We start from the raw sequence: 56,667 nt of genomic DNA on the forward strand, positions 1-56,667 counted from the left end.
TAAAAATATTATGTCTAGCGAATTCCGTCAGGAAAATGAATGGTCATAAAGGAGAAAAGATGACAAAAAAAGTTAGAAAAGCCGTGATTCCAGCGGCTGGTTTAGGAACTCGCTTCCTACCAGCCACCAAGGCATTAGCAAAAGAGATGTTGCCCATTGTAGACAAGCCAACCATTCAATTCATCGTAGAAGAAGCACTTGCTTCAGGAATTGAAGATATTTTAGTTGTTACAGGAAAATCAAAACGCTCCATTGAGGACCATTTTGACTCCAATTTTGAATTGGAATACAACCTAAAAGAAAAAGGCAAGGATGATCTCTTAAAATTAGTAGACGAAACAACGGGCATTCGCCTACATTTTATCCGTCAAAGTCACCCTCGTGGTTTGGGAGACGCCGTCTTACAAGCAAAAGCCTTTGTTGGGAACGAACCCTTTATCGTCATGCTTGGAGACGACTTAATGGACATCACTAATAAAAAAACCATTCCCCTCACCAAGCAACTGATGAATGATTATGACAAGACACATGCTTCTACCATTGCCGTTATGCCCGTGCCTCATGAAGAAGTCTCTTCCTACGGGGTCATTGCACCACAAGGGGAGGGAATCAACGGTCTATACAGTGTCGATACCTTTGTGGAAAAACCTGCACCTGAAGAGGCACCGTCTGATCTTGCCATCATCGGTCGCTACCTCCTCACCCCTGAAATCTTTGATATTCTGGAAAATCAAAAACCAGGAGCAGGAAATGAGATTCAACTAACAGATGCCATTGACACTCTCAATAAAACACAGCGTGTCTTTGCCCGTGAGTTTAAAGGGAACCGCTACGATGTGGGAGATAAATTTGGCTTTATGAAAACCTCAATTGACTATGCCTTACAACACCCGCAAGTCAAGGATGATTTAAAACAGTATCTCATCCAGCTTGGAAAAAAATTAGAAGAAAAGAAATAAAAAATACACGAATCTTTCTGTAGCTGTACTGCTGAAAGATTCGTGTGTTTCATTTTCCTAAAGTTTCTATATCCTATACCCAAAGAAAATCAAACACTAATACTCAATAAAAATCAAAAGTAGACTAGCGTTCACCAAGGCAAGTTGACGAAGTATCCTTTTGATTTTTAAAGAGTATAGACTAGGAAACTAGCCAAAGGCTACTGCTATAGACAATATAGATATCAACGAAGGGACCATTGAACTCTGTTAAACTCTTTTTCTATCCCCATAAAACGGTCCTTTAACGATCCATGCTACTCTCAATAGGAACCTATTATTTGGAAATAGGGTTCAAGTCATTCCATTTTACCTTCATGACAACGGTTTGAAGCCTACTATGATATACTAATAGTATAAAAGCAAAACAAGCCCTGCCATAAAATGATGGCAATAGACTATTTATCAGGAGACCATTATATGAAAAAAGTAAGCTTAAGGGAGGCTAAAACAACTGAAAAAACCTCCCTCTACCCTATCTTTGAAGAAGCTAAACCCTATTTTAATAAAATAGAAGGGCGCGATCCTTTACACCCACTCATGCCTATCAATGAGCTAATCCCTGATATTCCTGCTGAACACTGCCATTGTTTCAGCATCTATTATGGAGAAACCATTATTGGGTATTTATGGGTATTGAATGACTCGCCATCTAGCTACTATATTTTGCATTTTTATATTTCTCAAAAATATAGAAATCTTGGTCTAGGAAAGCTCGCTATCAAGGAATTAGAAGGTACATACAATCTCAATCAGCTAGAAAAGGCAGAACTAGTTGTTTCTGCAAACAATTATCTCGGTTTACGTTTTTGGAAGTCAGTAGGATTTACTAATATTTTAAACGTTTACAAGGAAGAGGATATCGGTACAACATCTGTTGAACTTGAACTGCAAAAAATATACAAACCGTAAGATTCATCCTTCCTTACCAAATTGTACAATCCGACCATTTCAAAAAGTGGGATATCCTTAAGTCAATGTCATTACGTTCACTAACCTATCACACATTCTATGGTGGATTCATTTTTCTAGGTTACACTAATACAAAAGTTCCATCACTACTATGACCTCTTATTCACACTAACGCGTTTCACAACTTTCTAATTGTGTTATTGGCTGACTTCTTGTCGTTCGTTGTTACTAGGTTAGTACCTCTACATACCCTCCATACCTAAAAACAACCTCTCAAATTGAGAGGTTGTCTATTTCTATAGCTAATTAAGCTTTGTTTTCAGAACCGAAAACATCGATACGTTCTTCAACAGAGGCTTGAATAGCTTTTACACCATCTGCCAAGAATTTACGCGGATCAAATAGTTTTTTCTTGTCGTATTCTGCTTCGTTTGCTTCGTAGCTACGAGCAAATGCACGAGTTGCATCTGCAAATGCAATTTGGCACTCTGTATTTACATTTACTTTTGCTACACCAAGTTTGATAGCTTCTTGAATTTGCTCATCTGGAATACCAGACCCACCGTGAAGAACGATTGGGAATCCTGGAACAGCCTCTGTCAATTTCTTCAAGTGATCAAGGTCTAGACCTTCCCAATTTGCTGGATATGGACCGTGGATATTACCGATACCTGCTGCCAAGAAGTCAATTCCAGTTTCCACCATTGCTTTTGCATCTTCAATTGGAGCAAGCTCACCAGAACCGATGATTCCATCTTCTTCTCCACCAATTGTTCCTACTTCAGCTTCTACTGAGATACCTTTTGCATGTGCTAATTTTACAACTTCACGTGCTTTCTCAAGATTTTCTTCAACTGGAAGATGTGAACCATCAAACATGATTGAGGTGTAACCAACTTCAATACATTCAAGCGCATCTTCATAATGACCGTGGTCAAGGTGAATTGCAACTGGAACAGTGATGTTCATTGATTCTACAAGGTTTGCAATCAAGTTACGAGCTACTTTATAACCCCCCATGTATTTTGCTGCACCCATTGAAGTTTGGATAAGAACAGGAGCTTTTTTAGCTTCTGCTGCCCGCAAGATTGCTTGCGTCCACTCAAGGTTGTTTGTGTTAAATCCACCAACTGCATACCCATTGTCACGAGCTGCTTGGACAAATTTTTCTGCTGAAACGACTGGCATTTTCTAGCCTCCTATTTGATTTTTTAGGGTTTCCCCATCTACATCGTTTATTTTATCACATTTTCATGAAAAAAGCTAATGTTACTCCATTTTGAAAACGCTTAAGATTTGTAAAAATAGACAAAGATAGCTATCTCAAAAATTCAACCATTTCTTCAGGTCTCTCAACAGAAAAAATCTGTGACTCTAACTTTTCATATTGAGTAGTATCAAAAGCAAGAACTGGTTTTTCAGCATTTCTAACCATATCTAAGAATTCATCTAACTTAGCCTCATGATTGATATCTAAATAGTAGTCACAATTCTCTATCAAGTCCTCTACAAGATAGCCAATAGCCCGAGGATGAAGATGGACATTTTCATAGACCGCAAGCCTCATAAGATTACCAGCCATATTGGTAAAAGCTACAATATGAAATTTACAATCAGGTAAAGCCTGTACAAGATAATCAATTTTCTCAACATTATAAGAATTAGTGATAACTAACAAATTCAAGCGATATTGTTTTACTTCTACAGGCACATATAGATTACGCCATTTACCTATAATGTCAGACCAGTCCATTAGATGGTATTGCCACCATACTTCCCTTAGACGCCCCGAAGAGTTTGTATTCCACGGTTTATCCCCTGACACATAGTGAAGAATTAAAGGGAGAGGAGAGAGACTCTTTTCAAAGATAAACCGATGACCATAGTGATAAGCACCCATATCATAACCAATTTGAAAATTATAGATATCATCTAAGAGATGGTAGCGTCCATCAAAAAGGTTATTTAAGATAGTCTGATCGCCTTCTGGCACTTGAGCATAGGTTTGATTTGTAGTTTCAATCAGACGAGATGTGAGATCTTCCTGACGCCATAGATGATTATTTACAAGCATGACCCCTGCATTAAAGCCTATTCCTAAACCAAAAGTAGCATGTGCTGCAGCAATATAATTTGATTCAAAGCCAAAGTCCTTTTCAAACAGCTCCTGCAAACTTCCTGTCACGACCAAATCACTATCCAAATACAAGACCCTATCTTCCTCCACAAAACGAGGGATAAAGTAGCGGGCAAATGTCATGTAATTGATATGGCATAGATTGTGATCTAAAGTCCAATTTTCGTTTAACCCCACATCTAGTAACTTAATATCTACTAGGTCAGATGAGATTGAACGTAAAAGCTTTCTAGTATGAATAAACCACTCCTGCGGGATATCTTGGTTAAAAACATAAATCTTTAGATGAGAATTATGGTAAACAAGAGATTTAATAGCTGTTTCAATCTGTCGGATATACCCATAATCTCCTGCAAGAACAATTGCTTTTCGATCCATACTACACCTGTACCTCTATAATTTTCTCGCGCTTTTAAAAAGGGCTGGTCAAACCAGCCCTAACGATGCGGAGAGAGGGACTTGAACCCTCACGACCTAAAGCGGTCACAGGATCCTTAGTCCTGCGCGTCTGCCAATTCCGCCATCCCCGCGATTGAGTACCCTACTAGTATATCAGCTCCTCTATTTCTTGTCAATACTTTCTAAAGATTTTTTATAAATCATTTACCATAGCCACTTGTCAAGTCAAGTGCAACAGGTTCGCCAATAGACTAGAAAATAAGTGTTCAGGCTGTTTGGGCTAGCCCAAACAAAAAATGTGCGGTTTTATACTTGTGAATTCGTCTAGGTCTATTCCTGATAGCAGAAACCTAGCGATAGAGTTCTTCTGTCATTAGTAGGTTAAGAGAGACACCCTTTGGGAGAGACAAACCCTTTCAAAAGACCGTTGAAATTCTCGTTGGTCCCTCTCTCATGAGAAGAATAAGGATGGGCAAAATAGACATCAACCCCTTTTAGGTCTGATAAACGACTGAATTCTGAGCCATTGTCCGACGCGATAGAGCAAATAGGATACTGATACAGGACGTTCTTAACAGCCTTATTGACCGTTGTTTCAACCTGTTTATTCGCTAGTTTTACGGCGATAGCAAATCGTGTCTCAACATACCGAATCCTAAGCGTCCCTCTCCCTTTATAAGACTTTTAATCTATATCCAAACCATCACTCACTGACAATAAAACGAAACCAATGGATTCATTTTATCCGAGCTAAGAAGCTAGAAAGCGAGGATCAATCTCAGTGGTTCAAGCCAATCTGCTTTGATTATCTATGTTATCCAGGAGTTGCTTCACCAATCTATTCCAGACGGATGAAGGTTGGGACATGAAGCGTTTGACACAAGCGGTAAACACTCTTGTATCTTGATGTAACTACATCCGAACTAAGATCTGTGTAAAAAAGGAGATTTCCTCGTATTCATCGCGCACGTCACCCATCTCCTATTTTCGTTTAGCTCCTAATCTTCTCACGTCTAAAATGAACACCAGCTAAAGGCTCACTTCGTTCGCTATTTATTTTATACGTAGCAACTGATTCCTACATTCTCTTTTAAAAGGAAAGCACTATATACGAGAGTAAAAAATAAATCTTCTCTAGAAAATCTAAGAGGTACATCTCCTGGCTGATTTCTTCCTAAATAAATAGAGAAACTGCCCTGTGTTTCAAGCACGGTATCAAAACCCTATTTTACCGTAGTCGTTACAAACTTGCACATTTTATAAAAACTTCTATTCGCTCACATTAAAAAACCACCCTGCCTGAGCAGGGGAAGATCCTTTCATACCTACTTCTGATTTTCTACCGCAGCAGATACAAAGGCAGTGTAGAGTTCCTCTGGGCGGTTTGGACGACTGGACAACTCTGGGTGGTATTGGCAGGCAACAAAGAATTTATTTTCCGGAAGTTCCACGATTTCGACTAGACGATTGTCAGGTGACACTCCTGAAAAGACAAACCCCGCTGCTTCAAATTGTTCACGAAATTGATTGTTAAATTCATAGCGATGGCGGTGACGACGTTGCACCACCTCTTGATTATTATAAGCTGCTGCTGCTCGACTTCCCTTTTTGAGTTTCGATGGATAAAGGCCGAGACGAAGAGTACCTCCCACATCTTCCACATCAATCTGGTCACGCATAAGGTCAATGACGGGATAGCTTGTATGAGAGACCAATTCGGAAGAGTTTGCACCTTCTAGCCCTAGGACATGACGAGCAAATTCGATACAGGTCAGCTGCATACCAAGGCAGACCCCCAGCATTGGTACATCTTGCTCACGGGCATACTTAATTGCCTGCATTTTCCCTTCTGTACCCCGCTGTCCAAAGCCACCTGGCACAATAATACCATCTGCATTCCTAAGCATATCCGCTACGTTAGCTGCTGTCACATCATTGGCATTGATCCAGTCAATCTTGACTTCTGCATCATTGGCATAACCAGCATGTTTCAAGGCTTCCACCACAGAAATGTAGGCATCCGGTAATTCTACATACTTTCCAACCAAGGCAATCTTGACCTGCTTTTTCAAATTCATGACCTTATCCACCATAGCAGACCATTGGGTCATATCTGCCACCGGAGCATCAATTTTCAAGTGATCACAGACAATTTGGTCCATCTTTTGCGCTTGTAAATTAAGGGGGATTTGGTACAAATGTTCGACATCAAGTGATTCAATGACTGCTTCTGGTGCCACATCACAAAACTGAGCCAGTTTATTTTTAATACCTTGACCAGCAGGCTCTTCTGTTCGAATGACCAGCATGTTTGGCTGAATCCCAAGACCTCGTAGCTCTTTCACAGAGTGTTGGGTCGGTTTGGTTTTCATCTCACCTGCAGCCTTCAAATAAGGTAGAAGCGTAGTATGGATATACATCACATTGTCTGCCCCAACATCTGATTTCATCTGGCGGAGGGCCTCAAGAAACGGCAAACTTTCAATATCTCCAACTGTTCCTCCAACCTCCGTGATAATCACATCTGCATCCGTTGTCGTCGCTGCCCGCTTAATTTTTTCTTTCAAAGCATCTGTAATGTGCGGGATGACTTGAACTGTCGCTCCAAGGTATTCTCCACGGCGCTCCTTACGAAGCACCTCACTATAAATCTTACCAGTCGTCACATTGGAGTATTTATTCAGATTAATATCAATAAAACGCTCATAGTGCCCGAGATCCAGATCTGTCTCCGCCCCATCTTCTGTCACAAATACTTCTCCGTGCTGATAAGGGCTCATGGTCCCTGGATCGATATTGATATAGGGATCAAATTTCTGAATCGTGACTTTTAATCCACGATTTTTTAGCAAACGTCCCAAACTCGCTGCCACAATTCCCTTTCCAATTGAACTGACTACTCCACCCGTTACAAAAATATACTTTGTCATCATCTTCTCCTTAAAAAATAAAAATAGCTCCCTGAAACAGGGAGCTCCGACCTCAAAAGAGGTGCCCGACTAATAGCATACCGAAAATATGAAAATTTGTCAAATGAGAATTACTCCTCATCAACATGTTCATCTTCTTCCTCTGTGTAGTCATCATCTTCTTCATTTAATTCAACTTCTTCATCTACCAAATCCTCATCCGGGATAATTTCATTGATTTCAGAATCGTAGGATTCTGCCTCATCTTTCTCATCGTCCGGATTGTCATCATCGTATTCCGTCGTTTCTGTCGTATCAAAACCATCTTCATCTTCTGGATCGTCATTCCCATAATCTATCGCATCTTCATCACCATCCATAAAGGCATTCACACGTTTTTTCTTGCGTTTTGGCGCATCTTCATCCTCTTCCTCAAGAGTGATCACTTCTTCATCAATCTCATCAATAGCATACCATGAACGAAGCCCCCATTTATTTTCTCCTAGAGGAATAAAGCTACCATCCACATTCAAGTCAGAATAGAAAGTCGGAAGGGCAGCACGAATATCGCTATTTGATTTCTCAAGGTAGTTTTGAATTTCATTGACCAAATCATTGAAATACATCTCATGATCACGACCACGTTCTTCTAAGATTGCACGCGCCACCTCAATCATCGACAACTCACTTTTTTCTTGTCCTGCAAATACGTTTAATTCCAAGCTTCTTCTCCTTACATAAAATACGAATCCTCAAGCAAATCATGCCTCAGATCCATCCACACTCTTTGAATACCTCCAAACGAGCATCTGTTTTATCTTACTTCATTATTGTACGCTAAAATCAGCAAATAGTCAAAGATAAGTTCACTCTTGTTAGGTTTGGAAAAAATAGAAGCTGAGAACAAACTCAACCCCTATTCTTCTATTCTCTATGCTTTTACAGTTGCAGAGCTAGTGATAACTTCAACCGCTTTTTTCACTGCAATATCATGTTTCAACATATCTTCTGAAAGTAGACGACGTACTTGTTCTACTTCCATGTTGTAAGCAGTAGCCAATTCTGTAATCTCTGCTTCGATTTCTTCTGCTGTTGCTTCAAAACCTTCTGCTTTCGCTACAGCTTCCACTACAAGATTTGTCTTCGTACGTTTTTCTGCATTTGCTTCATGTTGTTTATGAAGATCTTCACGTGTTGTTCCAGTAATTTGGAAGTACATATCCGGTGAGATTCCTTGTTGTTGCATACCACCAAGGAATTCATTGATCGCACGATGTACCTCTTCATGAATCATTTCTTCTGGAAGATCAACAATTTCTGCATTCTCAACCGCTAAATCAAGTGCCGCTGTTTCAACCGCATCATCAAAAGCAATTTCTTTTGCCGCTTCTAATTCTTTGCGGTATTTTGCCTTCAACTCATCAAGTGTTTCTACTTCTTCATCAAGATCTTTTGCCAACTCATCATCAAGGGCTGGTACTTCTTTTGCTTTTACTTCATGAATCTTTGTCACAAAGAGTGCTGGTTTCCCTGCCAATTCTTCTGATTGGTAGTCTTCTGGGAACGTCACTTCTACATTGACTTCTTCACCTGCACTGTGACCTACCAATTGGGCTTCAAAACCAGGAATAAATTGACCACTTCCAAGACCTAATGAGAAGTTTTCACCTTTTCCACCATCAAACTCTACACCGTCAATCGAACCAACAAAGTCGATAACAACCGCATCACCTTCAGCTGCCGGACCCTCTTTGAGTACTAGCTCCGCCAATGTATTGCGCTCACGCTCAATTTTAGCATCTACTTCTTCATCTGTTACTTCCTTCGTTGCTTCAACTGTTACTGCTAAGTTCTTGTAATCGCCCAATTTTACCTCTGGTTTGGTGACAACTTCTGCAGTAATAGTCCAATCTTGACCTTTTTCCATTGATACAACTTCGATTTTTGGTTGTGCAACTACTTCAAGACCCGCTTCTGCTACTGCAGCTTCATAGGCTACTGGCAATAGATTATTAACAGCATCTTGATACAAGGATTCTTCACCAAATTTTTGATTGAAGATAGCACGTGGTAAATGACCTTTGCGGAAGCCAGGGACATTGATATCTTTTCTTAGCTTATTAAACACACGATCCAATTCTGGTTTGATGACATCTTGAGCAATGGTAAAGGTCAAGACACCACGGTTTGTTTCTTTTGATTCAAATGATACAGACATTCTGTCATTTCTCCTTAAAATTTTATTGCATACACGCTATTATATCATATTCAGATAAAATAATAAAGCCAGAGATTATCAAATATGCTCAAACCTTATCAAATTAAGCCCTTACTATTCTTCTTATTTTTCAAACTGTTTATCACTCAAATCCACACTTTATCAAAATATATCTTATTTTTGGTGCTTTTTTGGTATCTCCATACTGTCCAATTTATTGTTCAAATCCTCTCTCATATTCTCTGTCACATGAGTGTAGATTTCCAAAGTAGTTTTTTCATCACCTTCCCCAACACGCTCCATTATCATTTTTATCGGTAAAAACCTCGCACATTCATCAATAGTTTTCCCGCATTTCTAAATTGACGATAATCACGTATGACCCGCAATCTACGATTCTATGTAGCTGAAGACATTGGAAAATCCTCCTTGACCAACGTATCCTTCGTGACGTTAGTATCTGGATAGCTATGATACAAAACTTCTTCCATTTTCTTTCCTCTTTTCTAAAATTCTCTAATAATAAAAAGCAAGCTATTTTGGGCTCACTTGGTTATTTTATATACTTATTTGACATTTTATCCAGTTTTAGGTATACTGATGATGGAAAAGAGCAGTTGCGTAAACCACTACCCTATACAGAACCGTTTAAGACGGTAGCTTTGTAAATAGATTAAAAAATAATCGTCGTTACTCCGCTAAAGTTCAGACGGTTATTTTTTATTGCTCATTTTTACGATAACAGCAACTAAACCAAGTAAGGACAGTAGAAAACTACCAAACCCCAGCATGAGTTGCATTGCCTCGTAAACCGACAATACTCGCTCCTTTCTCTTTGGATTTTAGCACCTACATTCATAAGCACCACCACCTTTCAGAAATTAGAGCCACCGTCTTCACTTTTCTACTCCTCTGGTATAGCATATTTTTTATAACAATACCCTGTTATTCTACGCTTTTCTGTTAAAAATAGGCACTCTACACCATAATAATCTATCATTCATATCTTCCATTATATTTGACTATTTTATCTATTTGAGGTACAATGAAGAAAGAAAAGGGCAGTTGCGCAAACAACTACCCTATGCAGAACCGTTTAAGACGGTGACCTGTTTTTAACTATTTAAAAAATAATCGTCAACCTAGTCAAAGTTAGGACGATTATTTTTTATTGCTCATTTTTACGATAATGGCAACTAAACCAATTAGGGAAAGTAGAAAACTACCAAACCCTAACATGAGTTGTATCGCCTCGTAAACCGACAATACTCGCTCCTTTCTCTTTGTATTTTAGCGCTTACACTCATAAGCACCACCACCTTTCAGAAATGAGAGCCACCGTCTTCACTTTTCTACTCCTCTAGTATAGCATATTTTTTAGATGAATGTCCAACCATTCATCTTTTCCACTTTCATTTCTCAAACATGCTAAAAAGTCCTTAGAATGTATCTCTAAGAACTTTGTCTTCAATCTTTAGCTTCTCTTTCTCTTTCTGTTCTATAAATAGTATATAGACTAGCTCTATCACTGCTTACGAATGACATCTTCTTGATATAAAGCCCTTGAGCCGCCAATCAATTTGGGACGACTGGCAAGAGCTGTCACATGGGCATCACCAATCTGGCGCAAGGTCGGTCGCAAAGGTACTTGGACATGTTTAACATGCATACCGATAGCAGTATCTCCTATATCAAGCCCTGCATATGCTGTAACGAATTCTACTTCGACAGGATCCACCATATATTCAAAGGCAGCCAACTGACCTGCTCCGCCCGCATGTAGGCTCGGAAGCACGTTCACGATTTCCAATCCCTTGGAAAGGGCAAAGTCCCGCTCAACCACTAAGGCGCGATTCAAATGTTCACACCCTTGAACAGCAAGGTAAATCCCACGTTCAGATAATAAATCTAAAATGGTCTTGACAACCACCTGTCCTACCTCAAGACTGGAATGCTTTCCGATCTTGCCACCGATTACTTCACTTGACGAGAGACCCAGGACAAACAATTGCCCTTTTTGAATCTGGCTCCATTCTAGCACCTCTTCCAAAATGGTAGCCGTTTGCTGCTGGATCGTGCCCATTTCAACCATCTAACTCGCCTCCCTTCTGACACTTGTCATCGCTTTTGCCAGTACCGAACCAAGAACCATCCCTACTGCATTTTGAACGAGATTCCCCATCAGACCCTCTAGTGCTCCTGCTAGATTATAGAGCATCATACTAGCGATAAAATAACCTCCTACCATGGCAAAACTCGCAAGAATAAGCCCTATAAAACGTCTCTTTCCAGACCAACCAGCTGCATAGCCTTGTAGACCGTGAAAAACCAAACTAAAGAAAGCCCACTGCGGATAGCCCAGTAGCAAGTCAAGCAAAAGACCCGATAGGCCACCAACAATCGCCCCTTCTTTTGACCCTAGATAAAAGGCAGTAAAAAAGACACCGACATCTAACAGGGTAATGATTCCCGTCATCGTTGACACATGTAGGTAGCCCAAGACAAGGGTCAAGGCTGTCAAAATCGACAGTAGCACAATTTTCTGTGTTTGCTTAATTTTCATATTGCACCACCCCATATTCGTCAGATGCTTGAATAGCACGATGAACAAAATCCTTGGAACGTTTCACTGCTTCAAACACACCTACTCCCAAGGCTAGTTGGCTCGCAATACTTGAGGCAAAGGTACAGCCTGCACCAGTATTGTTTTTCTCCACAACCCGAGACTCTAAAACATGGTATTGTGTACCATCATAATAAACATCAATCGCTCGCTCCTGATCCAATCGATTGCCTCCTTTAATGACGACGTGTTGAGCACCTAGCTCATGTAAGCTCCTCGCCACCTCCTTCATGTCTTCGACATTTTGGATTTTTCTTTGGGTCAGCAACTCCGCCTCCACTAAGTTCGGAGTGATAATGGTCACATAAGGGAAGAAGGCGAGCAATTCACCACGCAGAGTGTTGACCTCCACATCATGCTTTTCTTTACAAACAAGAACCGGATCTAAAACGATCGGAAGATCTGTATATGCACGCACAACATCGAGTGCCTGTCGGGCAATGACTACATTGGGTAATAGTCCCAGTTTGATAGCAGCAAAATCTACCCCTTGCAAACTGGTCACTTGTTTTTTAAAGATGTCTTCCTCTACAGGAAATACTTCAAAGCCCGCTTCCGTCATAGCAGTCAAGCAAGTCACTGCCACAAATCCATGCAAGCCATTAACCGTATAGGTGGTCAAATCTGCATGCAGACCACCTCCACTAAAAATATCATTACCTGAAAGGGCTAATACATACTTACTCTTCATACAAAATCTCCTTTAAATACAAACCATTGGGTGCAGCTGTAGGCCCTGCTAATTGGCGGTCTCTTTCTTGTAAAATCCGCTCCACTTGCTCCACCGGCATCCGATGATTTCCAATTTTAAGCAAGGTTCCCACCATATTGCGCACCTGCTTATAGAGAAAACCATTTCCTGTAAAGGTAAAAATAAGCAGATTTTTTTCACCATTTAATTCTACACATGCCTCTGTAATCGTCCGCACCTTGTCTTCAACCGCTGTCCCTGAGGCTGTAAAACCTGTGAAATCATGCTTGCCTACCAAGGCAGAAATAGCCTCCTTTATTCGTCCAATATCCAAATCATAAGGAAAATGGGTCGCATAGTGACGCAGCATGGGATTCTTCGGTCGACCAATATCCACCAAAAATTCATAGGTTTTTTGGTGTTTGGCATAGCGACAATGAAAGTCTTCTGCTACCTGTTCAACAGCCACCACATCGATATCTTCCGGACTTTGTGTATCAAGGGCAAAGCGCAATTTTTCCACATCCCGCGCACGGGGCAGATCAAAATGGATGACCTGACCATAGGCATGAACACCACTGTCTGTCCGACCTGCTCCATGCACCACAACCTTTTGCCCGCTATTTAAAACTTGCAAGGTCTTTTCCAACTCCTCCTGAACCGTCCGTGCATGTGGTTGTCGCTGAAAACCCGAAAAATCATATCCATCATAGGAAATAATCGCTTTATATCTTGTCATAGCTTGATTGTACCACAGCCTAAAAGCCCCTGACAAGACTTTTTCTTTTCAACTGTCCTAGCACAGAAAACACCTACCAACATTTATTGGCTCTTTTTAGTCAAATGGTGTATAATAAAGGAAAATAGCAGAAAAGAGAGACGTGCCATGTCCCACCACGTACACCATAATCACTCCGATGCCTATGCGCACGTCGTGAGCCATCTAAAAGAAAAAGGTATCCGGATCACAGAAACCCGAAAGGCGGTCATTCGTCACTTGATTGATAGCCCAGACCACCCGAGTGCCGAGATGATTTACAAGGATTTGCGTCCAAACTATCCCAACATGAGCCTGGCTACGGTCTACAACAATCTCAGGGTCTTGGTTGAAGAAGGCTTTGTCACCGAGTTAAAACGCAACAATGATACAACCACCTACTATGACTTCATGGGGCACGACCACTTGAACGTCATCTGTGAACACTGCGGAAAAATTACCGACTTGATTGCCGAAGATATCCCCAGCCTCGAACAACAAGTCCGGTCCCAGACTGGCTATCAGATTACCAAGGAACTCTTGACTATTTATGGGGTCTGCCCAGACTGTCAATAGTAAAAAGAGAAAAATCATTCCAAAAGCAACAACTATTCAATCTCCCTAATGGCTCGATAAAGACAAGCAAGCGATACTCTTTAAAAACCAAAAGGAGCCCCTTACTAATGAAAGCTATTAAAAATGAAGAGAGGTATTCTCTTCATTTTTAATAGCTCAATAAGTTGCTAATCGCTTTTCTAGATGCACTTGACCTAGTGCATAGAGACTACAGATAAGCCAATAAATTAGGGCTACGCAAATATAGACTGTCATGTAATCGGACTTTGCCCCGCCAACAATCTTAGCTTTATTAAATAACTCTGGCACGGTAATCATAGCAGTTAAGGAGGTGCTTTTAACCATGTCCAGCAAGACATTACTTAAGGGTGGCACAGCAATCCGAAAGGCTTGGGGAATGATAATTTTCCGATAGATGACCGACGTTTTCAAACCGAGAGAACGCGCCGCCTCCCACTGCCCATCATCAATCGCAGACAGCGAGGAACGGATAATCTCTGAAATATAAGCACTTGACATGAGAGTAAAAGCAATGATACTTGCGCTAATAGCCTCCAACTCCACCCCCATAAAAGGGAGACCAAAGTAGATAAAAAAGAGCAAGACCATCAGTGGAATCCCTCGCATCAAGGAAATATGGAACATAGCCATATAACGTAAAGGGAAAAATCGTGATGTGCGCAAGAGAACCACAAAAAATCCACAAACTGTCCCCAAGGTAAAACCGATTAGAGACAAGGCTAGTGTATACGGCAAGCCCTCCAAGATTTTTGGAACCGCCTCTTTTGCCAACTCTAGATTAAAAATTGCCTGCCAATTCATTCTCTTCCTCCACTAGACGAGCCACATTCCTTCCATTTTTAAGCACTGAACAACCTTGCACAGATAGCCTGCAACTAGGTAATACTCTTTAAAAATCAAAAGGAGCCTTCGTCAACTTGCCTCGGTGAACGCTCATTCTACCTTCGGCTTCGATTATAAGGAAATGAGCGGTGCTACTCTCATTTCCAACCTTCCACAATTCTTAATTGCGAAAGCTAGTCTACTTTTGATTTTTATTGAGTATAAGATCATCCCTCCTAAATAGAAAGGAAATGACTATAAAAGAGAGGGAGAAAGCCAAGTATCTCTGCCTCGCTCTTCCTCACTCTCATTCTTTCTGTAGCCAAATTCTAGCTATTTCACATTCGCTAGATCAATGACTGGTAGATTTTCTACGCCTTCTTCAGGCTCTGTCAAGTCCTGACCAGCATAATACTTTTCCGAAATCGCTTTTAAGGTGCCATCTTCTTTCATTGATTTGAGCGCCTCATCTAACTTCTCTTTCAAGCTAGTATCTGCCTTACTCATCACAATTCCTTGCTCAGTCGGGTTGTACTTAGGTGTTCCCATTTTCACCTTAATATCCGGAAATTGTTGCAAGATGTATTTGACCGCAATCACTTGGGTGTAGTAATCATTAGGGATAAAATCCGTCCGTCCAGTAGATACATCACGCAGATAGACATCATTCGTCACATTGTCATAGATAACAGGTTCTGCACCCAATTTCTCTGCAAGTTTCATATACTGGGTCCCTGCACCGCCGCCAGCTTTTTTCCCTTTCCAATCGCTCAAATCTGCCGCTTCAATCCCCGATGAGCCGTCTTCACGGACAATCATACCACCGATTGAATACTTGTAAGGAATGGAGAAATTATATTTTTCAAGACGCTCTTTGGTCGTATCAAAATTATTGACCGCAATATCTACTTTTCCACTGTCTACTGCAGTAAAGGCTTCTGCAACACCGATTTCTTGGTATTCCACCTTGATATCCAAGCGTTTACCAATTTCATTGAGCATCTCAATCTCATAGCCGGTCAACTTGTCTGCATCATCGTGATAAGATGTTGGATAAAGGGTACCCGGAGTAGCGACCTTCAAAACGCCTGCTTCCTGAATCTTCTCCCATTGGGTCGCACCAGCTTTCGAAGAGGCAGTTGATGTGCCACTTGAGCAGGCTGCAAGAGCCAATGAGGACACGACCAAAGCAGCAGTAAGAACTTTCTTGAACATGTAAAAATCTCCTTTTCTTTTGGTGTTCAATCACCAATAATCTTAAATTATCACAATGAAAGGGGTTTATCAATTATTTGAACTGATATTTTTTTCACAAAGTTTTGCCCTTATTTCTCACAACCACGCTTTGTAAGGAGAGGAGATTCTTCTTTTCACAAATTATGTAAATACCCATTTTCTTCTAAGTGCTGAGCGACTTGTAAGAGGAGGTCTTCACGGCCTTTAGCAGCTGTCAGCTGAACACCAATCGGTAAGCCTTGGAGTGTTTGATAGGTCGGTAGACTGATGGAGGGCTGCCCCGTGAGGTTGGCTTGAGCAGTAAAAGGAGTCCATGCCAAGGCCTTATCAAACATCTGCCAAATGAGCGCCTGCTGCTCCTCCATACTGTACTGGTCGATGTTTTGTAGTTTTTTAGATAAAGCCTTATCCAAGGCGAATTGACCATGCTTAGGAGCAACATTTGCTACTGTAGGAGTTAGCAAGATGTCATAAGTTTCATGAAAAACTGCCATTTTCGCACTATATTGGTCCCAATCCTGTAAAATCTGACTATAGCGATAGGCAGGAATGGTGTGACCACTTCGGTAAAGAACCCAGGTCATCAACTCCATATCCTCTATGGTCATCTTGCGTCCCAAACCAGCTTCAATTCCCATAAACATCTGCGCTGTCTCCACACTATTCATCATATAGTAAGAAGCGATAAGCTCTTTTCCGTCTAAGGGATACTGACTCAATTCTACCACTTGGTGTCCTAAAGCTTCTAGGACTGGCAAGAGCTCTAGAACAGCAGCTTTTGCATCAGCTGATACCTGTGACCCAATCGGTGATTGGAGGGAAAAAGCAATCCTAAGTGGTCTTTTTTCTTCTTCAAATAAACTAGCCCAAGATAGAGGGACCAAAGGAAAAGGGGCTTCTACCTGGTAGGTCTGCAAATGGTAGAGAAGTCGCTTGGTGTCCCGGACCGACTTAGTCAAGGCAAAATGCACCGAAGCTCCTTGCCATCCCCGATACGAAGACGGTCCAACCGGTATCCGACCGCGACTAGTCTTTAAGCCTATAAGCCCATTAAAACTAGCCGGGATACGAATGGAACCTCCTCCGTCAGAAGCTCCCGCCAAGCTCACCATACCAGACGATACAGCTGCAGCTGAACCACCACTTGACCCGCCTGCATTACGGGTCATATCTATCGGTAGCTTGACAGAACCATGCAAGGCGCTGTCAGAGATATTCTTAAAGCCAAATTCTGGCGTATTGGTTCGCCCCAATACAATAAAACCTAATTCTTCCAGCTTTTGCGTATACCTATCACTCTTTTGGGCCCTGTAATTGGCAAACAGACGAGAACCCGATGTCGACAAGACCCCTTCTTGCTCCTGTCCTAAATCTTTCAACAAAATCGGAACACCTGCAAAGGGTTTAGACCCTATTTCCAAATGCCTCGAACGCTCCAACGCCTCTTCATACTGGGTGCTCACAACTGCATTCAAACTCGGATTCAAAGCCTCAATCTTATCAATACTCGCTTTTACACATTCCTCAGCAGAGACCTCCCCTTCTCTGATAGCCTCTGCTATAGCGGTCGCATCTTGGTACATCACACTCCTCCATTTTCTATGCTTTATACTCTTCAAAGGTCGTCAGCGCCACCTTGCCATACGCTACGATGGTCACGCAAGTTCCTTTGACAACTGACAAAAGGACAACCGTTTTCTGCTGATGTAATGCCTTATCAGGACACAAAAATTCTAGCTTTTACTCGCTACAGCTTGATTTCCTTTCAGTCTCCCTCATCCGGCACTCAGCTTGTGACAGATTTTATCCATCACCAACTTTAGCCTATCATGAAATACAAAAATCAGCAAGCCATCCTGACTAAACTTCAAACACGGCTTAGGGACTGCACCACTATCTAGTTGTTTCGTTTCCTTTTAGTACTAGGCAAGGAGTTGAAGGTTGGAAATCATACTGACGATAGTCAGTAACAATCGTAGAGTACGGCAAAGGGAGTTCCAATTATCTAGAAGATGATTGGAAGTTGGAAGTAAAGAAACGGAGTTTCCGCAATCGTTGAAGTAATAAAAGTTAAACGAAATGAGTATAAAAGGCAAACGAAATGAGTATACCTTCATAAAAGCTCAAACGAATAAGCCCTTCAAGCTCTTTTTTGAAGAAAGCTACTAAAAAATCGCTTAAAATACCAGACTGAATAGTCTTGATTTCAAGCGATATTCTTTCAAGTCTAGGACTTCTTTTCCCAAACGTTTCTCATCTAAAAGCTCTCTTCGTTCACTACTTATTTTGTACGTATTGAGTCATTCGTACATTCTATCGTTAGAACGAAAGGACTATAAATCATCAAAGGCATCTTTAACCTTATCAAAAAATCCCTTTTTCTGTGGATGAACAGCGATATTTCCCGCTGTCGCAAATGCTTTCAATGCCTCTTTTTGTCGATCATTGAGGTTGGTTGGGGTGACAACGTTAATCGTCACGTATTGGTCTCCCACAAGACCACCACGTAGACTTGGTGCCCCCTTACCTTTCAGGCGGAATCTCTTGCCCGTCTGGGTTCCCTCAGGAATCACCAAATCAACATCACCATGGACAGTCGGTACATGCACTGTATCACCTAAGGCAGCCTGAACAAAGTTCAGATTTAATTTGTAATGAATGGTTGTTCCGTCACGTTCAAACTTGTCTGATGCCTGTACCTGAATCACCACAAAAAGATCTCCATAAGGACCACCGTTAAATCCAGCTTCCCCCTGACCTGAAAGACGGATTTTTTGCCCAGTCTCAACACCAGCTGGAACTTTTACCGTTACTGTATGGGCTTGTTTTTCATGACCTGTTCCGTGACAAGTGTTGCATGGCTCCTTAATTTCTTTTCCACGACCATGACAAACATCGCAGGTCACTTGACGGCGCATCATACCGAGCGGTGTTTGGGTATCAACATTGATAACTCCTGCTCCATGACAGCGACCACAGGTCACCGGACTGGTTCCTGGCTTAGCACCTGAACCCGTACAAGTCCGACAAGTTGCTTCACGATTGTAGCTGACTTCTTTTTCCGCCCCAAAGATTGCTTCTTCAAATTTCAAGTTGATACGATATTGAAGGTCATCACCCTGACGAGGTGCATTCGGATTGCGGCTGGCACCGCCTCCCCCAAAGAAGCTAGAAAAAATATCTTCAAAGCCGCCAAAGCCTGCTCCATCAAAGCCACTAAAGCCACCACCACCGAAGCCACCCTGGGCTCCAGCTGCACCAAATTGGTCATAGTTTGCCCGCTTTTGAGCATCACTCAAGGTTTCATAAGCCTCTTGAATATCCTTGTATTTTTGTTCCGCACCAGTCTCTTTATTGATATCTGGGTGGTACTTCTTGGACATTTTTCGATAAGCTTTTTTGATCTCATCTTGGGAAGCATCTTTCGAAACCCCAAGACGATCATAAAATTCTGTATTGTTCATTTAAGATACCAAGCCCGTAAACGGCAACGTCAAAATAGCCAATGTAACGAAGACGCTTGCGTCTAGGAAACGTTTGTCTTTTTGACACAGACGTTAGGGCGGGTTCAATTACTTGAACACTTTTATTCCTTTCTTTTTAAGTTACTATAGAAAAGCTGTTCCTACAAGATAGGGCTTTTTTGAAAAGCTCACTTCCTGCACTACTTATTTTGTGCCTATGGAGCTATTCATACATTCTGGTTTAAAACGAAAGCACTATCGTAAGCAGACACTTCCTTTCTACTAATACTCAATAAAAATCAAAAGTAGACTAGCTTTTACAATTAAGAATTGTGAAAGGTTGGAAATGAGAGTAGTACCGCTAATTTCCTTATAATCGAAGCCGAAGGTAGAACGAGCGTTCACCAAGGCAAGTCGACGAAGTATCCTTTTGATTTTTAAAGAGTATAAGATACCAAACCCGTAAAAAGCACGGTGAAAATAGGAAGTTTGATGAAGAAACTCAAAAGATCCTATTATCAAAAACAGAGGCTGGGGTTCAACCTCTGTGATTGTTTTTTATCGTTGCTATTTTTGAGACATATTGCTGACTGTTTGACAACGCTAGAAAATAAAATCAAGTTGCTAAGACCGAACTCGGACTAAAAGTAAACGAAACAACTATAAATGCTTTTCGAGCTAGTGAGACTTTAGGCAATTCGCCATAGCGATTGCCGTAGAATGACAACCACTTTCGTGGTTAGTCATTCTTAACGAGTTATTTTTCTGTAAACTCACCGTCTACCACATCATCACCTGCTTGGTCTGAGTTAGTTGCACCTTCTGCACCTTGGGCTGCTTGTTGAGCTGCTGCAGCTTGTTCATACATTTTTACAGCTAGACCTTGGGCTTTTTCATTCAGGTTTTCCAATTTTGCTTTCATGTCATCCAAGTTATTCTCTTCTTGCGCTTTTTTCAATTCGTCAAGGGCTACTTGGGCTGCATCACGTTCTGCATCAAATCCTTTGCCTTCTGTTTCTTTGATTGTTTTTTCAGTAGCAAAGATTGCTTGGTCTACTTCATTGCGAAGGTCTACTTCTTCTTTGCGTTTTTTATCTGCTTCAGCGTTCGCTTCTGCATCTTTCATCATGCGATCGATTTCTTCGTCTGTCAATCCTGAATTAGATTGGATAACAATCGTTTGCTCTTTTTGAGTTCCAAGATCTTTGGCCTTAACAGATACGATACCATTTTTATCGATATCAAAGGTTACTTCAATTTGAGGAATACCACGAGGAGCTGCTGGAATATCTGTCAATTGGAAACGACCAAGTGTTTTGTTATCCGCTGCCATTGGACGTTCACCTTGAAGAACATGGATATCTACCGCTGGTTGGTTATCTGCTGCTGTCGAGAAGACTTGTGATTTAGAAGTTGGGATAGTAGTATTTCGCTCAATCAATTTTGTAAAGACACCACCCATTGTTTCAATACCGAGTGACAATGGTGTTACATCAAGAAGAACCACATCTTTCACATCACCAGAGATAACACCACCTTGGATAGCAGCACCCATAGCAACAACTTCATCTGGGTTTACTGATTTATTTGGCTCTTTACCAGTTTCAGCTTTGACAGCTTCTACAACGGCTGGGATACGTGTTGAACCACCGACAAGAATCACTTCATCAATTTCTGAAATAGAAAGCCCAGCATCTGAAAGAGCACGGCGAACTGGCTCTTTTGTACGTTCCACAAGGTCACGTGTCAAATCATCAAATTTTGCACGAGTAAGGGTCATTTCCAAGTGGAGAGGTCCTGCTTCTCCTGCAGTAATAAATGGCAAGCTGATTTGAGTTGAAGTCACACCAGAAAGATCTTTCTTGGCTTTTTCAGCCGCATCTTTCAAACGTTGAACGGCCATTTTATCTGCTGACAAGTCAATGCCGTTTTCTTTCTTAAATTCTGCTACCATGTGGTCGATAATTTTTTGGTCAAAGTCATCTCCACCCAGTTTGTTGTCTCCAGCAGTTGCAAGAACATCAAAGACACCGTCACCCAATTCAAGAATCGAAACGTCAAAGGTTCCTCCACCAAGGTCAAATACCAAGATTTTTTCTTCTTTTTCTGTCTTATCAAGACCGTAAGCAAGAGCTGCGGCTGTTGGTTCATTTACGATACGCTCTACTTCAAGACCTGCAATTTTACCTGCATCTTTCGTCGCTTGACGTTGTGCGTCATTAAAGTAGGCAGGTACAGTGATAACAGCTTTTGTTACTTTCTCACCAAGGTATTCTTCTGCATAGCCTTTCAAGTATTGAAGAATCATGGCAGAAATTTCTTGAGGAGTGTATTCTTTCCCGTTCGCTGCCACTTTTTCAGCAGTTCCCATTTTTGATTTGATCGAGATAATCGTATCTGGGTTCGTCACCGCTTGGCGTTTTGCGGCATCACCGACGATGATCTCACCATTTTTGAACGATACCACAGATGGAGTGGTACGATTTCCTTCTGGGTTCGCAATGATTTTGCTTTCTGTTCCCTCAAGAACAGCTACCGCAGAGTTTGTAGTTCCTAAGTCAATACCAATAATTTTACTCATGTTTGTTTCCTCTTTTATAATGTTTTTCTTTTTATCTTCACCTCAAGGAGGCAAAGAATTTATAGGCAAGTTTCCAGCTTGCTATTTTCTCTGTTAGCATTTGGAAGTTTTACGACATTACGGTCGTACATACATACCATTTTCTTATGTCTTAAGAATAGACAACCACCATGGCTGGACGCAACACCCTTTCATGCAAGGTATATCCTTTTTGGAAGACCTGCGCAATCGTGTCTGCTGGATGCTCATCATCTGCCGGCATGGTCTGAATCGCCATATGAAAGTTAGGATCAAAAGCTCCGTCCGCCACCACCTCTTGTATACCTTCATCTTTGAGGGCTTGAACGAGACTTTCTTGAACCATTTCAAGACCCTTTTTCACATCATCTGTCAACCCCTCTACCGCTAGGGCACGTTCTAGATTATCAAGCGATGGCAAAATCGCCTTTGCCAAATCTTGACTGCGGTATTTTTGCAACGTTTGCCGTTCTTCGCTACTGCGACGTTGAATATTTTGCATCTCTGCTACCGCACGCAGATACTTATTTTCAAAGTCCTCAGCACGCTCATTTGCAAGTTCCAATTCTGATTTTTCTTGAGGTGTTTCTTCTTGGACAGCTTCTTCTATCCCTTCCACTTCCTCAACCTGTTCTTCTTTTTTTATTTCTTCGGTCACATGAAACCTCCTTTAATACTATGGTTAGAATGCTCTCATCTTCTTACTTGACTCTTGACGTCCTCACATCGTAATTGAGTTCGGACTAAGAGTTGTGTAAAAAAGATAGACTTTCTTGTGTTCATGGAACACTGCGTCAGTCTCCTATTTTTACTTGACTCTTGACGTCCTCACATTGTAATTGAGTTCGGACTAAGAGTTGTGTAAAAAAGACAGACTTTCTTGTGTTCATGGAACACTGCGTCAGTCTCCTATTTTTACTTGACTCTTGACGTCCTCACATCTTAATGTACCTCATAATGGTTACTACTCAAATAACGATAGAAATCGGTTAATTTCATCATGAGGACGCGATTGACGAGGTTAATTAAGCTCATCAGGCGGTTGTAGTCCACATTGATCGGTCCGATGACGGACAAGAGCCCAAATCCCCGATAGGGAATGAGGAACTTGGTTGTCACCACAGTTAGATTAGAGAGCGATTGCTCTTGACTATCAGCTACCTTGACACTTTGCATTTCATCCTCAGCTAGATTGCTCCGCATTTCAAGGGCTACCTTTTGCGGAGAATCAAAGAATTGATAGGTTTGAATATCTGCAAAATCGAGCAAGCGAATCTTCCCAGCAGTTACAAGGTCCTCTGTAAAAAGGTCTGTAAAAATGTATTCAAATAAATGAAGAACATTGTCTGTTGTAATAAAATGCCGTTGAATAACTTGCGGAATCTCGGTTCGTAACTTGTAATGAATATCCAAGACCGATTTTCCAAGCAGGCGATCTCTCACCAGATTTCTAACTTCCATTAAATCACCGCGGAGAAAATTCTTAGGAATGGCAAACTGCCTAGTCAGTGTTTTCGACTCATCTAAAGTCATAACGGCTAGGGCTGCATGCTGACTAAGAATCACAATCTCAAAGGCGGTTAACTTTTGCTGGCTCGGCTCAACATCAAGCACTGCCACCGTACAAGTAGTCAAATCCGACAGAGTAGTTGCTGCAGTCTGAAAAATATCATCCAAACGGAAAAACTCACGATCAAAACGTCTAACCACTTGATAAACATCTTCTTCAGCTAGGCTATCAAATGTCAAGGAATGCTCCACAAAGTATTTGAATCCTTCCACACTAGGCATGCGCCCGCTTGAGGTATGGGCTTTTTCAAGCAAACCCTTTTTCTCAAGAGCTGCCATATCATTTCGGATAGTCGCACTACTAGAAGCAATACTTTCTTGGAGAGCTTTCGATCCCACTGGCTCATGTGTTTTTGTAAAGATTTCAACGATTAAATTTAAAATTTCATGTTGGCGTTCTGTTACCAAAAACTCACCTCCAATCAGGATTTCTTCATTAGCACTCTAACCTTCTGAGTGCTAACTCATGATTCTATTATACACCCTTCTCCCAAATTGTCAAGACAGAAAAGCAAAAAATTAGCACTCTTTTCACAAGAGTGCTAAAAATCAGTCTAAAGACCTAGACAGGGAGATACAAGTACACTTTATCACAATTGTAATCCTTCCCCTTCTGCCTTATGCTCCATCAAACTTCCCTATTTGTCTAGTCTACTTCTTTACATTTCCCTAACCTATACAAGATAATGCCTATCAAGAGAGGATGAAGTAGGAGAATGAAATTTGTCACCATCGTAGAAACTGTCAGGTGATCAAACTGCAACCGATGTAGGTTCAGCCCAAAATTGATACATAGTATCGGCAAGACTAGAATAGCAGACCGCTTATAATGTTTACTTTTCATTTTAATCCTCCTTTTGCATACCGCTTTCTTAACGCGTAAAAACCATAACCACAATATATAAGTGAACCAATATAAAGAATTGCCAGAATTACCCATAAGGGCAAGAGCGAATGACTCCCCTCTCCAGCATGAAGAGCATTCCACAGGAAACCGAGACTCAGCAGCAACAACCCTACAAACCGCCACTTGAAAATTCGACCAATCATCTCTAACTTGGTCTGATTGTCACTATAAATATCGACCTCTTCGCCAACGATAATGGCTTTGCGGAAGTAAACAAAATGATTGCAAACACCGACATACTCCCAACCATAATCTTTATACATTTGATGATAGATATCCCAATCTTCACCTAGTCGGGGTTTAAAATCCAAGCGATAGATAACCTCTTCCGGATTGCATCTTTCAAAGATAAACAAACAGGCAAGGCGGACTTCTTTTAACTTCCAACCTGTGCGGTGCATGGCAGTCAAATATTCCTCTTCCTTTTCAAAATCTGTGATGAAGAAGAATTTTAGTTCTTTTTTCATGTCACAACTCCTTTCCAACCTTCTCACCTCGACTATTTCGATAAAGACGTGAAATCCGACTCTTTTCAATCTCTAAAACCGCTCGTCCCAACTCTGTTATTCGATAGAGTTTCCGTTTTTCCTCCTCACGAACCAAGGCAATGAGCCCATCCTTTTCCATCTTAGAAAGAGTTCCGTACATGGTACCTGGACTAATCACGACTTGACCACCAGTCAAATCTTTTGTCTTTTGGGTAATGTCATAGCCATGCCTTTCCTCCTGTAAGGCAAACAAGATATAAAATGCAGTCTCGGTCATCGGAAGATAGATCCGTCTTATTTTTTCTTCCATCTACTTCTCCTTTTATGGTCTTCTAGTGCACATTTTATAGCTTTTAACAATTCACTTCGTGTACTCCTTATTCTGTACTTGTCAACTGATTGCTACATTTTATTTTGAAGCAAAAACACTAGCATAAGATGTATCGAATCTCGATGTATTTATTGTATCGAAGTTCGATATACTTGTCAAGAAAAAAGAACCTGTTTTCATAGCTGATTACAGGTTCTAAAAAAGAGGAGCAGATGACCTTTTAAACCGTCCCCACTCCTATTTTTTATCTAGACATCTTCTGTCTTTCTTCGTTTATTCTTTAATCTCTCTTCTTCAGAAGTTCTGCTCCCATATGTCGATAGGACAGGTCCCCAACTGCTTCAATACTGAATTGACCATTTTCATATTTCAAAATAGTGATCGAACCATTATCTAATGCTAAGTTGGTTGGGCGCTCTGGTGCTAATAAATGAACCAGGGTCGCAATAGTCATACCATGGCTGACAATTAAGGCATTGCCACCACCTTGCTTTTCCAGGTCTTTCGCAATACTTTCAAAGCCACTTAAAATACGATCTTTTAAAACCTCCCAAGGCTCAGACCAATTCGCTGAATCGGCCTCATATACCCCATTTGCAATTTCTTCAAAAGTCATCGTACTAGCATCTAGAATGCCACTGATACGTGGTAGCACACCATTAAACAGTTCTGCATCGTACATTCCTTCAAAACTACCAAAACACCACTCACGAATCCGCTTATCTTGATAGTAGGGAATTTTTCCTAAAATTCCTAGTTCCCTTTGAGCAATCGTAATGGTCTGAACAGTCCGTCCCAAGTCGCTAGATACAGCCACTTTAAATTTTAAGCCTGCTTCTTTCAAACCAAGACCCAACTCACGAATCCCCTCCTCACCACTTCTTGTTAAAGGGGTATCACACCACCCTTGAACACGACCAATCGTATTAAACATCGTCTTTCCGTGACGGGCAATGTATAATCTTATGTCTGCCATCTTGTCCCTCCTCGTATTTCCTCATACTATTATACCAAAAAACGACTGCCTAGGACAATCGTTTCCCATCCACGTCACGCATGAAGAAAATGCATGTAACGATTTTTCTAGCTACATACATTTTTTTAGAATATTTTCGGAAAACGTATACTTTCAGCAGGGGTTATCCCTCATTTCCAAAGCGATTATATCACATTTTTCTACCAAAAACTGACGGCAATCTTGAACATATGATTTCTGAAAACAAAATATTCTTCATGCCTTTATCGTTTTTCTCACCCCAAACACTATTTCCCTTACTGACATGACAGCCTATCAGGGACGGTGACGGTCACGCTCCGCTCTAGAGGAACATTGTAGAAGAAAGATGTAAAAAATATTTGCGTCCTATAGAGACACCTTGATACTCAATAAACATCAAAAGTAGACTAGCTTTCACAATTAAGAATTTGAAAGGTTGGAAATGAGAGTAGCACCGCTCATTTCCTTATAATCGAAGCCGAAGGTAGAACGAGCGTTCACCAAGGCAAGTTGACGAAGTAGCCTTTTGATTTTTAAAGAGTATTACTACAAATGGAGTAGCCGAGGGGCGAATGTTGCTGATTTCTCAAGTATGGTATCAATTCCAGCAATGAAAACCAATCAGCAAATCGCTCAATCTAATTCTTAAAACTGTGGATTGGCGCTGGAATTTGTCCACCACGTGCAATAAAATCAGCAGAGGAGGCTTGGTTGACCTTCATGACAGGTGCCGTTCCAAGCAGTCCACCAAATTCAATCATATCCCCCTCTTTTCCCTTGGGAATAATCCGTACAGCGGTGGTTTTCTGATTGATAACCCCAATCGCTGCCTCGTCCGCAATCATGGCGGCAATGGTTGTGGCAGGAGTTGATTCAGGAATCGCAATCATATCTAATCCCACTGAACAAATAGCTGTCATTGCTTCTAATTTTTCCAAATTGAGCGAACCTGACTGAACTGCTGCAATCATTCCTTCGTCCTCAGAGACAGGAATAAAGGCTCCTGACAGACCACCGACTTGGTTACAAGCCATAACACCGCCTTTTTTAACTTGATCATTGAGAAGAGCAAGAGCAGCTGTCGTCCCATGTGTACCAACTGTTTCGAGGCCCATTTCTTCCAAGACCCGTGCTACTGAATCTCCGACCGCAGGAGTTGGTGCTAAGCTCAAATCAACGATACCAAATCGCACACCGAGACGCTCGCTCGCCATTTGACCGACTAATTGACCGATACGCGTAATCTTAAAAGCAGTCTTTTTGACTGTCTCAGCGACCACATCAAAACGTTCTCCACGTACCTTTTCAAGCGCCCGTTTGACTACACCAGGTCCCGATACACCGACATTGATGACCACATCTGCTTCACCAACTCCGTGAAAGGCTCCTGCCATAAAGGGATTATCCTCAACTGCATTCGCAAAAACCACCAGTTTAGCAGCCCCCATTTCAGAAAGTTCCGCTGTTTCCTTAATGATTCGACCCATATCTCCTACAGCCGTCATGTTAATCCCTGTCTTGGTTGAACCAATATTGACCGATGAACAAACCTTGTCCGTCTCAGCGAGGGCTCGAGGAATAGAGTTGATTAAAATCTCATCACCTTTTTGATACCCTTTTTGCACTAAGGCAGAAAAACCACCGATGAAATCAACCCCAATTTCTTTTGCCGCTCGATCAAGCGCCTTAGCAAGTGGTACATAGTCTGTGGCATCAGTCGCTGCCCCAATCAAGGCAATCGGGGTCACACTGACCCGTTTATTCACAATAGGAATCCCCAACTCAGCCGCAATAGCATCTCCGACCGCGACCAAATCACGCGCCTTGGTCGTAACCTTTTGGTAAATCTTCTCAGCCGCACAATCAATATCTGGATCAATACAATCAAGGAGCGAAATGCCCATCGTAATGGTTCTGATGTCAAAATTCTGCTCCTCAATCATAGCAATGGTTTCTGTTACTTGTCTAATATCCATACGCCACCTCTTAAATGGTATACATCGCTTCAAAAATCGCTGCACTTTGAATGTTAATCTTGACATTTAGGCTCTCACCAAAAGCATCAAATTCCTGTCGCAAAATCGTGAAATCCTTTTTTTCATCACTTGACACCACTGCCATCATGGTGAAAAATTCATCTAAGACAGTCTGTGAAATATCATCGATATTGAGTCCCAAGTCTGCAATCTTAGCAGAAACCCCTGCTACAATTCCTGTCTTATCTTTTCCTACAACCGTAATAATTGCTTTCATATCCTACTCCACTCCTCATAGTGTATACGCCAAGAAAACCAAAGCGTCAAAGAAGCATTTTGACCTTCTTGGAATATCATTTTTCTTATTGTAGCACAAAGCCTCCCTTTCTGTATAGCTTCATGGATTCTAACCTTACCGATAAAGGGCTAAAAACAAACGTTTTCTAGAGAGAAATAGCCACTCTGCATCCTACATTTCTTTTAAACATGGAAAAACCCCTCTTTAGTTTCTAGTGAATACTGATTTTTCACTATCTACTTTTAGAGGAGTAGCTCTCTATACAAAAACTTTCTATTTTCAAGCTCTATATTTCTTTTACTACCTTAGCTACTTCAGAGTTCCTAAGATATTATTTTTTAGATCGTTAATATTATATAGAAAAGGCAATACATCAAAAGTTTCACGTAAATTCTTTCTTGCACTATTCCATCCCTTACCATCTGTAAACCACATAAATTCAACATTTTGAATCCCCTTGGTTTCTTCTGTAATCATCTTATAGGAACGAGCTGTCTCATTTAATTTTGAACCACCACTAGAATAAAAATTAACTTCCACTAAATATAAAGTATTTTCCGTCTTAATAACAAAATCAAATCGTTTAGAAGTATTGCCCTCATTGGTAATTGCAGATAAGTCTACCGAAAATAATCGCTCAACTTCATCTTGATAAATTTCTTTGAAGAGATTTATTCCCATAACATACCCTTCTGCCTCAAGATAGCTTTGAACGATATTTTCCATAGCGTGACCAGTACGATTTTTACGCCCATTAGTATCCATACCCACTTCAACACCCGTTACATAGTCAACTAGATTAGAGACTAAATGATTTTGTAACAAGTCAAATATACCTGATTTCTCTAAAAAATCTGCATATTCTTCGTCAGAATAGTCTCGTTTTTTAAAATCAAAATAGAAATCTTTTTCAGCATCCTTTACGACTATCCTATCTTTTAAGCGCTTCGCAATAATAATTGGGATGATTTTTAAAATTTCGGGATAATCTGATAATAGTATTAAAAATTCCTCTCTTATATTCGAACTTCCAATCAAGCTATTCATTATATTCAAAGGGACTTTTATTGATTCGACATTTTGATATACTTTTTTAAAATCCGTATAATAAGTCCAATCGGCTACAGTATCCGTCATCGTAGACAACCACTGTTCAAAATTTCTAGTTTGCTTCACTCTCTTTCTCCAATCTTCTCCTCGCTATCTTTAGAAAGTCTTCTTCAGCATCTATTCCTATAAATTTCCTACCTAATCGCTTAGCCACAACACCGGTTGTTCCACTTCCTACAAATGGATCTAAAATATAATCATTTTCTTGAGTTGAAGCCAATATGATTCGCTCCAAAAGATACTCAGGTTTTTGAGTAGGATGCTTTCCAGCCCATTTTTCTGATTGTTTCGTAAGCGATCCCGTCCAAACATCTTTCATTTGCTTCCCATGGTTCAATTCTTTCATTAAATTGTAATTATAGTAGTGACGAGCTTTTTTATCATCTTTTCGAGCCCACAGAATCGTTTCAGTTGAATGCGTGAAATAGCGACATGATAGATTAGGAGCCGGGTTTGTCTTTTGCCAAGTGATGTTATTCAGAATTTTAAACCCTTCTTGCTCCAGAGCCATACCAACTGAATAGATATTATGAAAACTCCCAGAAATCCAGATTGTCCCATTTGGCTTCAAAACTTTCTTAGCCAATTGAATCCATTTTCGATTAAAATGATGTTTTTCTTCTAGTGAGCTAACCTTGTCCCAATATCCTTTATCAACTGCAACAACTTGCCCCCCAGAATTAGATATTCCACCATTACTTAAAAAATACGGTGGATCAGCAAAAATCATATCGATACTTTCAAGTTTCATTTTTGATAAACATTCAAAAGTATCCGCATGAACAAGAATTGATTTACCTTTATGATAGTATGGCTTAGTCATTAAAACTCCTCCATACTTATATTCGTTATTTTTCATAATTAGTTACAATAACTTCCGATATCTTCCCACGACTAGAGGTTTTAGCACCATTGGTCCGAATGACTTCCACCCTATGGATATTAAAATCTTGGTATAATTCTTCAACTAATGGACTAGAGGAATTTGATAACATCACAAAGGCACCTTTTTTAGACAACATTTTAAAAGTGTCCCTTAATCGGACTTGATCTTCATAAGAAAAGCCCTCATGAGTGTAAGATGTAAAAGCGCTCGTCTCTGAGAGGGGGATATAGGGAGGATCGAAATAGACAAAGTCTCTTGCTTGAACTGCTTCAACTGCTTTTTCAAAGTCCCCATTCAAAATATGAATGTTATTGTCGTTAAGATATTTTGAAATGTTCAGTAGTAAGTCAGCATCAACAATTTTAGGATTCTTATAGCGACCATAGGGAACATTAAACTGATTCTTAGAATTAACACGATACAAACCATTGAAGTCAACTCTCAACATATACATAATGCGCGCAGAGCGTTCAACAGCTGACATCTCGTTAATCCGTCCATCCCTATCAACAGAACGCAACTCTAGATAATATTCTTTTGAATTCCTTTCCTGGTGATTGGTTAGTAATGCGATTAATTCATCTGGATTATCCTTTATCTGTTGGTAACAATTTATTAGTTCGCTATTGAAATCATTGATGTAAGCCGTCTTTGGTGCTAATTCAAAAAATAAAGCTCCCCCACCAATAAATGGCTCAAAATAATGATTGTAAGAATCCGGCATAAACGATTGAATAATTGGAAGTAACTGTCGTTTTCCACCAGTCCATTTCGTGAAAGGTTGTAATGTTTTTGACGTATTTGTTTGTATTTTCATTACCAATAGTATACCATATTCTTTCAGCATTGAGCTGCCATTTTTCAAAACATGATTTTGGATATTTCCTCAAAATTACACAGATAATCCAGCTCATAGCTTATTTCACCGTATGAACAATGAAACTCTTCTGAAAAAACCATTCTAAACGCCCTATAGTCTTTTCGTTTCCTTTTATTATCCTTTAGTATATAAACTAAACGACTACTTAGATGAGCCCTATACAAGCTAAAAGGTTCTCTACTCAGTCAGACGATGCGTTTCCTACGGCGTCTATAGAGGACTGCCAAGAAAATCCAGCGAAAGGCATTGTCTAGAAGCGTCCCTGCCCAAATACCTGGCAAACCAAATCCTAAGACGATACCAAGCAGGTAGCCTGCCCCAATCCGAATCCCCCACATGCCAATGGTCGTTGCATAAAAAGGAAGTTTACCATTCCCTAATCCTTGCCAGACGGCAGTATAAATGACCGTTCCAGCTGTAAAGGGTACACCCAAAAGGGAGAAGAGGACAACCAGTAGGCTCGCAGCCACTGCACCCTCATCATCTGTATAGAGATGGGTTAAAGGTCTCCCCAAGGCAAAGACCAAGAGAGCAATGAGCAACATCAAGCCAAGCGCTAACCAGTAGGTCTTGCCTACAATCTGGTCAAGCTCCTCTGCCTTGTTCTGCCCGAAGCTATGGGCTACCAAAAGAACGGTCGCAGTCGCAATTCCAAAGGCCGGCATGTAGTTAAATTGGGTCAAAACCTCACCGATTGCATTACCAGCTACTGCTTCCGTCCCAAAGCCAACCACAAGGGCAATGATGACTACATCACCCAGTCGCATCATAAGGCGTTCACCTGCAGCAGGAAAGGATAGACGAAGCAGCTCCTTATCCAAACCTCTACCTGGCTTAGCAAAAGGGATGGAAAGGGAGTGCCATAGAACCACGACCCCTACCAAACGAGCCAAGACTGTCCCCAGAGCTACACCGATAAGCCCCCAATGCAAACCAAAAATAAAGATACTTGAAAAAAGAGCATTGAGAAGATTGGTCAAGAGACTCACATACATGGGGAGCCGAGGGTTTCCTGTCGTGCGCATCAAAGCTCCGAGACTGGTCATCAATCCTAAAAGAACGATAGTTCCACCCACAATGGCTAAAAAGAGACTACCTGCCTCTGCCACAGCGAAGTCAGTCCCTAAGGTACGCAATAGACCCTTCCCAAAAAACAAGGATATCAAACCTAAAACAAGACTTAAAAGCAAGGTTAGCTTGAGTGCTTCGGTTTCATAGTAGGCTTGTAATTCCTTATCACCAGAACCAAGGCTACGAGCCAAAACGCTTGAAATCGCTGCTCCCAGGGCAATAAAAATCGCCTGATAAAGGGTGATGATATTTCCAGCTACGGATACACCTGAAATTGCTACCAAACCAAGACTGGCTACCAAGTAGCCATCCACCATCCCCATGAGCATCTGCAAAAAATTTTCTGCTATTGCCGGCAGGGCAATCTGCATTATTTTTCTATAATCTACCATATCCTACAAAGAGTGTTCTCAGCTGAAATGGCCACCCACTCTATCTTAATCTCCTCACTTTCTTTTCATCCTCAACTATCGCTACAAACCCTCTAAAAGGACACCACTAGCCTCATTGAAGTTAAGCTCCGAGCCTCATACTCTTTAAAAATCAAAAGGATCCTTCGTCAACTTGCCTTGGTGAACGCTCGTTCTACCTTCGGCTTCGATTATAAGGAAATGAGCGGTGCGACTCTCATTTCCAACCTTTTGATTTTTATTGAGTATAAACTACAAACGAATAGAGCTGTTACTTACTCCATCAGTTTCATCTCCAGCCTGCATATCACCAGCGAGACAATCAACCACTGCATCAATCTGTTTTTACTCATTCTAATAAGAAAGGCTGGACATAAGCCCAGCTTCTGCATTTTTCATAGGCTCTATGTCCTTGCCTTATCTCGGTCTTTCCATTTCCTAAACTCCCAGATAGCGTTCAACTTCTGCCTGCATGTCACGAGCCGCAACAACTGTCTTGTGACGGACAAGAGCTGTTTCCAAGCCATCTACTGCTGGTGGGAGTGCCACACCTGAAAGAGCCTGCAATTTCTCAAGTGCCTCAAAATCACTCAAGCCTGTTTCACCTGTCACAGCTTCAACTGCAACAACAGGGAATTTATAAGGACTAGCTGTGGAGGCAATGACCGTCTTCACTGTATCTTTTGTCCCTAATCGATACTTTTGATACACGCTGGAAGCGACCGCTGTATGGGGATCTTCAATATAAGAGGAACTATCATAGATTCGTTTGATTTCTTGAGCTGTCTCTTCTTCTGTCGCCCATTCTGCCGCAAACAAATCGAACATCGCTTCCTCAACTACCTGGAGTTCATACTGACCATCCCTTGCTAAGGCAGCCATCAACTCAACGGTTTTCACCGCATCATTTCCTAAAAGATGGAAAATCAAGCGCTCCAAATTTGAAGATACAAGAATATCCATAGACGGGCTAGTCGTCACCTTAAAGGTGCGCTTCTTATCGTATACCTTGGTCTTAAAGAAATCTGTCAAAACATTGTTTTCATTCGAAGCACAAATCAATTTTCCAACTGGAAGTCCAATTTGCTTGGCATAAAATGCCGCAAGAATATTTCCAAAATTCCCTGTTGGTACGGTAAAATTGAGTTTCTCACCTGCTACAATTTCTCCGTCCTTCACCAACTGCGCATAGGCATAGACATAGTAAACAATCTGGGGTATGAGGCGTCCGATATTCATCGAATTAGCAGATGAAAACTGCATCTGCTGTTGCGCCAATTTAGTACGCAGAGCCTCATTATTAAACATTTCCTTAACCTTGGTCTGGGCATCATCAAAATTCCCATCAATCGCTACTACATGAGTATTGTCTCCTGTCTGGGTGGTCATCTGCAACTCCTGTACCTTGCTGACCCCGTCCTTGGGATAAAAAACGATAATCTCTGTTCCAGGAACGTCCGCAAAGCCAGCCATCGCCGCCTTCCCAGTATCGCCAGAAGTCGCAGTCAAAATGATGATTTTATTGTCCAAACCGTGTTTTTTGGCTGCTGTTGTCATTAAGTAAGGTAGAATAGACAAAGCCATATCTTTAAAGGCAATCGTTGAGCCGTGGAACAACTCCAAATTGTACTGACCATCTAGCTTGACCAAAGGCGCAATACGCCCATCGTCAAACTTACTGTCGTAGGCATGGGTAATGCAGTAATCCAACTCTTCAGCTGTGAAATCATCTAAGAAAGCCCCTAAAATCAATTTTGCCACTTCTTGGTAGGACATCTCTTTCAAGCAGTTAAAATCCAAGTCTACCTTAGGATAGGTAAGGGGGGTAAAAAGCCCACCATCTGTTGCTAGTCCCTGTAAAATTGCTTGGCTGGCTGTTACTTTGTTATGCGCATCGCGTGTCGATTGGTATACTAATGTCATGCTTTATCCTCAACATCTTTTTTTCCATTTTATCATAATTTGTCAGAAAATTGGAAGAATCTAAGAGAAAAACCAGATGAAAGTCCGGTTTTACATCTTCTAAGCCAGTAAGCGAAGGCGTTTCAAAATCCCTCGCATATCTTTTTCACAATAGTCTGCCTGGGATTGGTCAATCGGCATCCGCTTTTCTTCATAGGCTATCACCCTCATTCCTGCGGCTTTTGCAGATGAAATCCCAAAAGCAGAATCCTCGATAGCAACCGCATATTGAGCAGGTATTCCAAGTTTCGCTAAGGTTGCCAAATAAATGGCTGGGTTGGGCTTACTTTCTGTAAAGACTTTCCCACTGACTAAGGTATCAAAATAAGGTAAAATCTCACAACTTTCAAGTACTTCTTCAATATGTTCCTTGCGTGAGGACGAGGCAACTGCTAGCTTTATGTTTCTATCTTTAGCGTACTCTAAAATAGCAACAATATCCGAGCGAAACAAGGAGGGATAATCTACCTGCTGATCGTATCCTTTCGCAAACTCCTCCAGCCGCTCACTCATTTCTGCCAAAGATAGGTCGCTAGCGGATAAATCCTTAATCCCCTGTACCAAATGCCCGTACGAACGCCCAACCAATGTGGAAAGAGCTGTCGCATCAATCGAGGGTGCAACAGGTGAAATCCTTTCTATAAACTCTCTTTGCAGTTGAAAGTTGATATATTCTGTATCAACTATTACTCCATCCAGATCAAATATTATTGCTTGAATCATATTCCCTCTTTTTGTAATCGTTTTCTTGATTTTATACCAAAAAATGAGAGTAGAGGGTCTCTACATCTCATTTTCATCTACCTCTTCCATCTCTTGCAATGCCGAAAGAGTATTTGTAAATAGCTGATGACGAGCATCTCGGTCTAAATCAATATAGTAGGCATAAAAAATATCAATGACAACAAGCACCGGGAACTGAGGAGATATCATCGTACCTTGGGCAAGGTTTTTCTTGATAGCAACCAGTACCAACTCATCGCAGTTATCGCGAAGTTCCTGTCGATTTATAGAGGTCAAAAGAACCGTACTTGCTCCGGTAGCGCGTGCATCTCGCACGGCATTGATAATACTCATTGATTCACCCGATACAGAAATACCAATAACAAGGCATTCCTCATTTAGGGTGACACGGTTCATCCGAATCATATGGTCATCAGTAACCGCCTTGCAAGCCATACCGAGCCGCATAAAACGAAATTCAATCTCCCGTGCTACTAGACCCGAACTTCCCTGACCATAGATGTACACTCGTTTGGCATTGTTCAAAAGATGCCCTACCCGCACAAACTGCTCTTCATCAATGAGAGAGTATGTCTTATTCAACAATTCATCGTAATCCGCCAAGACATGTCTCGTCAAATCACGATTGACATGTGTCGACTCTGTGCTAGCGCTCACTCCTTGAAAGGCATATACAAATTGCCGATAGCCTGTAAAACCACATTTTTGAGCAAAGCGTGTCAAAGAAGGCAGTGATACATAGAGCTTTTCAGATACCGCCTTGGCTGACAGGTCATCTTCTATGACTGTTTCTGAAAGAAAATAATCCGCAATCTTTCGTTCAATATGCGTGAAATCACTATAAACTGCTTCAATCATCGGAATGACATTTTTCTCTAAGGACACCATCTCTCTCTCCTTTCTAGTTGTTAGAGGACTTCTTACTCCAAGATTAGAAAATACAGATTTTAAACCTATTTTAGCCCTTCTTAATCAATGTCACTACTAAGAATAGGGCAACTCACGTCTCGCTCCTATCCCTTTTTTACAATCTGTAACCAACATCAACTGCTTCTGATACCAGATTAAATCTAAAAGGACGAATGGTCAAGTACAAAAGTCGTAAAAACTGAACTATTCATCAAATTCCCTATTTTTCTATAGCCGTTGCGAACTTTGTTCTCTTACAGATACGGTAGAAACTATCCAGTGGAGAGTTTCTTCTCTTGGTAGGCTTTGAAGTTTTTATGGGCTTATATCCTATTTAACTACTCGAGCTACAACCCTCTGTCAATAAAACGAATCCAGTGGATTCGTTTTACCCGAGCCTAGAAACTGGAAAGCGAGGATAAACCTCATTGCTTGCAAGACAACCTGCTGCGATTGTCTATTTTTTCTAGGAGTTGCTTCAACAGTCTCTTTCAGACTGGTGAAGGTTGGAAATAAAACGAGTGAAACTCGTGTCAAACGCTCTCGTATCTTGTTGTAACCAGTGGAGGCTGGACAAAGAGTCCAGCCTTTCTGATTAGAATGATTCGCAATCAACCGTCATCAGGGAAATGACTGTTGATACCTGAGCTTAGAAGCCAGAAAGTAAGGGCACGTTTCTGGAAGAGTTCGAGTTCTTTCCCACCCCTATACAAATTGAAGAATTCAAGGGAGGAGGCTATTTTTTCACTCTTTTTCTTCCCCAAACAGAAATTATCCTTTCTGCTTTTCGGAAGATTTGGCAAAAACGTAGGAAGCAATTAACGTAAATAGTCCCCAGATTTTCCCTGCTATTTCCACCTTACTAGCTGTCGTTGGTAATTGCTTCCCTTTTGCTGGTGCTTGTTTCACCTTTTCAGGTTCTTGCTTCGTTGGTGCTACCTCTGCTACCAACTCTTTTTTCTTACTACCGACCTCAACAATTTGATGTCTGACAATCTTGGTATCCACTTGGGAAATCACTTCTCTTTGTTCTTTCCCATTCGTAACGGTCACTTTGACAGTAAGGATTTTCTCTCCTGCTTCTCCTGTTTGAAGCACACGCTCTACCCCTTGAGGTAAATTCGGATTTATTTTACGTAGAACTTCAAAAGGAACTTTTATAATCTGTTTTTCTTCACGATGGGATACGATTGGCTCTGCTTGTTTTGAACCTACTTCAATTATTTCTGCCATCGCTGGAAGACTTACCTTATCAGACGCAATCTCACTCAACTCACGATCAGCTAAGGCAAGCGTGCGAATCTTGACTACTCGCTCCCCTTGTCTACCTACCTGAACCACGCGCTCCACTCCGATTGGTAGGCTAGCATTTGCTTGACGAATAGTTTCAAATGCAATAGGGTGGGTCTGAACCACTTCCTTAGCATAAGGTCCTAAAGGCTGCTCCCCATCTCGCAACCAAGCACGGACATCCGCTTCATCGACATCACTATCTTGATCCAAATCACCATGCTCTCCTGCAAACCAATCCATAACTGGATCAGACTGAACCGCATTCAAGCGTTCAATCAGATTTGCCAACACCTTATCTGTTAGCAAGTGATGGCTAGCCAAGTCTTGATAAAGTGCCTCTACCAGAGCGATACCTCGCTTCGCTTCATCACTCTTTCTTTGCTTCACAGCTGCCAGGGCCGTCTGATAGGGTTCCTGGTCCAAAACAGGATCTGGATAAACCTTTGAGACAAAGCGGAGCTCTGCTGCTGAACCAAACTGATTCGCTGGCGAACCATGGGATTCACTCATCACTAACTCCAAGGCAGTCGCTACCAAGCCTTCTGGGAAATTCAACACCTTGGTATCACTGCTATCTGCCCAATTACTAAATGGAAACTCATGCACCTGACCTGCTGTATCCGTCACTTTTACCATTCCAGACTTGAAACGTCCGTTTGGACCACTTTGTCGCGGAACATATTCAAAACGAGTTAACTCTACAGGTGTCCGCAAACTAAACTGGATCTTTTGATTCTGGAAATTACCATTCCAAGGAGAATGCCACAAACTGCCTAAGCTATTATCAAAAGCCTTTGCAATCTCTTCACCAGGTTGAGCAGCAGCCACCATCTCTGTAAAGTCACTGGCTACTAGCCTATCTTTCTTTTCTAGTAAGGCATCACGTGCTTGGTAGACCTCGCGAATCAAGGGCTCTACTTCTTCTTTTGGCAACTGGTCTACCTTGGCTAAACGAAGAGCCGCTAAAGCATTCTTATATCGTTCTGCTGTCGGAGCTGTGTACTCTATCCCTTTATCCAGTAAAGTGTGGCGGAGGAGTTCATCCTCAATTAGACGCTCTAAAGTCGGCACTTTTTCTGCTGGTTTATTTCCTAGGCTGAAATAGTTTCGACGCAATAAATTAGTCACAGGTCTATCCGACTCTCTTGCTCTCACGACAAGATAGTAGTCACTGCCCTCATCTAAACGACCTGAAGAAATCTTACCACCGATTCCCCCAATCTCGACCACCTTATCACTTCCATCTTTATGGATAGAAACAAGGATATCTGCTAAAGGACGTCCTACCGCCTCTACTATCTTATCTAGATCCATTTCAATCTGATTATTCTGCAAGACAAATTCTGGCTTATGATGGTGGTAATGCTCTGATTCATCTACCTGATAGGCTAAATTACCAATACTGCTAGCGTAAGGAAGACCACCTATCGCTCCAATCAGCAAGCTATTCAGATAGGCTTGACCATTTGCTCCAGGATGTAGGGCTGGACTATCTCCCATGTAAGTATATTTGGGTTCCCATAGATAAGGTGTCCTAGTCAAGAGATCATCTAACGGAGTATACTGGTCAACCAACAATAGCTGATTTTCCTCTGCAACTTCTCGCATCTTCTCAATGAGGGCTGGGAGAGCTGCAGCACGTGCAGTCACCTTCGTTGGGGTAGGTGTTCTAAAAATAACACTAGCATTCTTTTGCTTAGCCTTATTCACAATTGTCTGCAAGTTTTCCTTATACTTCTCTGGAGTAACTTTGAGACTATCATTTGCTCCTAGCATCACGATGACAACATCTGGTTGATACTGCTCTAAGCGACTTTCCATTCGACGGACGGTGTCTTCACTGGTTGCTCCAGATACGGCTGTATTGATAACGACATCATTCTCACGGTGCAAATCTTGTTGCAGGTACTTTTCAAACAATTGAGGTACACTATCATAGCCCTTTGTCCACAAGGCTCCGTGCGTAATAGAATCCCCCATAAACAACCAAGTCAAGGGTTTAGTATTGGCTAATTTGGCTTGAATCTCCCGATTTTGTTCATTTGTCCCTGAGACATTCTGAGCAACCTCCTGATCGACTAAGTGTCCTCCAACAACTGCCAACTGCTTGCTGCCGTCCACACTTTTTACAATCAATTCATAAGGTTGACCATCCTCCAAACCTGTAATCGCAAAGTGACTTCCTAGTCCTTTATCTGTAATCTGTCTTGTCCCAACCAGTAAATGGTAGCTCCACTCAGTCACACCATCCACCTTAGGAACCGTTACTTCTAGGCGGTTATTGCGATAGGTAGCGGTCGGTGCCAGCTTTAAATAAGACTTGGCTTGTTCAACCGGCTGTAAATTAAATTCAGCTTCTGATGTAGGGAAAGCATCGGTGCGCTTTATTGTAAAGTAGCTTAACTGTCTAGCTAGTTCTCCCTCTCCTTTTGCTGTTAGGGTATCTTCTTTTAGGAACTTTTCCTTAAATTCAGCTGTATTCGTATGGTAGTAATGATCAGCAAAGACAAGACGATTTCTACGTGGGTCATTGTAGTAGCCAGCTAAAACCTCCTTCATCGCTTGAGTGTATAGAGCGATTTTATCATTTTTAGATGAATCCTTAAAGGCATGTGGTGACTGGAGTACTACAAAGCCATCATCTTCTCTAAGAGCAAGCCCTTTTTCAATAAATGAATGGAGTTTTTCTTTAAAGGTCGCTAGATAGTCTGCCCCTTTTTGATAATCTTCTTCTCCCAACATATAATCAACAATACGTGGGTTATAGGCTGTCACTAGGCTATCAAAGTTTTCATCAATAGCTGCTATTCCCTTACCTGCTTTTGCTGTATTGATGACATAGCGTTCCCGACCATTCTCATTGACACTCTTTGTCCAACGGATATACTCTTCAAATTGACCAACAAAATTCCGAATTCCGGCCGTTTGATCAAAGCGATTTTGAACATTCTTACCGCCTACAAATACCCAAGAATTCCCCTCAGAATTTGTATCAAAGACCTCGCTGATACGTGAACCGTATTTTTCTTCAAAACGAATTTCATCAACCGGTGGCTGTACCTCCTCTTGTCTTCTAGGCTCTAGACGACCAGCTATTTCCACAGGAAGATTATTGAGCTGGACAATCTCACCACCTACAATCCCTGCCAACTCGCTACCCCAGTCTCCTGAAGCAACACTGTAGTAGAGACTATCGCGATCCAATTGAGCTAAGAATTGGGCTTGACTTCCATTTGATAAGGTAAGATGTGGTTGTTGAACCGCCAGGATAGGGTGACTAAAGCGAATGCGAACCGTTTCATCGTTTACTTTTTCAATCTCCGTTATTTTTACCTTTGAGTCATTGAAAAAATAATCCCATGTAAATTTTTTAAATACAATTGTGTAATCATTCTCATTTCCAGCTGCATGCTCATAGAGAACCCCAAACTCCTTATCGGAGATCTGCTTAACAGAATTATAGGCAAATTTACCAGACTGCAAGTCCTTATGCTTGATCCAAGTCAAGGAGCCATCTGTCTCTACCCGAGCCAAGCGAACCTTTCCATTGTTTCGTCCCGAACCATCTGCATTGACCAAAATAACATACTCTTGACCATCCTGCACAGTATGCGTAACCGATAACTGAACATAGACATCATTGACATCTTCAAATCGCGTCAAACCATTTAACCATGTAGCCCCACCATCTTTACTACGAGCCACTTGAACTTTCCCGCTCAAATTACGCATAAAGATGAGCAAGTCACCGTTGTTTAACTGGACAAGGCTCGCCTCTGTATTTTGCTGGTTGGAGTGGTTCATCGTTGCTGCTTGGAGAACTGTACCATCTGCTAGGGTGCGACCATCATTTACCGCTTTTCCAAGATGCCAAGTTTCTCCATGGTCATCTGAATAAATGACCCGTGAAGACTGGGAACCGCTAAAATGTGAAATAAAGTTCGTCGTATAAGTTGGAACCACAATACGACCTGCATGTTCCCCTGCATGAAGAACGATACCTGATCCAGGACCAACTCCGTGGAACTTCATCCAAGGCTCTGAAACCGATGCCGTAATATCCCTAGGCGAAGACCAGGTTTGACCATCATCATCGCTGTAAGACATCCAAAGATAGTTCATCTTCGCAACGCGGAATGGACTAGCACTATTGGTCTGGAAGTAGACATTACCAATTTTTTCTTCCCCCTGATAGATATCGCCGATTTCTTTATAAGGAGCCACCTTACTTTCCGTTACAACCCTATAATTTGTTACTTGACCATTTGGATCATAGACTTTTCCGTCACGTAATGTATACGGAGTCTCCTCTCCCTCTTTATAGAGGTTTAGATAATGCTTGCCATCAATCTCTGTATATCGAGCCTCCGGTGCGTTTGGTAGACCAAAGGCTCCTTGCATTTCTGGAAACATATCATAGATTGAAAAAATCCTCTTAGTAGCTGGATCTTGTACGAGTGCCATATCGATAGACAAGACAGAACCCGAAGCCTTATTGGCTGCATTTGGATTGGTCTGCAAATCAAGCATCTTGATTGTCCTTGACCAAGTCTTTCCGCCATCAGTACTACGTTTGACAATCATGTCAATATTGCCCCAGTCACTATAGGTATCGTGGCGTTCATCGGCTCCTGCAATGATGGTTCCCTTATCCGTTACCAATAGGGCGGGTATTCGATAATAGCCCACATTTTCTAGATTTTTTCCTCCATGTGATCCCGAAGCCATCACCTTGAGCGGATCTGATAATCCTTCAACTGCTGACCCTTCTGGAAGGGCGGAGCGACTAAAAAGCTCAGAACGTGTTGCGACTTCTTCTGGGCTTAGAACCCGATTATAAACCGTAAAATTGCGGATATCAAAAATACTGCCCCAATAATTACCACTCGTTCCTCGCGGAGTAGCACCGAATTGAACCTTATCTGCAGTTTGTAAATCTTTGACAAAACGGGTATTCGATAATACTTCTGTCCGGTTTAACACCCCATTGACATACATACGGACCCTATTTGTAGCAGGGTCAATAGTGACGGCAACAGCATTCCATTCTTGTGGTTTTAGCTTCAAAGGACCCTTTACATAATTCCGGCTATAAAATAGATCAGAAGTATCTTGATTATGACCGTCTAGCCCAGGAACCCCATTATCAAAGACGAATAGATTGATGTATTCATTTCGATTGGTCGAGCTAGATACTGAAAATAAATTGTAAAAACCTGGATTTTCCTTTAATTGCTTATACTCCATATAGAGAGTTGTCGCATCAAGAGTCCGCAACTTTTCTAAATCGCTACTAATATCAACTCGATAACCATTCCTCTCATTGACAGACAAATTCTCATAACGGAGGACTTCGTTTTCTGCTAACGGATCCTTCTGCACCGCTGGCTCTGCAGGTGTCGCAGGGCTAGAGGCCGCTCTGTCTGCTATAGGAAGAGCTTGAGCTTCCGAGTGACTAGGAGTTGCTCCTGCTTCAGTTGCTTTTGGTTGGGCAGCAACTGAACGATTTTCTGTCTCCTCCACAGGACTAGTAACAGCGGAACTAACTGGATCTGCCCCCTGATTAGAGACTGCTACAGGCTGGGAAGTATGTTCCTCCCTTGTTGCCGAGTTCGGGACAACGCTTTCATTTTTGTCTACAAGCGGTTGGGTAGGCTCGCTATCCGATGCTAGCTTTTCACTACCAGTCTCGACTACATTTTCTGCTACTAAGGGATTTGATGCTACGACTGGGCTAGCATTGACAACTTCTTCAGCCTTTGAGCTCCTTTCATCACTTGAACTCTCCGTTCCTGCCTCATGGACCCTTGCCTCTTCTGCTGCTACCTGCACGGGTGCCAAACTGGTCCCTATAAAAATACCAATTAAAACGGACCCTACACCTAAACTTGTTTTCCGAACAGAATAATGACATATTTTATTAAAAAACTGCTCTTTTTTACGGCTCATTCTTCCTTTTTCTCCTTATGTTTCCCTTTTACGGTAACCGTTGATAGATCTACTATCAACGGTTACGATGATATAGCTATTTTACACACTTCCGCGTCTTTGCTTAAAATGATAGTAGGCTCCAAACATCCCTGCTGTATTTTGGTGCTTAGCAAAAACAATCTTAGTCTTGTCTGCGATACTTGGTACGAGCTTGGCTGTTAAGGCTGCTTCAATCTTCGGCTTCAGAATCGCTTCTTGTCCCATGATTCCACCGCCCAGGATAACAACTTCTGGATTGACCACATAGCAGATATTGGCAATACCTGTTGCAAGATAGTGGACCATTCGATCCACTCCTTGCTGACAGATAACATTTCCTTTTTCGATTTCTTGGAAAATCCGTCGTCCATTCCAATCTGCCACATCATCACCATGTGCTTGGGCAACATAATGGACTAAGGCAGTTGTTGAAGCCAAATCTTGGAAAGCTCCGTCTGCTAGATGGAGGTAGCCTACTTCGCAGGCTGAATTGCTAAAGCCATGAAAGACCTGAGAGCCGATTAAAAGACAACCCCCGATACCTGTACCCACCGTCAAACAAACAGCCACCTTGGCTCCCTTGCCACTGCCTGATACAACTTCAGCAAGTCCTGCGCAGTTGACATCATTTTCTAGCTCACAAGGAATGGCAAAGCGAGCCTCTAATTCCCTCTTAAACTGGGTACCTGCATAGTTTGGAATTTGCGGACCGGCATAGAAAATCTCTCCCTTGTCTGGATCGACCATACCTGCTGAAGAGAGACAGATTCCTGCAAGACTACCTTTTTCAAGATAGGTCGCAACGATGTTCATCACCTTTTGTAAAATCGCAGGTCCACCCTTATGGGCCTCGGTCGGCATTTCATGACTCTCTAATAGCCCTTCTTCATCAATTAAACCATACTTGATACTGGTTCCACCAATATCAATTGCAACATATTTCTTCATGACCACCTCTTCTACTACTTTAGCAAGCTGAACGAAACCAAGGATGGGGATCTATTTTCGACGACTATGAACCTACTTATACTCTTTAAAAATCAAAAGGATACTTGGTCAACTTGCCTTGGTGAACGCTCGTTCTACCTTCGGCTTCGATTACAAGGAAATGAGCGGTGCTACTCTCATTTCCAACCTTTCACAATTCTTAATTGTGAAGGCTAGTCTACTTTTGATTTTTATTGAGTATTATAAGAAGCGTTCTTTGGTTTCACGAATCAAGCGTGCCGCAGTTTCTACCACTTCTTGATCTTCCTCACAGACTGGAGTCAATGGGGCACGGACACTACCCAAGTTCAAACCTTCGTTGATGCGCAAAACTTCCTTAATCACCGCATACATATTTCCACGTGCAGCTGTCAGATGCCCAATAATCACGTTAATCGCAAATTGAAGCTCTTGGGCTGTCGCCAATTCCTTATCTGCAATCAACTGATTCAATTTAAGGAACAATTCTGGCATAGCACCATAGGTACCACCGATTCCGCCAGCAGCCCCCATTAGGCGACCACCCAAGAACTGCTCATCTGGACCGTTAAAGACCACATGGTCATCCCCTCCAAGACTAGCAAAGGTTTGGATATCCTGCACTGGCATAGAAGAGTTTTTCACCCCGATGACACGCTCATTTTTGAGCATTTCTTTATAAAGGCTAGGGGTCAAGGCTACTCCAGCTAACTGTGGAATATTGTAAATCACAAAATCCGTAGATGGAGCTGCTGCACTCATGTCATTCCAATACTGGGCAACAGCGTACTCCGGTAGGCGGAAGTAAATCGGTGGAATCGCCGCAATCGCATCTACCCCGAGGCTTTCTGCATGACGAGCCAATTCGATACCGTCTTTCGTATTATTGCAAGCAACGTGAGCGATAATGGTTAATTGACCCTTTGCCACCGCCATGACTTCTTCCAAGACCACTTTCCGGTCTTCCACGCTTTGATAAATACATTCCCCAGAAGAGCCATTGACATACAATCCCTGTACCCCTTTTTCAATGAAATACTGGGTTAACCGGCGGACACCCTCACGGCTAATCTCGCCATTTTCATCATAACACGCATAAAACGCAGGAATAATTCCATGATATTTTTCTAAATGTTTCATTTATTTCTCCATTACTCTTATCTCAAATGAGTATATTTTCTAAAAATTGGCTCAAGAACCGCTAATTGAGCATAGACTAAGCCAGAAAAGCCTAGCAACAAGAAGAACATGCTCCCAAAAACAATGCCCCAGCTAGAACCTAATAATAGGAAAAGGAGCAGGATTAGAATGCCAAGCATCCCAAAGGTCCAAAGAAAGTGTAACCCTGCCACCACAAAGGCTGTTTGCAGGAGTTCCGGCAGGGTTTGCTTATACCTTGCCGCCAGAGGATAGGCATACAGCATGACCATCATCAGCAGAAATAAGAGACCAAAAGCAACCACTTTTAACCCCTGTAAGACCGGGACAGTCTGTCCACGCAGGAGTAACAGGTTAGCCAAGCAAATCGCCACCACCAAAAGCTCCATACCTCCCAGAGCAAGCCCTTGTCTCCACTCTGCCTGAAAGGTTCTGGTATAAAAGCGTACAACACGCACTCCTCGGCTGTCTCGTACTTCTTGTAAGGTTCGATAAAGACTGATTTTTGCAATCCCAATCGTCACAATCGGCAAACAGGAAACCAGAAACAAGAGATTGACTGTAACCAAATCCAAGATTTTTTCACAGAGCCTCATCAGCCAATGATCTGTATTAAAAATAGAAGATAGTAACTGCGCGCTCCTATTTCTCATTTTTATCTTCCTTTCTAGTCTATCAGCACCTTTATCACACATTTTCGTACAGTTTCGCCTCCCCAATCATAAAGATTGGGCTGGTGTGGTTCGTTTGGTAGAAAGATTGCCACATTATCCTTTGTCAGATGAAGTGGGGTCACATTATAACAAGAGACAAAGCCAATATCGCTCATCTCCTCATAACCCTTGACCACTTCTTTAGCCTTTTGACCGTAGCGCATCAACTCCTTACCTTCTAGCAGAAAGTGTATATCGGCATATCGTTTGTGGTATTCAAAACTTTCATCCAGTTCTTGATTAAGCTGATTCTCCTGCACAAAAAAGAATACCTTGTCTTCGTTAATGGCATACTTGCCAATGGCAAAGCTTCCCATATCATGCGTCAAAAGATAGTCAATCGCTTGATCTAGATGCGGATGAAGACCACGATACAGCCCTACATCCTGCATTTGAGTAAAAATCATACTGTCTCCTTATCTTTTCAGGGTTTACCAAAATATTTATCGATCCATTGGCAACATAGCATTTTCGCCTACTTGAAGAACATACCAACCCCTAACATTTCTTTCCTATTCATCATTTCATGATTCAAAACAGAAAGACCAGACTTGTCGCTGTCCAACTTAGAATGGTGATAGCACCCTAAATTTTTGTCTCATCTCCCGATTGAAACAGGCTCCTAGCCTCTAAAATGAACACAGTCCTCCGGGCTGACTATTTCCAACTTAGAATGGTGCTCTGCACTCTAAAGAAACAAAACTGATTTTGTCTCATCTCCCGATTGAAACAGGCTCCTAGCCTGTTTCAACCTTTTACAGCTCCCATAGTGATTCCTTGTGTGAATGATTTTTGGAATACAAGGAAGACAGCTACGATTGGGACTGCTGCCATGGCTGCTCCTGCCATGATAAGACCGTAATCTGTTGCCATTTCAGCTTGCATGGTTGCAACCCCAAGTGAGATGGTCAGATTTTGACGAGAAGTCAGCATGACCAACTGCATGAAGTAGTCATTCCAAGAATTGATAAAGGTAAAGATTGCAAGAGCTGCAAATCCTGGTTTGACAATCGGAAAGGCAACATTCCAGAAAGTCCGAATTTCACCACAACCATCAATCTTAGCAGATTCTAAAAGTTCAGTTGGGATGTTTTCACTGAATTGTTTCATGAGAAAGACCCCAAATGGCCAACCAACGAGCGGTAAGATAACCGCTGCAAGGGTATCATGGATCCCCAAAAAGTTGACAATCCGTACCAAAGGTACCAAGACAACTTGTTTTGGCAATGCCATCGCAGCAATAAATACTGCAAAGAGAATCCGTTGACCATAGAAACGCTTCTTGGCAAGAACATAACCTGCAAGAGAAGACGTCACACACACCAACAGCATAGTCGCAAGAGAGATGAATACACTGTTCCACATCCATTGAAGAGCTGGATTTTGCACAATCAAACGCTCAAAGTTTTCCAAGGTCGGCATCTCTGGCCACCACTGAGGTGGGATGACAATGGTATCCGGTTGAGATTTAAAGGCACCTGTCAAAATCCAGTAAAATGGAAAGATAAAGAGTATGGTCAATAAGAGCAAAATGATGGTTGAAATCACTGTAAATGGAGTTAATTTTTTCTTGTTCATACGTTTCCTCCTAGTATTCCACATCATTTCCAAGAATCTTGAACTGGGCAAAACTGATGAGTGCAATCATGACAGCAAGAAAGACACCCATGGTATTTGCATAGCCATATTCAGAGAGCTTGAAGGCTTTTTCATAGAGATAGTACATCAATGTACTGGTTGAGTAGTTAGGTCCTCCTGATGTCAAGAGCTGGATCAGCGCAAAACATTGGAAAGAGTTAATCGTGGTGATAATGGCGATATAAAGCGTTGTCGGCAATAAGCTCGGCCATTTGATTTGCCAAAAGACCTGCAACTCTGTCGCACCATCTACACGTGCTGCTTCCACAAGGGAATTGTCAATATTTCCCATTGCAGCAATGTAGAGGATAATCGGTTGACCGACAGAAGTGGTCAAAAGAATCATAATAATAGCAAGCAATGCCCAATGTTTGTCTCCAAGCCAACTGATGTTTTGCTCAATCAAATGACCTGATTTCAAGACAAAGTTCAAAATTCCAGATAAGGGATCATAAATCCATTTCCATACAACCGTCACCGCAACACTCCCTGTAACGACTGGGAGGAAAAAGACAAAACGATAGAACGAACGAGCAATGACATTTTGACTGTAGGTCTGAGACGCCACAAAGAGGGAGAAAAAGACCACGACTGGTACAGAACCAATCACAATAATCACCGTATTGATTAAGGATTTAATAAATACAGGATCCTGAAACATCCGTTTATAGTTCTCTAAGCCAACAAATTGAAAAGTTGTCATCGAATAATCAAAAAAGCTAGTAACAAAACCCATGATCATCGGAGCTAATACAAAAATGGCAAAGAAGACTAAAATTGGTGCTAAAAATGCATAAGAAACAATCGTCTCTCTCATTCTTATTTTATTCACTTTCACATTAAACACCTCTCCTTATATAAGATACGAGAAGGCATAAGACCAATATTCATGGTATTTTCGCCTCGTTTTGATAAAAAGAATCCCCCTTTTTCATTCAAGGAAAATGGATGAGAAGAAGGGGGAAAGATTATACATTTTCTAGATGAGAAGGTGCATAGAGCACTCCTTAACACCCTCTCATACTCAATGACTATCACATTCAGATTAGACGACGCAGATACAGGTGAAAGACGCTACTAGAACTTTTCACTCATCCTATCACATCAACCAAGTCTGAGTTTGACTTCAAAGAGTATCAATAGGCACCTGCCTGATCCAATGAATTATTTCATTGCTTTTTGAATGGTTTCATTTGCTTTTTCAGTAAATGTCTTCAAAGCAGCATCAGCTTTCTCATCTCCGTTTGACACAGCCTGCAACATTGGGAACCAAAGTGTCCTCATTTCAGCAAAACCATCAATTGTGTTGTAGTATGGTGAGTAGTATTGGGTCCAAGAACTAATGGTTTCCATACGTTTATCATCATACAAGGTACCAAACGATGTACGAACCGGAAAGGCACCTGTCCGTTGTACATTTTTTGGTCCCCACTCCTTGTCATCTGCGATAAATTGGATAAATCTCTTAGACGCTTCAACTTTCTTCTCATCTTTGTTATCGAAGACACCGAAACCATTTACCAAGTATTCCAAATCTGGCTTACCTTCATCAGATGGGAATGGCACTTCAACCACTTCTACCTTACTTGCTTCCAACAGTTTGCCTTGAATACCATTTTGCGCTGGTGCCCAAAGGATCGTGTAAGAAGTTTGTCCATTTGCAAAGTTTTGGATATCTGCTCCACCATCAAACTGAGAGCCGTTGGATAGCAAGCCATCTTGAATCCAGCTAGATGCCATCTCAAGACCTTTGACAAATTTCACATCATCTGTCGTATACTTGCTAACAGTGGCATCTGTTACAGAACCGCTATATAAGTTGGCAATGAAGGCACGAGTTCCTTGGTCTCCACCTTGACCACTAGAAAAGAGTGACCCTGGTGTGTAGCCCTTGTCTTTCAAGGCTTTCAATACTTTTTCAAAGTCAGCAGTTGTCCAACCTTCCTTGACAAGATCCGCCACACCAGCATCTTCAAGCATCTTCTTATTCATCGCCATATAAAATGGTGCCGAACTGATTGGATACATATAAGCTGTATCACCTGCCTTGCTAGCATTGATAATGTTATCATTGGCTACATCTTTGACAAATTCATCGGTAAAGAGGTCATTCAAATCAGCCAATTTACCATTTTTACCGTACTGGATAATCCGCCCTGGTGCATCAAAGAGTACATCTGGCGCTGTTCCTGCTTCAATAGCTGTCACAATTTTTTCTGGACCAGATTTAAAATCGATCGTTTCCAACTTCACTTTTACATCTGGATTTGCTTTTTCGAAGGCCTCGATGATGGACTTTTCATAAGTCCCCACTGCATCGCTTGCATTTTCTTGAGTAAAGACTGGGAATGCCCACCAAGTGATTTCCGTCTTACCTGAACTATCTGACGTATCTTTCTTATCAGCACTGCCGCCAGAATTGCCACATGCAGCTAATGATAAAACAGAAGCGCCTGCTAGCAATGAACAAACTAATTTATTGAATTTCATTCTTTTTCTCCTTCCAATTGGGTCCTTTATGGACAATGATTAACGACAACGTCCTACCTTCTTTTTCCGATAGCTTCAACTCCTCTTTTTGAATGATTCTTTGTAGTGACTGGATCCCTAATTCTCATTAGCAACCCACATCATACTGCCTACTTTGTCTCTTTTACCGCAGCAACAAAGCGCTGGGTAATTTCCTTTGGACGCGTAATCGCCCCACCTACAACAATTCCTCGAACACCGAAATCGTGAATCGTCTTCGCTTCTTCTGGAGAGTAAATCTTCCCTTCTGCAATCACATCTACACCTGCATCACACAGCTTCTTCATCAATTCGAGATCAGGACCATCTGCTTGACGACTATAGGCTGTATAACCCGATAAGGTCGTCCCAACAAAATCCACACCTGCTTCAACCGCTGCCACCCCTTCGTCATAAGTACTGATATCCGCCATTAAAAGCTGATCTGGATATTTAGCCTTGACCTGATGGATAAAGTCTGCAATGCTCAAACCATCGTAGCGCTCTCGCTTGGTACAATCCAAAGCAATCACCGCAATACCAAGCTCTGCCAGTTCGTCCACTTCTTTCATGGTCGCTGTAATAAAGGGTTCTTGCGGAGGATAATCCCGCTTAATAATCCCAATAATCGGCAGGTCTGTTACTTTCTGAATCTGCTCAATATCTCGTACGCTATTTGCACGAATCCCGACTGCTCCACCTTCTTCTGCTGCTTTTGCAAGAAGAGGCATGACCCCTCCTGCTTCTGTGTAGAGAGGTTCATGGGGAAGAGCCTGACAAGATACGATAATACCATCTTTTATCTGTGCGATAAGCTCATCTTTTGATACGATTGCCATATCGTCCTCCTTTTCTTTAAATCTTTAAAGCGCTTTCTTATTTCTGGGTAAAAATAGGACTTAAAGCCTTACTCCCCACAAAAGCTGCTTATTTTACCTCTGTAAATAATGACTTACTGTCAAACTGTGTGCCACAAAGCCAATTAAAGACCTTATGGTTCACATAGACAAACATGCCCTCGTGGCCATACTCTGGCATCAAGTGATACTCTTTTTCACACTCCAAGCGGTTATACATCGCAAATTGAGTGATTGGATAGCAGACATCGTCATCAAGACCCGTAATCATCTTGACCGCTCCCTTGATACGATGAGCAAAATTTTTCACATCAATATAAGCCAAGGTCGCAAATACCTCTTCTTCTGTTTCATGGAAAGGATCGTGAAATTTGAAGTAACGGAACAGCTCGTCATAAGCCTCACTGGTATTTCCAATCTCCAAGACCCGTCTGAAATCACAGAGGAAGGGATAGATCGCAACGGTCTGTTGAATCCGAGGATTTAGCGCTGCTGCCACAAGAGCTAGGGCTCCACCTTGCGAGCCACCATAGCTCGATAGCTTCCTTTCATCTACAAAATCAAGACCCGCTACCAACTCGACTAAACTGTAAATGTCTAGATAGACGTCCTTGTAAAAGAGATGATTCGCTCCGTCAACAAGACCACGAATAAGATGCCCTTTAACTGTATTACCTCGGACGCTCCTAGCCCCGTCTAATGAATAGCCCGACTGCCCACGGACATCCATCGATACCATGCCGTATCCTGCTGTCGTATAAGCCAGCATATCAGGCCAATCCAAGCCGCGCCCCATATAGCCATGGAAGTGAAAAATCACAGGAACTTTCTCTATCCTTTTTGGTAGAACCATCCGAGCGTATATCTTTCCACCATTCGTCCCATCGAAATCAATTTCATAACAATCAACACTATTAAGGGCAAAATCTTTTTTCACCAAACGATAAGAAGCTGAACGGTCTACTCCTGAAATCGCCTGATCCCAAAAGGCATCAAAATCTGCTGGAACTTCATCCCGTCCACGATAGGCTATCATTTCCTCTAGTAATGCGGGATCTCTCATCCTATTCATCCCTTTCTACATTTTTTGTAAGCCTTTACATTTAGTATACCATTTCCTTAAATATTTTCAAGATTTACTATCAAAAAAGAAAGTAGTTCCAAAATTCTATTCAAAAATCTCCTATTTTATACTCAATAAAAATCAAAAGTAGACTAGCTTTCACAATGAGGAATTGTGAAAGCTTGGAAATGAGCTTAGCACCGCTCATTTCCTTATAATCGAAGCCCAAGGTAGAACGACCCTTCACCAAGGCAAGTTGACGAAGGATCCTTTTGATTGTTAAAGAGTATTATCAAATGCTTCCCTTTTTTGAAACTACTTTCTTGCCACCACAAAAACAACTGCTCCCCTCATATAGAGTTGTTCCCTTTGGTTCTTGAAAGGACGAAGTAAGGACCTGTATTCACAGTTCACACTCTTTGAAAATCTCTTCAAACCTCGTCAGCGTCGCCTTGCCATACGCTAGGAAAAGTTACAAACTCCGTTTGTCTTATGGATAAGCACCAACAGTCGATTTCTAGACTGTTGGTCCTATGTAGGAGATAGAAAACCTGACGTAAAAGAGCAAGGAAAACCGAAACATCACGATTATCCTTGCTCTTATTTCTATATGTACGAGGAAGACCTCAATTATTTAAGGCGACCTGGACGCTCTTTGTAACCATAGTAAGCATCTTCAATGATTTCTTGCATGTGATCTACCATTGGAAGACGTGGGTTAGCAGGTGTACATTGGTCTTCATAGGCAAGAAGAGCCAACTCACGAGAGTATTTCTTCAATTCTTTCTCATCAACACCTTGTTCTCTCAAGTTCATCTTGATACCAACGCGTTCTCCGAGATCATATACTGCTTTTGCATATGATTCTACTGCTTCTTCTGGAGTTGAAGCTGGCAAACCTAGCATGCGGGCAATCTCTTGATAACGCTCATCTGCTCTGTAGTAGTTGTATTTAGGCCATGTTGCTGCTTTGGCTGGACGCGTACCATTGTAACGGATTACATATGGAAGCAAGATAGCATTGGTACGACCATGAACGGTATGGAAACGTCCGCCTAGCTTATGGGCAATTGAGTGAGAAATTCCTAGGAAAGCATTGGCGAAAGCCATACCTGCCATTGTAGACGCATTGTGCATTTTCTCACGAGAAACAAAGTCTGCATTCTTCACAGAATTTTCGAGATTTTCAAAGACAAGTTTGATTGCCTGAAGTGCAATACCGTCTGTATAGTCGTTTGCCATTTGAGAAACATAGGCTTCCGTCGCATGTGTCAAAACATCCATACCCGTATCTGCTGCTACAAATCCTGGAACTGTCAAGACAAGGGCAGGGTCAACAATGGCAATCGTTGGGGTCAATGAGTAGTCGGCAAGTGGATATTTGCGGTTGTTCTTCTTATCAGAGATAACGGCAAATGGTGTCACTTCTGACCCTGTACCTGAAGTTGTTGGAATCCCAACATACTTCGCTTTTTGACCCAACTCTGGGAAGCGGAAAGCACGTTTGCGGATATCCATGAATTTTTGTACCAGGTCGCGGAAGTCCACTTCTGGTTGTTCATAGAAGAGCCACATAATTTTTGCTGCGTCCATTACAGAACCACCACCGATAGCGATAATGGTGTCTGGCGCAAATGATTTCATCGCTTCAGCACCACGCTCAACGGTTGTAATATCTGGATCTGGCTCAATGTCTGAGAATACAGTATACATTACTTTATTAGAACGCAATTGCAACTGCTCAATAACCCGTTGAACAAAACCAAGTTTAACAATCAATTCATCGGCAACAATCATGACCCGTTCAACACCTGACATCTTTTGGAGGTATTGGATTGAATCACGTTCAAAGTAAATTTTTGATGGAACTTTAAACCATTGCATATTATTTCTCCGTCTTCCCACTTTTTTAATATTCAATAAGTTCAACGCACTTACGTTATCACTGATTGAGTTACGACCATACGAACCACAGCCAAGTGTCAATGATGGGAGAAAGGCATTGTAAACATCACCGATACCACCGAAAGTAGATGGAGAATTCCAGATAACACGGATCGCCTTGACGCGTGTTCCAAATTCTTTAGCCAACTCTTCATCTTCTGTATGGATAGCTGCAGAGTGACCAAGACCATTAAATTCAACCATTTGGCTCGCTTTTTCCATACCGTCTTCACGGGATTCGGACTTCAAGACAGCAATGACTGGTGATAATTTTTCACGTGTCAATGGCTCCTTTGGACCTACTTCAGCAACTTCTGCCGCAAGAATATTGGTTCCTTCTGGTACGCTAAAGCCAGCTTGCTCTGCAATCCATGCAGCTGGTTTTCCGACGATATCTGCATTCAACTTAGCTTCGCCACAGTTTTTACTGTTTGCCTTAGCACCAAAGCAGAATTCTTCAAGAAGCGCTTTTTCTTTTTTATTGACAAAGTAAACATGGTAAGACTTAAATTCTTTTACAAAATCATCATAGATTTCTTTGTCAATAATCACTGCTTGCTCAGATGCACAGACCATCCCATTGTCAAATGATTTAGACATCACGATATCATGTGCTGCTTGACGGATATTAGCTGATTTTTCAACATAAGCTGGGACATTCCCTGCACCTACACCAAGCGCTGGTTTTCCACACGAGTAAGCCGCACGCACCATCGCATTACCCCCTGTTGCAAGGATCGTTGCAATACCGTCGTGCTTCATCAACTCAGAAGTAGCTTCCATTGATGGTTTTGTGATCCATTGGATACAGTTCTCAGGAGCTCCAGCTGCTACTGCTGCTTCATAGACCACACGCGCTGCATGTGCAGATGATTCTTGAGCAGATGGGTGGAAAGCAAAGATAATTGGATTACGGGTTTTAAGAGCAATCAAGGATTTAAAGATAGCTGTTGATGTTGGGTTGGTTGTTGGAGTAACACCACAGATAACACCGACAGGTTCTGCAATCAAGGTCAAACCTGTTACTTCATCGTCTTCAATAACACCAACTGTTTTAACACCACGCATATTGTTTACAACGTGCTCACAAGCAAACAAGTTCTTGGTAGCCTTATCTTCAAAGACCCCACGTCCTGTTTCTTCTTGTGCATGTTGAGCCAAAACTCCATGCTGGTCAAGAGCTGCGACCGACGCTTTTGCGACGATATAATCCACCTGCTCTTGGTTTAACTGACGAAACTCTTCAAGGGCAACCAGTCCCTTTTGAACAAGCCCATCAACGTGTGCACGAGCTTCCGCTACTTTTTCTTCTGGTGATACTTTTTTCTCAGCCATCTATGGTTCCTCCAAAAATGTTTTCTGTTAACTTTATTTGTTAACTTTTTCACAAATATATTTTACACTTTTTCTTCTTTCTTGTAAAGAGTTTGTTAAAAATTTCACATTTTATTTTTTGAAACATTGTGATGGTTTTCTCAAACCTCCCTAAAAATCTACATTTTTTTCTTGATATTGTGATGTTTTTTGCAAACTTTTTTTGTTTCACAAATAAAAAATCAGGAAAATGAACTGCTCCCTGTCAAGTGGACAATGAAATAATAAAAGATTAGGCGACGGCCTTGTTCCTCATTTCAAGAGGTGCAAGGCCGTTGTTGCG

44 protein-coding genes, 1 tRNA gene and 3 pseudogenes (1 of these 48 cut by a window edge) are annotated in these 56,667 nt (G+C 41.7%); 4 read left to right on the forward strand and 44 right to left on the reverse strand.

All coding sequences use genetic code 11. The features are described 5' to 3' along the window. The 3 genes from ACVPON_RS00610 to ACVPON_RS00620 form a co-directional block, all read left to right on the forward strand. Positions 1 to 49, forward strand: the 3' portion of a protein-coding gene (locus tag ACVPON_RS00610; RefSeq protein WP_462874980.1) for an NAD(P)H-dependent glycerol-3-phosphate dehydrogenase. The gene continues 968 nt to the left of window position 1, outside the view; only the last 49 of its 1,017 coding nucleotides appear in the window; the start codon falls outside the window, past its left edge; it ends in the stop codon at positions 47 to 49. 10 nt (positions 50 to 59) lie between these two features. After that, the gene (gene galU, locus ACVPON_RS00615) at positions 60 to 959 is read left to right on the forward strand and encodes a UTP--glucose-1-phosphate uridylyltransferase GalU (protein ID WP_462874982.1); all 900 of its coding nucleotides are present in this window, start codon (positions 60 to 62) and stop codon (positions 957 to 959) included. A 459-nt stretch (positions 960 to 1,418) separates the two neighbouring features. Beyond that, complete coding sequence (locus ACVPON_RS00620; RefSeq protein WP_462874984.1) at positions 1,419 to 1,910, forward strand: GNAT family N-acetyltransferase; 492 nt, start codon at positions 1,419 to 1,421, stop codon at positions 1,908 to 1,910. A 306-nt stretch (positions 1,911 to 2,216) separates the two neighbouring features. Here the strand turns inward: ACVPON_RS00620 and ACVPON_RS00625 are convergent, their stop codons facing one another. From ACVPON_RS00625 to truA, 13 genes and pseudogenes are all read right to left on the reverse strand, one after another. Further along, the gene (locus ACVPON_RS00625; RefSeq protein ID WP_462874986.1) at positions 2,217 to 3,098 is read right to left on the reverse strand and encodes a class II fructose-bisphosphate aldolase; all 882 of its coding nucleotides are present in this window, start codon (positions 3,096 to 3,098) and stop codon (positions 2,217 to 2,219) included. Positions 3,099 to 3,228: 130 nt separating this feature from the next. Then, positions 3,229 to 4,425 (reverse strand): glycosyltransferase family 8 protein, encoded by a 1,197-nt coding sequence (locus ACVPON_RS00630; protein WP_462874989.1) that lies wholly within the window; start codon positions 4,423 to 4,425, stop codon positions 3,229 to 3,231. A 66-nt stretch (positions 4,426 to 4,491) separates the two neighbouring features. Beyond that, a tRNA-Leu gene (locus ACVPON_RS00635) sits at positions 4,492 to 4,577 on the reverse strand. A gap of 135 nt (positions 4,578 to 4,712) precedes the next feature. Then, positions 4,713 to 5,088 (reverse strand): annotated as a pseudogene (locus ACVPON_RS00640) (IS30 family transposase); the annotation flags it as partial. 683 nt (positions 5,089 to 5,771) lie between these two features. After that, a complete protein-coding gene (locus ACVPON_RS00645; protein ID WP_462874991.1) occupies positions 5,772 to 7,379 on the reverse strand; it encodes a CTP synthase in 1,608 nt (535 codons plus the stop codon). A 107-nt stretch (positions 7,380 to 7,486) separates the two neighbouring features. Continuing rightward, positions 7,487 to 8,077 (reverse strand): DNA-directed RNA polymerase subunit delta, encoded by a 591-nt coding sequence (rpoE, locus tag ACVPON_RS00650; protein ID WP_462874993.1) that lies wholly within the window; start codon positions 8,075 to 8,077, stop codon positions 7,487 to 7,489. Positions 8,078 to 8,286: 209 nt separating this feature from the next. After that, the gene (tig, locus tag ACVPON_RS00655; RefSeq protein WP_462874995.1) at positions 8,287 to 9,573 is read right to left on the reverse strand and encodes a trigger factor; all 1,287 of its coding nucleotides are present in this window, start codon (positions 9,571 to 9,573) and stop codon (positions 8,287 to 8,289) included. Positions 9,574 to 10,286: 713 nt separating this feature from the next. Continuing rightward, positions 10,287 to 10,432 (reverse strand): annotated as a pseudogene (locus ACVPON_RS00660) (putative holin-like toxin). A 302-nt stretch (positions 10,433 to 10,734) separates the two neighbouring features. After that, positions 10,735 to 10,880: pseudogene (locus ACVPON_RS00665) on the reverse strand (putative holin-like toxin). A gap of 218 nt (positions 10,881 to 11,098) precedes the next feature. Beyond that, on the reverse strand, positions 11,099 to 11,656 hold the full coding sequence (locus ACVPON_RS00670; RefSeq protein ID WP_462875070.1) for a TIGR01440 family protein: 558 nt from the start codon (positions 11,654 to 11,656) through the stop codon (positions 11,099 to 11,101). A gap of 9 nt (positions 11,657 to 11,665) precedes the next feature. Next, positions 11,666 to 12,136 (reverse strand): ECF transporter S component, encoded by a 471-nt coding sequence (locus ACVPON_RS00675; protein ID WP_462874997.1) that lies wholly within the window; start codon positions 12,134 to 12,136, stop codon positions 11,666 to 11,668. Continuing rightward, positions 12,126 to 12,887, reverse strand: a complete 762-nt coding sequence (locus tag ACVPON_RS00680) for a bifunctional hydroxymethylpyrimidine kinase/phosphomethylpyrimidine kinase (protein ID WP_462874999.1) — start codon at positions 12,885 to 12,887, stop codon at positions 12,126 to 12,128. Before ACVPON_RS00680 ends, ACVPON_RS00675 begins: the two co-directional genes overlap by 11 nt. Continuing rightward, positions 12,877 to 13,626 (reverse strand): tRNA pseudouridine(38-40) synthase TruA, encoded by a 750-nt coding sequence (truA, locus tag ACVPON_RS00685; protein ID WP_462875000.1) that lies wholly within the window; start codon positions 13,624 to 13,626, stop codon positions 12,877 to 12,879. The genes ACVPON_RS00680 and truA overlap by 11 nt, the downstream gene beginning before the upstream one ends. Positions 13,627 to 13,773: 147 nt before the next feature. On the opposite strand from truA, the gene ACVPON_RS00690 reads away from it, so the two are divergent. Further along, positions 13,774 to 14,220, forward strand: coding sequence for a Fur family transcriptional regulator (locus ACVPON_RS00690; RefSeq protein WP_462875002.1), 447 nt, complete (start codon positions 13,774 to 13,776; stop codon positions 14,218 to 14,220). Positions 14,221 to 14,376: 156 nt separating this feature from the next. On the opposite strand, the gene ACVPON_RS00695 is transcribed toward ACVPON_RS00690, so the two are convergent. The 31 genes from ACVPON_RS00695 to adhE form a co-directional block, all read right to left on the reverse strand. Continuing rightward, the gene (locus ACVPON_RS00695; protein ID WP_462875004.1) at positions 14,377 to 15,042 is read right to left on the reverse strand and encodes an amino acid ABC transporter permease; all 666 of its coding nucleotides are present in this window, start codon (positions 15,040 to 15,042) and stop codon (positions 14,377 to 14,379) included. 354 nt (positions 15,043 to 15,396) lie between these two features. Beyond that, positions 15,397 to 16,278, reverse strand: coding sequence for a transporter substrate-binding domain-containing protein (locus tag ACVPON_RS00700; RefSeq protein WP_462875006.1), 882 nt, complete (start codon positions 16,276 to 16,278; stop codon positions 15,397 to 15,399). Between the two features lie 155 nt (positions 16,279 to 16,433). Next, positions 16,434 to 17,885, reverse strand: a complete 1,452-nt coding sequence (locus ACVPON_RS00705; RefSeq protein WP_462875008.1) for an amidase — start codon at positions 17,883 to 17,885, stop codon at positions 16,434 to 16,436. Between the two features lie 747 nt (positions 17,886 to 18,632). Next, positions 18,633 to 19,763 (reverse strand): molecular chaperone DnaJ, encoded by a 1,131-nt coding sequence (dnaJ, locus tag ACVPON_RS00710; RefSeq protein ID WP_462875010.1) that lies wholly within the window; start codon positions 19,761 to 19,763, stop codon positions 18,633 to 18,635. 757 nt (positions 19,764 to 20,520) lie between these two features. Next, a complete protein-coding gene (dnaK, locus tag ACVPON_RS00715; protein ID WP_462875013.1) occupies positions 20,521 to 22,344 on the reverse strand; it encodes a molecular chaperone DnaK in 1,824 nt (607 codons plus the stop codon). Positions 22,345 to 22,495: 151 nt separating this feature from the next. Next, positions 22,496 to 23,020: a nucleotide exchange factor GrpE gene (gene grpE / locus ACVPON_RS00720; RefSeq protein ID WP_462875015.1), complete on the reverse strand. Its 525-nt coding sequence runs from the start codon at positions 23,018 to 23,020 to the stop codon at positions 22,496 to 22,498. A gap of 284 nt (positions 23,021 to 23,304) precedes the next feature. After that, positions 23,305 to 24,339, reverse strand: a complete 1,035-nt coding sequence (gene hrcA / locus ACVPON_RS00725) for a heat-inducible transcriptional repressor HrcA (protein WP_462875017.1) — start codon at positions 24,337 to 24,339, stop codon at positions 23,305 to 23,307. A gap of 238 nt (positions 24,340 to 24,577) precedes the next feature. Next, a complete protein-coding gene (locus tag ACVPON_RS00730; RefSeq protein WP_462875019.1) occupies positions 24,578 to 24,775 on the reverse strand; it encodes a hypothetical protein in 198 nt (65 codons plus the stop codon). After that, positions 24,772 to 25,305, reverse strand: coding sequence for a DUF2812 domain-containing protein (locus ACVPON_RS00735; protein ID WP_462875021.1), 534 nt, complete (start codon positions 25,303 to 25,305; stop codon positions 24,772 to 24,774). The genes ACVPON_RS00730 and ACVPON_RS00735 overlap by 4 nt, the downstream gene beginning before the upstream one ends. A 1-nt stretch (position 25,306) precedes the next feature. Further along, positions 25,307 to 25,636 carry a PadR family transcriptional regulator gene (locus tag ACVPON_RS00740; protein ID WP_462875023.1) on the reverse strand — a complete coding sequence of 110 codons (330 nt, stop codon included), beginning with the start codon at positions 25,634 to 25,636 and terminating at the stop codon, positions 25,307 to 25,309. 301 nt (positions 25,637 to 25,937) lie between these two features. Beyond that, positions 25,938 to 26,633 (reverse strand): histidine phosphatase family protein, encoded by a 696-nt coding sequence (locus tag ACVPON_RS00745; protein WP_462875025.1) that lies wholly within the window; start codon positions 26,631 to 26,633, stop codon positions 25,938 to 25,940. Positions 26,634 to 27,292: 659 nt separating this feature from the next. Next, positions 27,293 to 28,630, reverse strand: coding sequence for a PFL family protein (locus tag ACVPON_RS00750; protein ID WP_462875027.1), 1,338 nt, complete (start codon positions 28,628 to 28,630; stop codon positions 27,293 to 27,295). Positions 28,631 to 28,640: 10 nt separating this feature from the next. After that, positions 28,641 to 28,907 (reverse strand): ACT domain-containing protein, encoded by a 267-nt coding sequence (locus ACVPON_RS00755; protein WP_462875029.1) that lies wholly within the window; start codon positions 28,905 to 28,907, stop codon positions 28,641 to 28,643. A gap of 330 nt (positions 28,908 to 29,237) precedes the next feature. Beyond that, positions 29,238 to 30,104: a type II restriction endonuclease gene (locus ACVPON_RS00760; protein ID WP_462875031.1), complete on the reverse strand. Its 867-nt coding sequence runs from the start codon at positions 30,102 to 30,104 to the stop codon at positions 29,238 to 29,240. Then, positions 30,091 to 30,897: a DNA-methyltransferase gene (locus ACVPON_RS00765; RefSeq protein WP_462875032.1), complete on the reverse strand. Its 807-nt coding sequence runs from the start codon at positions 30,895 to 30,897 to the stop codon at positions 30,091 to 30,093. Before ACVPON_RS00765 ends, ACVPON_RS00760 begins: the two co-directional genes overlap by 14 nt. Beyond that, positions 30,887 to 31,741, reverse strand: a complete 855-nt coding sequence (locus ACVPON_RS00770) for a DNA adenine methylase (RefSeq protein ID WP_462875034.1) — start codon at positions 31,739 to 31,741, stop codon at positions 30,887 to 30,889. The genes ACVPON_RS00765 and ACVPON_RS00770 overlap by 11 nt, the downstream gene beginning before the upstream one ends. 248 nt (positions 31,742 to 31,989) lie before the next feature. Beyond that, a complete protein-coding gene (locus ACVPON_RS00775) occupies positions 31,990 to 33,267 on the reverse strand; it encodes an MATE family efflux transporter (protein ID WP_462875036.1) in 1,278 nt (425 codons plus the stop codon). A gap of 456 nt (positions 33,268 to 33,723) precedes the next feature. Continuing rightward, positions 33,724 to 35,208 (reverse strand): threonine synthase, encoded by a 1,485-nt coding sequence (gene thrC / locus ACVPON_RS00780; protein WP_462875038.1) that lies wholly within the window; start codon positions 35,206 to 35,208, stop codon positions 33,724 to 33,726. A 99-nt stretch (positions 35,209 to 35,307) separates the two neighbouring features. After that, a complete protein-coding gene (locus tag ACVPON_RS00785) occupies positions 35,308 to 35,970 on the reverse strand; it encodes an HAD family hydrolase (protein ID WP_462875040.1) in 663 nt (220 codons plus the stop codon). 60 nt (positions 35,971 to 36,030) lie between these two features. Then, the gene (locus ACVPON_RS00790) at positions 36,031 to 36,879 is read right to left on the reverse strand and encodes a MurR/RpiR family transcriptional regulator (protein ID WP_462875042.1); all 849 of its coding nucleotides are present in this window, start codon (positions 36,877 to 36,879) and stop codon (positions 36,031 to 36,033) included. Between the two features lie 792 nt (positions 36,880 to 37,671). Further along, positions 37,672 to 44,142, reverse strand: coding sequence for a DUF459 domain-containing protein (locus ACVPON_RS00795; protein WP_462875044.1), 6,471 nt, complete (start codon positions 44,140 to 44,142; stop codon positions 37,672 to 37,674). An 81-nt stretch (positions 44,143 to 44,223) separates the two neighbouring features. After that, positions 44,224 to 45,111, reverse strand: coding sequence for an ROK family protein (locus ACVPON_RS00800; protein WP_462875046.1), 888 nt, complete (start codon positions 45,109 to 45,111; stop codon positions 44,224 to 44,226). 240 nt (positions 45,112 to 45,351) lie between these two features. Continuing rightward, on the reverse strand, positions 45,352 to 46,269 hold the full coding sequence (locus tag ACVPON_RS00805) for a dihydrodipicolinate synthase family protein (protein WP_462875047.1): 918 nt from the start codon (positions 46,267 to 46,269) through the stop codon (positions 45,352 to 45,354). A gap of 17 nt (positions 46,270 to 46,286) precedes the next feature. Beyond that, entirely contained in the window at positions 46,287 to 46,940 is a 654-nt protein-coding gene (locus ACVPON_RS00810; RefSeq protein WP_462875049.1) for a DUF624 domain-containing protein, read from the reverse strand. A gap of 14 nt (positions 46,941 to 46,954) precedes the next feature. After that, entirely contained in the window at positions 46,955 to 47,407 is a 453-nt protein-coding gene (locus ACVPON_RS00815; protein ID WP_462875051.1) for a NanQ anomerase/TabA/YiaL family protein, read from the reverse strand. 340 nt (positions 47,408 to 47,747) lie between these two features. Further along, positions 47,748 to 48,578 carry a carbohydrate ABC transporter permease gene (locus ACVPON_RS00820; protein ID WP_462875053.1) on the reverse strand — a complete coding sequence of 277 codons (831 nt, stop codon included), beginning with the start codon at positions 48,576 to 48,578 and terminating at the stop codon, positions 47,748 to 47,750. 10 nt (positions 48,579 to 48,588) lie between these two features. After that, positions 48,589 to 49,476, reverse strand: coding sequence for a carbohydrate ABC transporter permease (locus ACVPON_RS00825; RefSeq protein WP_462875055.1), 888 nt, complete (start codon positions 49,474 to 49,476; stop codon positions 48,589 to 48,591). 326 nt (positions 49,477 to 49,802) lie between these two features. Next, the gene (locus ACVPON_RS00830) at positions 49,803 to 51,128 is read right to left on the reverse strand and encodes an ABC transporter substrate-binding protein (protein ID WP_462875057.1); all 1,326 of its coding nucleotides are present in this window, start codon (positions 51,126 to 51,128) and stop codon (positions 49,803 to 49,805) included. Positions 51,129 to 51,277: 149 nt separating this feature from the next. After that, entirely contained in the window at positions 51,278 to 51,985 is a 708-nt protein-coding gene (locus ACVPON_RS00835) for an N-acetylmannosamine-6-phosphate 2-epimerase (RefSeq protein ID WP_462875059.1), read from the reverse strand. Positions 51,986 to 52,073: 88 nt separating this feature from the next. Beyond that, on the reverse strand, positions 52,074 to 53,066 hold the full coding sequence (locus tag ACVPON_RS00840) for an acetylxylan esterase (RefSeq protein ID WP_462875061.1): 993 nt from the start codon (positions 53,064 to 53,066) through the stop codon (positions 52,074 to 52,076). Positions 53,067 to 53,696: 630 nt separating this feature from the next. Then, a complete protein-coding gene (adhE, locus tag ACVPON_RS00845; protein ID WP_462875063.1) occupies positions 53,697 to 56,345 on the reverse strand; it encodes a bifunctional acetaldehyde-CoA/alcohol dehydrogenase in 2,649 nt (882 codons plus the stop codon). Positions 56,346 to 56,667: the final 322 nt, after the last annotated feature.

It is taken from the genome of Streptococcus sp. 1F3, from assembly GCF_054968985.1.

Coding starts and splice junctions, on each gene's coding strand:
- galU (WP_462874982.1), top strand. CDS start 60: ATGACAAAAAAAGTTAGAAAAGCCGTGATTCCAGCGGCTGGTTTAGGA.
- ACVPON_RS00620 (WP_462874984.1), top strand. CDS start 1,419: ATGAAAAAAGTAAGCTTAAGGGAGGCTAAAACAACTGAAAAAACCTCC.
- ACVPON_RS00625 (WP_462874986.1), bottom strand. CDS start 3,098: ATGCCAGTCGTTTCAGCAGAAAAATTTGTCCAAGCAGCTCGTGACAAT.
- ACVPON_RS00630 (WP_462874989.1), bottom strand. CDS start 4,425: ATGGATCGAAAAGCAATTGTTCTTGCAGGAGATTATGGGTATATCCGA.
- ACVPON_RS00645 (WP_462874991.1), bottom strand. CDS start 7,379: ATGATGACAAAGTATATTTTTGTAACGGGTGGAGTAGTCAGTTCAATT.
- tig (WP_462874995.1), bottom strand. CDS start 9,573: ATGTCTGTATCATTTGAATCAAAAGAAACAAACCGTGGTGTCTTGACC.
- ACVPON_RS00670 (WP_462875070.1), bottom strand. CDS start 11,656: ATGGGCACGATCCAGCAGCAAACGGCTACCATTTTGGAAGAGGTGCTA.
- ACVPON_RS00675 (WP_462874997.1), bottom strand. CDS start 12,136: ATGAAAATTAAGCAAACACAGAAAATTGTGCTACTGTCGATTTTGACA.
- ACVPON_RS00680 (WP_462874999.1), bottom strand. CDS start 12,887: ATGAAGAGTAAGTATGTATTAGCCCTTTCAGGTAATGATATTTTTAGT.
- truA (WP_462875000.1), bottom strand. CDS start 13,626: ATGACAAGATATAAAGCGATTATTTCCTATGATGGATATGATTTTTCG.
- ACVPON_RS00690 (WP_462875002.1), top strand. CDS start 13,774: ATGTCCCACCACGTACACCATAATCACTCCGATGCCTATGCGCACGTC.
- ACVPON_RS00695 (WP_462875004.1), bottom strand. CDS start 15,042: ATGAATTGGCAGGCAATTTTTAATCTAGAGTTGGCAAAAGAGGCGGTT.
- ACVPON_RS00700 (WP_462875006.1), bottom strand. CDS start 16,278: ATGTTCAAGAAAGTTCTTACTGCTGCTTTGGTCGTGTCCTCATTGGCT.
- dnaJ (WP_462875010.1), bottom strand. CDS start 19,763: ATGAACAATACAGAATTTTATGATCGTCTTGGGGTTTCGAAAGATGCT.
- dnaK (WP_462875013.1), bottom strand. CDS start 22,344: ATGAGTAAAATTATTGGTATTGACTTAGGAACTACAAACTCTGCGGTA.
- ACVPON_RS00730 (WP_462875019.1), bottom strand. CDS start 24,775: ATGAAAAGTAAACATTATAAGCGGTCTGCTATTCTAGTCTTGCCGATA.
- ACVPON_RS00735 (WP_462875021.1), bottom strand. CDS start 25,305: ATGAAAAAAGAACTAAAATTCTTCTTCATCACAGATTTTGAAAAGGAA.
- ACVPON_RS00740 (WP_462875023.1), bottom strand. CDS start 25,636: ATGGAAGAAAAAATAAGACGGATCTATCTTCCGATGACCGAGACTGCA.
- ACVPON_RS00745 (WP_462875025.1), bottom strand. CDS start 26,633: ATGGCAGACATAAGATTATACATTGCCCGTCACGGAAAGACGATGTTT.
- ACVPON_RS00750 (WP_462875027.1), bottom strand. CDS start 28,630: ATGGATATTAGACAAGTAACAGAAACCATTGCTATGATTGAGGAGCAG.
- ACVPON_RS00755 (WP_462875029.1), bottom strand. CDS start 28,907: ATGAAAGCAATTATTACGGTTGTAGGAAAAGATAAGACAGGAATTGTA.
- ACVPON_RS00765 (WP_462875032.1), bottom strand. CDS start 30,897: ATGAAAAATAACGAATATAAGTATGGAGGAGTTTTAATGACTAAGCCA.
- ACVPON_RS00770 (WP_462875034.1), bottom strand. CDS start 31,741: ATGAAAATACAAACAAATACGTCAAAAACATTACAACCTTTCACGAAA.
- ACVPON_RS00775 (WP_462875036.1), bottom strand. CDS start 33,267: ATGGTAGATTATAGAAAAATAATGCAGATTGCCCTGCCGGCAATAGCA.
- thrC (WP_462875038.1), bottom strand. CDS start 35,208: ATGACATTAGTATACCAATCGACACGCGATGCGCATAACAAAGTAACA.
- ACVPON_RS00785 (WP_462875040.1), bottom strand. CDS start 35,970: ATGATTCAAGCAATAATATTTGATCTGGATGGAGTAATAGTTGATACA.
- ACVPON_RS00790 (WP_462875042.1), bottom strand. CDS start 36,879: ATGGTGTCCTTAGAGAAAAATGTCATTCCGATGATTGAAGCAGTTTAT.
- ACVPON_RS00795 (WP_462875044.1), bottom strand. CDS start 44,142: ATGAGCCGTAAAAAAGAGCAGTTTTTTAATAAAATATGTCATTATTCT.
- ACVPON_RS00800 (WP_462875046.1), bottom strand. CDS start 45,111: ATGAAGAAATATGTTGCAATTGATATTGGTGGAACCAGTATCAAGTAT.
- ACVPON_RS00805 (WP_462875047.1), bottom strand. CDS start 46,269: ATGAAACATTTAGAAAAATATCATGGAATTATTCCTGCGTTTTATGCG.
- ACVPON_RS00810 (WP_462875049.1), bottom strand. CDS start 46,940: ATGAGAAATAGGAGCGCGCAGTTACTATCTTCTATTTTTAATACAGAT.
- ACVPON_RS00815 (WP_462875051.1), bottom strand. CDS start 47,407: ATGATTTTTACTCAAATGCAGGATGTAGGGCTGTATCGTGGTCTTCAT.
- ACVPON_RS00820 (WP_462875053.1), bottom strand. CDS start 48,578: ATGAACAAGAAAAAATTAACTCCATTTACAGTGATTTCAACCATCATT.
- ACVPON_RS00830 (WP_462875057.1), bottom strand. CDS start 51,128: ATGAAATTCAATAAATTAGTTTGTTCATTGCTAGCAGGCGCTTCTGTT.
- ACVPON_RS00835 (WP_462875059.1), bottom strand. CDS start 51,985: ATGGCAATCGTATCAAAAGATGAGCTTATCGCACAGATAAAAGATGGT.
- ACVPON_RS00840 (WP_462875061.1), bottom strand. CDS start 53,066: ATGAGAGATCCCGCATTACTAGAGGAAATGATAGCCTATCGTGGACGG.
- adhE (WP_462875063.1), bottom strand. CDS start 56,345: ATGGCTGAGAAAAAAGTATCACCAGAAGAAAAAGTAGCGGAAGCTCGT.